This window comes from Paenarthrobacter sp. 10N417, assembly GCF_056394745.1.
On the sequence record NZ_JBFTIL010000021.1, the window covers coordinates 57,672 to 113,373 of the forward strand.

Annotated in this window: 56 protein-coding genes and 3 tRNA genes (2 of these 59 only partly in view); 38 read left to right on the forward strand and 21 right to left on the reverse strand. The window is 62.5% G+C overall.

What is annotated here, in order from left to right; genetic code table 11:
• Both AC1DCM_RS21230 and htpX read left to right on the forward strand, forming a co-directional pair.
• Window positions 1–49, forward strand: the end of a protein-coding gene (locus AC1DCM_RS21230) for an MFS transporter (protein ID WP_477519610.1). The gene continues 1,223 nt to the left of window position 1, outside the view; the window shows 49 of its 1,272 coding nt (coding positions 1,224–1,272); its start codon lies beyond the left edge, outside the window; it ends in the stop codon at window positions 47–49.
• A 214-nt stretch (window positions 50–263) separates the two neighbouring features.
• Complete coding sequence (gene htpX, locus AC1DCM_RS21235; protein ID WP_477519611.1) at window positions 264–1,133, forward strand: zinc metalloprotease HtpX; 870 nt, start codon at window positions 264–266, stop codon at window positions 1,131–1,133.
• 22 nt (window positions 1,134–1,155) lie between these two features.
• On the opposite strand, the gene efeB is transcribed toward htpX, so the two are convergent.
• The 4 genes from efeB to AC1DCM_RS21255 all read right to left on the reverse strand — a co-directional run bounded on the left by efeB (window position 1,156) and on the right by AC1DCM_RS21255 (window position 5,400).
• Window positions 1,156–2,577, reverse strand: a complete 1,422-nt coding sequence (gene efeB, locus AC1DCM_RS21240) for an iron uptake transporter deferrochelatase/peroxidase subunit (RefSeq protein WP_477519612.1) — start codon at window positions 2,575–2,577, stop codon at window positions 1,156–1,158.
• Window positions 2,574–3,767, reverse strand: a complete 1,194-nt coding sequence (efeO, locus tag AC1DCM_RS21245; RefSeq protein ID WP_477519613.1) for an iron uptake system protein EfeO — start codon at window positions 3,765–3,767, stop codon at window positions 2,574–2,576. Before efeO ends, efeB begins: the two co-directional genes overlap by 4 nt.
• Window positions 3,768–3,839: 72 nt before the next feature.
• On the reverse strand, window positions 3,840–4,700 hold the full coding sequence (gene efeU, locus AC1DCM_RS21250; protein ID WP_477519614.1) for an iron uptake transporter permease EfeU: 861 nt from the start codon (window positions 4,698–4,700) through the stop codon (window positions 3,840–3,842).
• A gap of 208 nt (window positions 4,701–4,908) precedes the next feature.
• Window positions 4,909–5,400: a YajQ family cyclic di-GMP-binding protein gene (locus tag AC1DCM_RS21255; RefSeq protein WP_018776783.1), complete on the reverse strand. Its 492-nt coding sequence runs from the start codon at window positions 5,398–5,400 to the stop codon at window positions 4,909–4,911.
• A gap of 179 nt (window positions 5,401–5,579) precedes the next feature.
• Here AC1DCM_RS21255 and AC1DCM_RS21260 point away from each other — a divergent pair, with 179 nt between their 5' ends.
• Window positions 5,580–5,846: a hypothetical protein gene (locus tag AC1DCM_RS21260; RefSeq protein ID WP_216925007.1), complete on the forward strand. Its 267-nt coding sequence runs from the start codon at window positions 5,580–5,582 to the stop codon at window positions 5,844–5,846.
• Between the two features lie 127 nt (window positions 5,847–5,973).
• Window positions 5,974–6,055 (forward strand) — tRNA-Tyr (locus AC1DCM_RS21265).
• A gap of 219 nt (window positions 6,056–6,274) precedes the next feature.
• On the opposite strand, the gene AC1DCM_RS21270 is transcribed toward AC1DCM_RS21265, so the two are convergent.
• Window positions 6,275–6,496 (reverse strand): hypothetical protein, encoded by a 222-nt coding sequence (locus AC1DCM_RS21270; RefSeq protein WP_477519615.1) that lies wholly within the window; start codon window positions 6,494–6,496, stop codon window positions 6,275–6,277.
• 179 nt (window positions 6,497–6,675) lie between these two features.
• Here AC1DCM_RS21270 and AC1DCM_RS21275 point away from each other — a divergent pair, with 179 nt between their 5' ends.
• A complete protein-coding gene (locus AC1DCM_RS21275) occupies window positions 6,676–7,221 on the forward strand; it encodes an acyl-CoA thioesterase (protein ID WP_477519616.1) in 546 nt (181 codons plus the stop codon).
• A 6-nt stretch (window positions 7,222–7,227) separates the two neighbouring features.
• Here AC1DCM_RS21275 and AC1DCM_RS21280 read toward each other — a convergent pair whose 3' ends face one another.
• The 4 genes from AC1DCM_RS21280 to AC1DCM_RS21295 all read right to left on the reverse strand — a co-directional run bounded on the left by AC1DCM_RS21280 (window position 7,228) and on the right by AC1DCM_RS21295 (window position 10,239).
• Window positions 7,228–8,028: an ABC transporter permease subunit gene (locus AC1DCM_RS21280; RefSeq protein ID WP_477519617.1), complete on the reverse strand. Its 801-nt coding sequence runs from the start codon at window positions 8,026–8,028 to the stop codon at window positions 7,228–7,230.
• Window positions 8,021–9,037, reverse strand: coding sequence for an ABC transporter ATP-binding protein (locus AC1DCM_RS21285; RefSeq protein ID WP_477519618.1), 1,017 nt, complete (start codon window positions 9,035–9,037; stop codon window positions 8,021–8,023). Before AC1DCM_RS21285 ends, AC1DCM_RS21280 begins: the two co-directional genes overlap by 8 nt.
• A complete protein-coding gene (locus tag AC1DCM_RS21290; protein ID WP_477519619.1) occupies window positions 9,034–9,711 on the reverse strand; it encodes a TetR/AcrR family transcriptional regulator in 678 nt (225 codons plus the stop codon). Before AC1DCM_RS21290 ends, AC1DCM_RS21285 begins: the two co-directional genes overlap by 4 nt.
• Window positions 9,712–9,813: 102 nt before the next feature.
• Window positions 9,814–10,239: an ester cyclase gene (locus AC1DCM_RS21295; protein ID WP_477519620.1), complete on the reverse strand. Its 426-nt coding sequence runs from the start codon at window positions 10,237–10,239 to the stop codon at window positions 9,814–9,816.
• A 509-nt stretch (window positions 10,240–10,748) separates the two neighbouring features.
• Here AC1DCM_RS21295 and AC1DCM_RS21300 point away from each other — a divergent pair.
• Window positions 10,749–12,386: an SGNH/GDSL hydrolase family protein gene (locus AC1DCM_RS21300; protein ID WP_477519621.1), complete on the forward strand. Its 1,638-nt coding sequence runs from the start codon at window positions 10,749–10,751 to the stop codon at window positions 12,384–12,386.
• 81 nt (window positions 12,387–12,467) lie between these two features.
• The gene (locus AC1DCM_RS21305; RefSeq protein WP_223946614.1) at window positions 12,468–12,845 is read left to right on the forward strand and encodes a thioredoxin family protein; all 378 of its coding nucleotides are present in this window, start codon (window positions 12,468–12,470) and stop codon (window positions 12,843–12,845) included.
• Window positions 12,846–12,982: 137 nt separating this feature from the next.
• On the opposite strand, the gene AC1DCM_RS21310 is transcribed toward AC1DCM_RS21305, so the two are convergent.
• The gene (locus tag AC1DCM_RS21310; protein ID WP_216925016.1) at window positions 12,983–13,261 is read right to left on the reverse strand and encodes a putative quinol monooxygenase; all 279 of its coding nucleotides are present in this window, start codon (window positions 13,259–13,261) and stop codon (window positions 12,983–12,985) included.
• Window positions 13,262–13,344: 83 nt separating this feature from the next.
• Here AC1DCM_RS21310 and AC1DCM_RS21315 point away from each other — a divergent pair, with 83 nt between their 5' ends.
• The 3 genes from AC1DCM_RS21315 (at window position 13,345) to AC1DCM_RS21325 (ending at window position 16,047) form a co-directional block, all read left to right on the forward strand.
• Complete coding sequence (locus tag AC1DCM_RS21315) at window positions 13,345–15,021, forward strand: AMP-binding protein (RefSeq protein ID WP_477519622.1); 1,677 nt, start codon at window positions 13,345–13,347, stop codon at window positions 15,019–15,021.
• A 131-nt stretch (window positions 15,022–15,152) separates the two neighbouring features.
• Complete coding sequence (locus tag AC1DCM_RS21320) at window positions 15,153–15,275, forward strand: hypothetical protein (protein ID WP_477519623.1); 123 nt, start codon at window positions 15,153–15,155, stop codon at window positions 15,273–15,275.
• A 211-nt stretch (window positions 15,276–15,486) separates the two neighbouring features.
• Window positions 15,487–16,047, forward strand: coding sequence for a hypothetical protein (locus tag AC1DCM_RS21325; RefSeq protein WP_477519624.1), 561 nt, complete (start codon window positions 15,487–15,489; stop codon window positions 16,045–16,047).
• Window positions 16,048–16,114: 67 nt separating this feature from the next.
• On the opposite strand, the gene AC1DCM_RS21330 is transcribed toward AC1DCM_RS21325, so the two are convergent.
• Window positions 16,115–17,086, reverse strand: coding sequence for a DNA-3-methyladenine glycosylase family protein (locus AC1DCM_RS21330; RefSeq protein WP_477519625.1), 972 nt, complete (start codon window positions 17,084–17,086; stop codon window positions 16,115–16,117).
• Window positions 17,087–17,218: 132 nt separating this feature from the next.
• On the opposite strand from AC1DCM_RS21330, the gene AC1DCM_RS21335 reads away from it, so the two are divergent.
• The 6 genes from AC1DCM_RS21335 (at window position 17,219) to AC1DCM_RS21360 (ending at window position 23,656) form a co-directional block, all read left to right on the forward strand.
• Entirely contained in the window at window positions 17,219–17,611 is a 393-nt protein-coding gene (locus tag AC1DCM_RS21335) for a VOC family protein (protein ID WP_477519626.1), read from the forward strand.
• Between the two features lie 57 nt (window positions 17,612–17,668).
• Window positions 17,669–19,054 (forward strand): cystathionine beta-synthase, encoded by a 1,386-nt coding sequence (locus AC1DCM_RS21340; protein WP_477519627.1) that lies wholly within the window; start codon window positions 17,669–17,671, stop codon window positions 19,052–19,054.
• Between the two features lie 48 nt (window positions 19,055–19,102).
• Window positions 19,103–20,272 (forward strand): cystathionine gamma-synthase, encoded by a 1,170-nt coding sequence (locus AC1DCM_RS21345; RefSeq protein ID WP_477519628.1) that lies wholly within the window; start codon window positions 19,103–19,105, stop codon window positions 20,270–20,272.
• A 4-nt stretch (window positions 20,273–20,276) separates the two neighbouring features.
• Window positions 20,277–21,566 (forward strand): glycosyltransferase 87 family protein, encoded by a 1,290-nt coding sequence (locus tag AC1DCM_RS21350; RefSeq protein ID WP_477519629.1) that lies wholly within the window; start codon window positions 20,277–20,279, stop codon window positions 21,564–21,566.
• Between the two features lie 150 nt (window positions 21,567–21,716).
• On the forward strand, window positions 21,717–22,241 hold the full coding sequence (locus tag AC1DCM_RS21355; protein ID WP_442004001.1) for a winged helix-turn-helix transcriptional regulator: 525 nt from the start codon (window positions 21,717–21,719) through the stop codon (window positions 22,239–22,241).
• Entirely contained in the window at window positions 22,238–23,656 is a 1,419-nt protein-coding gene (locus AC1DCM_RS21360) for an MFS transporter (RefSeq protein WP_442004002.1), read from the forward strand. The genes AC1DCM_RS21355 and AC1DCM_RS21360 overlap by 4 nt, the downstream gene beginning before the upstream one ends.
• An 86-nt stretch (window positions 23,657–23,742) precedes the next feature.
• On the opposite strand, the gene AC1DCM_RS21365 is transcribed toward AC1DCM_RS21360, so the two are convergent.
• Window positions 23,743–24,927 carry an acyl-CoA dehydrogenase family protein gene (locus AC1DCM_RS21365; protein WP_477519630.1) on the reverse strand — a complete coding sequence of 395 codons (1,185 nt, stop codon included), beginning with the start codon at window positions 24,925–24,927 and terminating at the stop codon, window positions 23,743–23,745.
• A gap of 188 nt (window positions 24,928–25,115) precedes the next feature.
• On the opposite strand from AC1DCM_RS21365, the gene AC1DCM_RS21370 reads away from it, so the two are divergent.
• Window positions 25,116–26,456, forward strand: coding sequence for a glycosyltransferase 87 family protein (locus AC1DCM_RS21370; RefSeq protein ID WP_442004004.1), 1,341 nt, complete (start codon window positions 25,116–25,118; stop codon window positions 26,454–26,456).
• A gap of 35 nt (window positions 26,457–26,491) precedes the next feature.
• Here the strand turns inward: AC1DCM_RS21370 and AC1DCM_RS21375 are convergent, their stop codons facing one another.
• Genes AC1DCM_RS21375 through AC1DCM_RS21385 form a run of 3 tightly spaced genes read right to left on the reverse strand, consistent with a single transcriptional unit; the run spans window position 26,492 to window position 30,042 of the window.
• Window positions 26,492–28,030 (reverse strand): APC family permease, encoded by a 1,539-nt coding sequence (locus AC1DCM_RS21375; protein ID WP_477519631.1) that lies wholly within the window; start codon window positions 28,028–28,030, stop codon window positions 26,492–26,494.
• Window positions 28,031–28,042: 12 nt separating this feature from the next.
• Window positions 28,043–29,248: a glutathionylspermidine synthase family protein gene (locus tag AC1DCM_RS21380; protein ID WP_477519632.1), complete on the reverse strand. Its 1,206-nt coding sequence runs from the start codon at window positions 29,246–29,248 to the stop codon at window positions 28,043–28,045.
• 2 nt (window positions 29,249–29,250) lie between these two features.
• A complete protein-coding gene (locus AC1DCM_RS21385; RefSeq protein WP_477519633.1) occupies window positions 29,251–30,042 on the reverse strand; it encodes a Tat pathway signal protein in 792 nt (263 codons plus the stop codon).
• A 151-nt stretch (window positions 30,043–30,193) separates the two neighbouring features.
• On the opposite strand from AC1DCM_RS21385, the gene AC1DCM_RS21390 reads away from it, so the two are divergent.
• The 9 genes from AC1DCM_RS21390 (at window position 30,194) to AC1DCM_RS21430 (ending at window position 39,151) form a co-directional block, all read left to right on the forward strand.
• Entirely contained in the window at window positions 30,194–31,717 is a 1,524-nt protein-coding gene (locus AC1DCM_RS21390; protein ID WP_477519634.1) for a sensor histidine kinase, read from the forward strand.
• Window positions 31,714–32,388, forward strand: a complete 675-nt coding sequence (locus AC1DCM_RS21395) for a response regulator (protein WP_477519635.1) — start codon at window positions 31,714–31,716, stop codon at window positions 32,386–32,388. Before AC1DCM_RS21390 ends, AC1DCM_RS21395 begins: the two co-directional genes overlap by 4 nt.
• 30 nt (window positions 32,389–32,418) lie before the next feature.
• A complete protein-coding gene (locus AC1DCM_RS21400; RefSeq protein WP_477519636.1) occupies window positions 32,419–33,075 on the forward strand; it encodes an MOSC domain-containing protein in 657 nt (218 codons plus the stop codon).
• A gap of 452 nt (window positions 33,076–33,527) precedes the next feature.
• A complete protein-coding gene (locus AC1DCM_RS21405; protein WP_442004011.1) occupies window positions 33,528–35,699 on the forward strand; it encodes a DEAD/DEAH box helicase in 2,172 nt (723 codons plus the stop codon).
• A 222-nt stretch (window positions 35,700–35,921) separates the two neighbouring features.
• Entirely contained in the window at window positions 35,922–36,383 is a 462-nt protein-coding gene (locus AC1DCM_RS21410; protein ID WP_477519637.1) for a LysM peptidoglycan-binding domain-containing protein, read from the forward strand.
• Window positions 36,384–36,501: 118 nt separating this feature from the next.
• Window positions 36,502–36,573 (forward strand) — tRNA-Thr (locus tag AC1DCM_RS21415).
• A gap of 61 nt (window positions 36,574–36,634) precedes the next feature.
• Window positions 36,635–36,708: transfer RNA gene (locus AC1DCM_RS21420), tRNA-Met, on the forward strand.
• An 86-nt stretch (window positions 36,709–36,794) separates the two neighbouring features.
• Window positions 36,795–37,451: an NAD(P)-binding oxidoreductase gene (locus tag AC1DCM_RS21425; RefSeq protein ID WP_477519638.1), complete on the forward strand. Its 657-nt coding sequence runs from the start codon at window positions 36,795–36,797 to the stop codon at window positions 37,449–37,451.
• Between the two features lie 128 nt (window positions 37,452–37,579).
• Window positions 37,580–39,151 (forward strand): Na+/H+ antiporter, encoded by a 1,572-nt coding sequence (locus AC1DCM_RS21430; RefSeq protein WP_477519639.1) that lies wholly within the window; start codon window positions 37,580–37,582, stop codon window positions 39,149–39,151.
• Window positions 39,152–39,187: 36 nt separating this feature from the next.
• Here the strand turns inward: AC1DCM_RS21430 and AC1DCM_RS21435 are convergent, their stop codons facing one another.
• The gene (locus AC1DCM_RS21435; protein WP_477519640.1) at window positions 39,188–40,411 is read right to left on the reverse strand and encodes an ROK family protein; all 1,224 of its coding nucleotides are present in this window, start codon (window positions 40,409–40,411) and stop codon (window positions 39,188–39,190) included.
• Window positions 40,412–40,644: 233 nt separating this feature from the next.
• Between AC1DCM_RS21435 and AC1DCM_RS21440 the strand changes: the two genes are divergently transcribed.
• The 5 genes from AC1DCM_RS21440 (at window position 40,645) to AC1DCM_RS21460 (ending at window position 46,623) form a co-directional block, all read left to right on the forward strand.
• The gene (locus AC1DCM_RS21440; RefSeq protein WP_477519641.1) at window positions 40,645–41,919 is read left to right on the forward strand and encodes an ABC transporter substrate-binding protein; all 1,275 of its coding nucleotides are present in this window, start codon (window positions 40,645–40,647) and stop codon (window positions 41,917–41,919) included.
• A 24-nt stretch (window positions 41,920–41,943) separates the two neighbouring features.
• On the forward strand, window positions 41,944–42,888 hold the full coding sequence (locus tag AC1DCM_RS21445; RefSeq protein WP_477519642.1) for a carbohydrate ABC transporter permease: 945 nt from the start codon (window positions 41,944–41,946) through the stop codon (window positions 42,886–42,888).
• Window positions 42,888–43,799: a carbohydrate ABC transporter permease gene (locus AC1DCM_RS21450; protein ID WP_477519643.1), complete on the forward strand. Its 912-nt coding sequence runs from the start codon at window positions 42,888–42,890 to the stop codon at window positions 43,797–43,799. The genes AC1DCM_RS21445 and AC1DCM_RS21450 overlap by 1 nt, the downstream gene beginning before the upstream one ends.
• 76 nt (window positions 43,800–43,875) lie before the next feature.
• On the forward strand, window positions 43,876–45,630 hold the full coding sequence (locus AC1DCM_RS21455; RefSeq protein ID WP_477519644.1) for a glycoside hydrolase family 13 protein: 1,755 nt from the start codon (window positions 43,876–43,878) through the stop codon (window positions 45,628–45,630).
• A 33-nt stretch (window positions 45,631–45,663) separates the two neighbouring features.
• Complete coding sequence (locus AC1DCM_RS21460) at window positions 45,664–46,623, forward strand: aldo/keto reductase (RefSeq protein WP_477519645.1); 960 nt, start codon at window positions 45,664–45,666, stop codon at window positions 46,621–46,623.
• 93 nt (window positions 46,624–46,716) lie between these two features.
• On the opposite strand, the gene AC1DCM_RS21465 is transcribed toward AC1DCM_RS21460, so the two are convergent.
• The 4 genes from AC1DCM_RS21465 to AC1DCM_RS21480 are packed head-to-tail and all read right to left on the reverse strand — an operon-like array spanning window position 46,717 to window position 50,609.
• Complete coding sequence (locus AC1DCM_RS21465) at window positions 46,717–47,655, reverse strand: TauD/TfdA dioxygenase family protein (protein WP_477519646.1); 939 nt, start codon at window positions 47,653–47,655, stop codon at window positions 46,717–46,719.
• 52 nt (window positions 47,656–47,707) lie between these two features.
• Window positions 47,708–48,682, reverse strand: coding sequence for an ABC transporter permease (locus AC1DCM_RS21470; RefSeq protein ID WP_477519647.1), 975 nt, complete (start codon window positions 48,680–48,682; stop codon window positions 47,708–47,710).
• Window positions 48,682–49,578, reverse strand: coding sequence for an ABC transporter ATP-binding protein (locus AC1DCM_RS21475; RefSeq protein ID WP_477519648.1), 897 nt, complete (start codon window positions 49,576–49,578; stop codon window positions 48,682–48,684). The genes AC1DCM_RS21470 and AC1DCM_RS21475 overlap by 1 nt, the downstream gene beginning before the upstream one ends.
• 2 nt (window positions 49,579–49,580) lie before the next feature.
• Window positions 49,581–50,609, reverse strand: coding sequence for an ABC transporter substrate-binding protein (locus AC1DCM_RS21480; RefSeq protein WP_477519649.1), 1,029 nt, complete (start codon window positions 50,607–50,609; stop codon window positions 49,581–49,583).
• 349 nt (window positions 50,610–50,958) lie between these two features.
• Here AC1DCM_RS21480 and AC1DCM_RS21485 point away from each other — a divergent pair, with 349 nt between their 5' ends.
• From AC1DCM_RS21485 to AC1DCM_RS21510, 6 genes are all read left to right on the forward strand, one after another.
• Window positions 50,959–51,822, forward strand: coding sequence for an HpcH/HpaI aldolase/citrate lyase family protein (locus tag AC1DCM_RS21485; RefSeq protein WP_431115995.1), 864 nt, complete (start codon window positions 50,959–50,961; stop codon window positions 51,820–51,822).
• 2 nt (window positions 51,823–51,824) lie between these two features.
• Window positions 51,825–52,745, forward strand: a complete 921-nt coding sequence (locus AC1DCM_RS21490; RefSeq protein WP_477519650.1) for a DUF2797 domain-containing protein — start codon at window positions 51,825–51,827, stop codon at window positions 52,743–52,745.
• A gap of 85 nt (window positions 52,746–52,830) precedes the next feature.
• A complete protein-coding gene (locus AC1DCM_RS21495; protein ID WP_216925047.1) occupies window positions 52,831–53,055 on the forward strand; it encodes a DUF3188 domain-containing protein in 225 nt (74 codons plus the stop codon).
• A gap of 43 nt (window positions 53,056–53,098) precedes the next feature.
• Entirely contained in the window at window positions 53,099–53,560 is a 462-nt protein-coding gene (locus AC1DCM_RS21500; protein ID WP_477519651.1) for an FAS1-like dehydratase domain-containing protein, read from the forward strand.
• A gap of 2 nt (window positions 53,561–53,562) precedes the next feature.
• The gene (locus tag AC1DCM_RS21505; RefSeq protein WP_477519652.1) at window positions 53,563–54,000 is read left to right on the forward strand and encodes a MaoC family dehydratase; all 438 of its coding nucleotides are present in this window, start codon (window positions 53,563–53,565) and stop codon (window positions 53,998–54,000) included.
• Window positions 54,001–54,037: 37 nt separating this feature from the next.
• The gene (locus AC1DCM_RS21510; RefSeq protein WP_477519653.1) at window positions 54,038–55,105 is read left to right on the forward strand and encodes a UDP-N-acetylmuramate dehydrogenase; all 1,068 of its coding nucleotides are present in this window, start codon (window positions 54,038–54,040) and stop codon (window positions 55,103–55,105) included.
• A gap of 24 nt (window positions 55,106–55,129) precedes the next feature.
• Here the strand turns inward: AC1DCM_RS21510 and AC1DCM_RS21515 are convergent, their stop codons facing one another.
• Complete coding sequence (locus AC1DCM_RS21515; protein ID WP_477519654.1) at window positions 55,130–55,609, reverse strand: hypothetical protein; 480 nt, start codon at window positions 55,607–55,609, stop codon at window positions 55,130–55,132.
• Between the two features lie 86 nt (window positions 55,610–55,695).
• Between AC1DCM_RS21515 and AC1DCM_RS21520 the strand changes: the two genes are divergently transcribed.
• Window positions 55,696–55,702: the 5' portion of a winged helix DNA-binding domain-containing protein gene (locus tag AC1DCM_RS21520; RefSeq protein ID WP_477519655.1), read on the forward strand. The gene runs 1,136 nt beyond the window's last position; 7 of the gene's 1,143 nt are visible here — the first part of the coding sequence; it begins with the start codon at window positions 55,696–55,698; the stop codon falls past the right edge of the window.

Genomic DNA, 55,702 nt, shown 5'->3' on the forward strand with positions numbered 1-55,702 from the left:
CCTGCAGCCGGGCTTCGTCGCGTACGATGCGAAGCATCCGGTGCCGTAGCCAGCAGGCCTCTGGCAGGACGGTGCGGTGCCGGTACAAAGGTCGACGGCGGCCCAAAGGATCGACGTCAGCGCAAAAATCGACGCTGGCCCAAAAGATCAGCGCCAGCCCAGGCGTGTCAACTGCGGAACACGGCGACCGCCGTCGGCGTTAATCGGTACAGAGTTAATCCGTACACAACCGCTCACGAGCCAACGAAAGTGAAAGAACAACCGTGCACAACCACAACAATGGACTCAAGACCGCAGCACTTTTCGGTGTGCTGTGGGCGGTGCTGTTGGGTTTGGGCGCCATTATCGGGGCCGGCACGCGCAGCACCACGCCCATCTGGATCTTTGCCCTGATCGGGGTAGCCACCACGGCTTACGGATATTGGAACAGCGACAAGATCGCCATCCGCTCCATGGCCGCCTATCCGGTCACAGAAGCGCAAGCCCCGCAGCTGTACCAGATTGTCCGGGAGCTTTCCGTGCGGGCCAACAAGCCCATGCCTCGGATTTACCTCTCGCCCACCATGACGCCCAACGCCTTCGCTACCGGCCGCAGTCCCAAGAACGCCGCGGTCTGCTGCACGGAGGGAATCCTGCATGTCCTTGATGCCCGCGAACTCCGGGGTGTCCTGGGGCATGAGCTCATGCACGTGTACAACCGCGACATCCTGACGTCGTCCGTGGCTGCCGCCGTCGCGGGCGTGATCACGTCCGTGGGGCAGATGTTGTTGTTCTTCGGCGGAGGGGACCGGCGCAACGCCAACCCCATCGCGATGATTGCCATGGCACTGCTGGCGCCGTTCGCTGCCTCGCTGATCCAAATGGCGATCTCCCGCACCCGGGAGTACGACGCCGATGAGGACGGGGCCGAGCTGACCGGCGATCCGCTGGCGCTCGCCTCAGCCCTGCGCAAGATCGAATCTGGTGTCTCCCAACTTCCGCTCCCGCAGGATCAAAGGCTCGTGAATGCTTCCCACCTCATGATCGCGAACCCGTTCCGTGGCGGTGGCATGCGGCGCCTGTTCTCTACACACCCGCCCATGAAGGAACGCATCACCAGGCTTGAGCGGATGGCCGGCCGGCCGCTTTCCTAAGGCCTAAAACGTCGTGAACCCSCTATTCCGTGGTTGGCCCAACGGTATAGCGGGGTAACGACCTAATAGACGAGCCGGTGTGTTTCAGGTATTCGACGGACAAGGTATCGCCCTTGGCCAGAGCCATCTGCATGGGAACGTAGTGAGTCCGCGGATCCTTGACAAACGCGATGAAGAACAGCCCTGCGTCCAAGTGCCCGAGCCCGTCTGAGCCATCCGTGAAGTTGTAACCGCGGCGCAGCATCCGCACACCCCCGTTCTGGTCCGGGTGGGCCAGCCGGACGTGCGAGTCCAAGGGGATGAGTGGATCACCGTTCCGGCCCGCGAGCTTGAAATCGGGCGCCGTGAACTCTTCGCCACCGGACAGCGGCGCTCCCACGCCCTTCGTCCGGCCGATCAGGCCCTCCTGCTCGCGCAGCGACGTCCTGTCCCAAATCTCGATGTGCATCTGGATCCTGCGCGCCACAAGATAGCTGCCGCCCCTCATCCACTCTTCCTTCGACGAGGCGGGAGAACCTACCCACACGTGCTCCTCGAGGAGCGCGTTGTCCTCAACCTTGAGGTTGTTGGTGCCGTCCTTGAAGCCGAAGAGGTTGCGGGGCGTCACCTGCGCCCGGGATGTGGAGGACGTGCGGCCAAAGCCCAATTGGGACCAGCGGACACGCACCTTTCCGAAGCCGATGCGCGCAAGGTTACGGATGGCATGTACGGCAACTTGGGGGTCGTCGGCGCATGCCTGGACCACGATGTCGCCCCCCGTGCGGCCAGCTTGAAGGTCATCACCCGGGAAATGTGGGAGGTCAATCAAGGCTTCGGGCCTGCGTCCGTCCAAGCCAAAGCGCACCTTGCCGTTCTTCTCAAACAGGCCTGCGCCGAAACCGAAGGTAAGCGTCAATTGTGCAGCGGCCAGGTCCAGCGCTTCACCGGTGTCTTCCGGCGGGGCGTCGTAAGGACCATCGACGGCGCCAGTCGCACCTGTCGAGTGGCCCGACGTCATGGACTCCGCAGCAGCGGTCCAATCCTTCAGGAGCTTGATCAGCTCTTTCCGGTCCTCCGTGGTGACGTCGAAGGCAGCCATGTGCAGACGGTCCTGGGCCGGGGTGGTGATGCCAGCCTGGTGCTCGCCGAAAAAGGGAACAACAGCATCCCCCGCGTCGGATTCGGCAGCCGATGCAGCACCAGCCGTGACCAGGTCATGGCCCAGGAAACCGGCGGCGATGCCAGCCACTGCGCCAGCGCCGCCCACTCCAGCAAGGGAAAGGAGGCCGCGGCGGGACAGACGGGAGGTGCCAGCGGTAGCCGACGCACCGCCGTCGGGAGTCCCCTTGGAACGTTCGACGCCGGTCGCCTCGCCTGGGCGGGCGGAATCGTGCACATCCAGTGGCTGTCCGGCACCTGGAGCCTCCGGGGCTTCGCCGGTGTGCCCGTAGGGGCAGCCGCTCACAGCACGACGGCCGAGGTGAGCTTGGACAGGGGTTCGCCCAAGGAATCGACCAGCGCGGCGAGTTGCTGGATCTGATCCTGGCTCAGCTCGTTGTAGTAGGAGAAGCCATCGCCCTTGGCGTGCTTCTTGAGCTCCGCCTGGAGGGCCGTGAACTTCTCGTCCAGGGACTTGGCAAGCTCGGCGTCTTTTTGCTCCAATGCCGGCTTCAGGCTCTCGAAGGCGATGCGGGCGCCGTCCACGTTGGCCTGGAAATCCCAGAGGTCAGTGTGGGACCAGATCTCTTCCTCGCCCGTCACCTTGCCGGTTGCAACCTCGTCGAGGAGTTCCTTGGCGCCGTTGCCCAGCTTGTCCGCCGTCAACTCCACAGTGCGGGTACGCGTTGCGAGGTCTGCAGTATCTGCAACCAGCTGAGTGGAAATGGCGCTTCGTTCGGCCGGCGTCATGGCCGTGTAGTCCGCAGGCGGGAACAAGTCCTTCTCGGCGCGGTGCCAGCCGGTCCACTCCTGGCCAGGCTCGAGATCGGCCTCGCGTGCATCCAGCTTGGGGTCGAGATCGCCAAACGACTCGGCAACGGGCTCGATCCGCTCCCAGTGCATACGGGTCGCCGCATAGAGTTCGCGGGCCTTGGCGGCGTCACCGGCTGCGAAGGCATCTGCAAAGGCCTTGGTGCCTGTGACGAGTTGCTCCGTTTGGTCCTTGACGTAAGCGGCGTACTGCTGGGAGCCGGTCTCAAGCAGCTTTTGGAAGTCAGCATCTGCGCTTGGCTTGTTTCCGGATTCCGTGACCTCGAACGAAGCCCGGATGCCGTCGCCCTGCATACCCGGCTTGCAGGCGGTGTTGTACTTGCCTGCAGGAGCCGTGAGCACCAGGTTCCGCGTAATTCCAGGCCCGATGTTCTCCACTTCACCGATGATCCGCAAACCGTCCTCGGCCAGCAGGTAGAACTCGGTGACCTCGGTGCCTTCGTTCTTCACGGCAAACGTCAGGTTGCCGCTGGGCGCAGTTCCTGTGGAGACCTTGCATTCATTAGCGGTACTGCTGACCTGGATCGGCCCATCCGTGGCCGCCGTGGTTTTCGCATTGTCAGTGCAGCCCGCCAGAACCATGGGGACGGCGGCGGCTGCGCCGATGACGGTGAGGGTCCTGCGAAGCTTCGGGGAAGTGGACGTGGACAGGAACGTGCCAAGCATGGGGGTCCTTTGTGTTGGGGGAAGGCGCGGCGTGCGAGGGCCTGCGCGTCGAGTTGGAGAAGCTCTGGGTTCTTACTGCTGCAGGGCGACTGCCGGGTTCGCCGCGGGCGTCTTCGCTGCTGCCGCCGGAGGATGGGAGCGGTTGGCCCGGATGTACAGGAACAGGACCGGGATGACATACAGCAGCCAGGCTGCTGCTTCCAGCCAGGTGGTGGCCGGGGAGAAGTTCAGTGTGCCCTTCAGCAAAGTCCCGTACCAGGACGACGGCGGAACGGCGGCTGAGAGGTCGAAGGCCAGGCTATGCAGGCCGGGAAGGATGCCGGCTTCCTGGAGATCGTGGATGCCATAAGCAAGGACGCCCCCGGCAATAACGATGAGTCCCACTCCCGTCCAGGTGAAGAAGCGGCCTAGGTTGACCTTGAGGACTCCGCGGTGCAGCAAGTATCCGAGTCCGGCAGCCGTCAGGAGGCCAAGCAGGGCGCCAAGGAGGGGGAACGTGGTTTCGCCGGTGGCTTGCGCTGCCGCCCAAATGAAGAGTGCGGTTTCGAGTCCTTCGCGGCCGACGGCAAGTGCCGCAACCAGCACAAGGCCCCATGCGGCGCCGTCGGCCGCTTTGTCCACGTGGGACCGGAGGTCGCCTCCGAGGCTGCGGGCGGTGCGCGCCATCCAGAAGACCATCCAGGTCACGAGGCCTACGGCAACAATGGACAGCCCTCCGCCGATCGCTTCCTGGGCCTCGAAGGTGAGGCCCCGCGGGCCGAAAGTAAGAAGGGCGCCGAAAGCGAGGGAGATGGCAATGGCCAGCCCGACGCCGGTCCAGAGCCGGGGGAGCAGGGACTGCCGGCCGGTCTTGATGAGGTAGGCCATCAGGAGGACCACGATGAGCGAGGCCTCGAGGCCCTCACGCAGGCCTATCAGGAAGTTGGCGGTCATGTGCGTTTCTTTCACTCAGGGTAGCCATACTTAGGCTTGCCTAATGAAGAAGAATACTGCCCTGCGGTGATTACGCAAAAATTTTGTGCGCTAATGTCTCCGGCCATTACGACAATAGAYGGACCCGGGCAATAAAAAACCGGAGTCCAGCGCCCTGAGCGGCGCCGGACCCCGGCTTTTATGACGCTGGCTGTGCAGCGTCGGCAGCCTAGCTGCGGAAGTTCACGAACTGGAGGTCTGCCTCTTCGAACTTCTTGAGGATGTTCATGGTTTCCTGCAGGTCATCGCGGGACTTGGAGGTGACGCGAAGCTCGTCGCCCTGAATCTGGGACTTGACGGACTTGGGGGCTTCGTCGCGGATGATCTTGTTGATCTTCTTCGCGATGTCCTGCGCGATGCCCTCCTTGATGGTGCACTCAAGCCGGAATTCCTTGCCGGAGGGGTAAGGTTCGCCCTGGTCCAGGGACTTCAGGGAGATGCCACGCTTGATGAGCTTGGACTGGAAGACGTCCAGGACGGCGAGGACGCGATCCTCGGAGTTGGCCTTCATGAGGATCTTTTCGCCACTGAAGTCAATCTCCGCGCCGACTCCCTTGAAGTCGTAGCGCTGCGCGATTTCCTTCTGGGACTGGTTGAGCGCGTTGGCGACCTCTTGCTTGTCTACCTTGCTGACGACGTCGAATGTTGATTCGCCTGCCATGACTCTCCTTAGGTTGGGGGCCCCGTAAGGGCGGTTTGTCTGCCATCCAGCCTAGTACGGAAGGCGGGGGATGGGGCCGTGGATAACTTTCACAGTTCGCTCACAGCACATGCTTGGTTGGAACCGAGGTGGATGTTTGAGAGTTGTACCAGTTGGAAGAGCCCACCCCGGAGGTAAGCATGAGCCACAAGGCCGTCCACTACGTCACGAAATCCGCATCCGCGGCAGCTGGTTCGATCGGTACGGCAGCAGCAGCCGCGGCGAGTGCGGTAGCAGCGGTGACTGTGGCGGCGTCGATCGTCCTGAGCCCGGTGCCGGATGCGGCTTCGCGGATGGACGGCGTGCACGCCGATCTGCAGCGTGCGGTGGAGCTCAACCAAATCACGGCCGAGCAAGCAGAAAAGTTTGAAGCGAAACTGGCTGGCCGGATCCTCGGAGAAGCCTGAAATACCGGCCATTCCGGCGTGTCCGCCCTCGATTAGATTCTTGGCCGGAAGTTCTGTAAGGTTATCTCTGCCTTCGGTTACCGGATCGAAAGAACCGGTCTCCGGAAGTGATCTTCTTTTGAAGTTCGGCAGATTACCCGAGCGGCCAAAGGGGGCTGACTGTAAATCAGCTGGCAACGCCTACGGGGGTTCGAATCCCTCATCTGCCACCCAAAGGGAAATCCCCGGAACCAACAGGTTCCGGGGATTTTTCGTATGATCAGGGGATAGGGCTGCCGCCGACGGCTGTGGATGTCGGGCCGAGCTTGTGCGGCTACCACCCACTTTGATTCAGCCAGCCGGGAGGCACGCCGCAGACAACGGCGCGTCGTCCGATAGGAGTGTTCAAAGGTGGTGGTGACGGTGGGGGCCAGCCGCCGAAAAAGGGGTTAGGCCGCAGGAGTCTCCAGCCAGTATCCGTCCATGTGGTGAACCAGCTGCCGGCCCAGACCGCCTTTGAGCTGCACCCAGAGTGTGCTGCGGTCATCGGTCATGCCGTCGATGCTTCCTTCGATGCGATTGCCCCGGGCGTCCCGGAGTACGACGTCCTGATGGCGGGCGAGGTCGGGCCAGACGTCTGCGTGCGGCTTGGTGCTTTGCAAAGTGCTCAAGGGGTCTCCCTGGTGATGAGTCGATGTTTCCGGGTTTCAGATATTGTGCACGGGATGGATGAACTGGCGGTAAACGTTTGTGCAATCGTTGGACATAAAGCGATGGATGTACTAGACACTGCGTCCACTATGCGGTCTGCCTATTCCCAGTGAAGTTACTCGCGGGTAACATTGCTCGCATGCATTTGCTTCTCCGCACCCTCATGCTGCTGTTCACCTCATCCAAGCGTTCACCTTTGGGTGCTTGGGAAACGTCCTCGCTGCCCCTGCGCGTTCTGCCGACGGACATCGACATCGCGATGCACGTGAACAACGGTATGTATTTCTCCTTGATGGACCTTGGCCGTTTCGACCTCATGGTTCGCAGCGGTATCTGGAAAAAGATGCGCCGACGCGGCTGGAGTCCCGTGGCTGCCGGAGAGACCATCGCTTTCCGCAAGTCATTGCAACTGTGGCAGCGCTACACCATCGAAACGCGCATCATCGGACTGGACACCAAAGCCATCTACTTTGAGCAGCGCATGGTGGTGGACGGTGAGATCTACGCTCGCGCCCACATCGCAACCCGCTTGGTCAACAAGGGGAAGCCGGTAACGCAGGAGGAGATCATTGCTGAGTTCGGTGCGCCACCGGCTGATCTGGAATTGCCGGAGTGGATCCATGAGTGGCGCGAAAACAATGCACTCCCAGGAGCGCGCCGGCCAGCTCCGCATGAGTGGGCTTAAGGATAACTAAACGCCGACGTCCCGCCGCTGAAGTGCAACCGCGCCCAGTGCGATAAGCGCCGCGGAAATACCCAGCAAGCCTGCCGCGGCTCCCCAATCAGCACCGTTCGTTACGGGTGAATTGCCGTACGCCCAGTGGTACGGCGAAAGGTTCAGCAGCCAGTCGACGTCGGGGCTTTGCCTCCCAACAGCGTTGAAGACATAGCCGAGGACGGCCACGGCGGCACCCGCCGCAATCGCATAAACCTTCCGTCCCGTCAGCGCACCTACGCACAGCGCCGCTGTTCCGCTCAGCAGTGCCAAAGCGGCAAACAGCACTACCGCACCGAAGAGATGCCCGACGTCGATATCCAGTTTCGAGGGCCCGTTCAGCACCAGCACCAGCAGGAAGACCAAGGCTGAAAGGATCACGACGCGCACTACGAGTGCCAGGGCGCGTTCAAGGACCACCTGGATTCGGGTCACGCTATGGGCCAAGGTCAATTCCAACAGCCCAGACTCCTCGTCCCCGCCGACTGCCGCCGCGCCCCAACCGACGGAGGCCATGGACATCAGCAGGAAACCGATCAACCCGAAAAGGGTGGCCTGGGTATAGCCAGGTCCGGTGGCGATCTGGTCATAGTTCAGGGCCTTGGTCATCTCCTGGGGGAGTGCGTCGATCATTTGCTGCATTTGCGCGCTGCCACCGATGGACGGATACAGCGGCAGGTACATCATGATCGCGGCCGTCAGTCCCAAGGCCCACGCGAGGGTGGACCGCCACGAGTCAGTCAAGGCTTTCGTGAAGAGGGGGAGGAACTTAGACATGGTGTGCTCCTTCCGTGTGGCTCAGGGATTTGTGTCCAGTTCCATTTCGCCCGTTTCCTCCGTGCCCGTTTCCGTTGCCCGCATAGTGCCCCGTGTAGAGAGTCAGCACAGCTTCCTCCAAATCCGGTTCCTCCAGGACGAGGTCTGTGAGGTTCAGCCGAGCCAGCTCCTGCACCAGTGGCTGGACCTGCCCCGAGAGCGTCGCCGTTGCTTCGACGGCGGCTTCCGCTGCGCTGTCACCAGGAAGCTTCCGCAGCACAACGTTGGCGACGCCGGGCACCCGCGCCAGCAGCGCCCCGACGTCGTGCGTTTCTGCGCCCGCCGCGTTGAACCGCAACTGCCGTACGGCCGCGTTCCTGAGGGCTTCAACGGTAGAGATCGTCACTATGCCGCCGTCGCGGAGGATAGCTACGGCGTCGGCGGCCTGCTGGACCTCGCTCAGCACGTGTGAGCTGAGGAAGACCGTGGCGCCATCGTCCACCACTTCGCGGACCAGTGAATGGAATTCCTGTTGGACCAGGGGATCCAGGCCGCTGGTTGGTTCATCGAGCACCAGGAGCTCGGGGCGGTGCATGAACGCCTGCAGGAGGCCGAGCTTCTGCTTGTTCCCTTTGGAGAGCTTGCGGGTCTGCCGGTCCAAATCCAGGTCCAGCCGTTCTGCCAACTCGTTGACATATTTGGGCTGTACCGGCCCGCTGATGGCCTCGAAGTGCTCAAGCATGCGCCGGCCCGTGGTTCGGTTCTCCAAGTGGAGTTCGCCGGGGAGGTAACCGATCCTGCGGCGGAGTCCGATTCCGGCGTGGCGCGGATCCTGGCCCAAGACTGAAATGGTCCCCGCGCTTGGCCGGATGATATCCAGCAGGCAGCGCATGGTGGTGGTTTTGCCCGCCCCGTTCGGTCCAATGACGCCGAAGACCGTTCCCGGTTCAACGGCGAAATCGAGTCCGTGGAGGACCTCGCGCTGGCCGAACTTCTTGCGCAACCCCTTGACGACGATTGCCTGGGTCACGGGGCATGCTCCCTTCCTTGGTTGATGGTGTCTTGCTGCAGGGCGTCGCGGGCCGAGTCCAGGAACCGCGAATCCGCATAGAAGCCGTTGGTGTAGATGTCCAACGCGGGGATGGTCAGTTGCCGCAGCAGTTCCGGTCCTATGCCGTGCGGTTCTGTCACGTCCGCACCCAGCGCCCGTGAGAGGTGCCTGCCCAGCATGAGCATTGAGAGGCTGTTTGATGCGACGACGACGGCGGTGGACCGGACGTCGTCGAAGTCGCGGATGGTGCCGGCAGCGATCCCGGCCTCGATGATGTCCTGCGTCTGGCGCACCACGGCGTCGAAGAATGCGTCGCCGGCCTCGGATTCGTCGCCCAGGGAGCGGCGAATGTAGGCGATCTCGCTGGCGTACTGGTCCGGGTGGTTGAGGTAGTCCTGGATCAATTGGCGTGCGGTGCCTGGATCTGTTTTCTCCTTGCCCTGGCTGGCGGTCTGCGCGAGGACATGCTGGTCGCATGCTTCGCGCAGACCTGCCTTGCTGCCGAAATGGTGGATCACCAGCCCGGGGCTGACTCCAGCGGCAGAGGCGACCGCGCGGACGGTAGCAGGGCCGAAACCATCGCGGCCGAACAGTCCGATGGCGGCATCACGGATCCGTGCACGGGTGGTTAAATCCTCTGCGGTTAAACGCATGTTTCATACACTAAACACTTGTTCAATCGCTGGCAAGAGGCAGGGATTCACTCCCACGGATGCGAGGTTACTGCGCGGACTTCGAAGGCTTCGCGGCTCGATTCAGGCGCCCGGCAAGTGGATGATGCCCAGTTGCTGCATCAGCGCGAGGTCGTCGCGGTCGGACCAGTGCTCCACGATCCGTCCGTCCTGGATTCTGTGGATGGCAACGGCGCTTTCGTCCAGTTGAGCGCCTGTAGCAGGGAGTGGACCGGGCAGCTCGCCTTCGTGCCGGCCATGGGCGGTCAGTCTGGTAACTACCTTGTCGCCTTCGCAGATCTGATCCTCAATAACATGATGTCCCGGCGTGGCCTGGAGGAAAATGCGGAAGGCCTCCTTCAGGCCCTCCCGTCCAGCCGAGAGACCGGGGAACGGAGGGTGATGGTCCAGATAGTCTTCAGCAACCAGATCGTCCATCGCTTCGATGTTGCCGGCATCGATCGCTTCGTAGAAGCGCCTAACAAGCGCTTTGTTATCCTCAGGCTCCACGTTCATTCCCTTCATTGAATGCGTGGCTGCCGGGCAAGAACTGGTCGGGCAAGAACTGGTCAGGGCAGGCAACGCAACCCGTCCCCAAGTCACCATGGGAGGCCAGTCTAGGACGAAGGATCCGGCGATGACAGGGGTTCCCGTGACTCAGCGGAACGATGCCCGCCGGCCGGGGAACATAACGATGTGACACCAAACGCTGCGTCGTCGCTGCCTGAAGTGCCGCCGTCGAAGATACTGGCTTGACTGTCTTCGTGGGGGAGCAGTGACGGGGCCTTTGGGCCCGAAGATGCAGGGGTAGATAAGTGGGTTGTGCGGGGTCGGCTTCGTGGTCGAAGAAAAGCAAAATCGCCCGATCAGCCGCGGCGCTGTTGTTGGTCCTTGGCCTGCTTGGAACAGCGGTACCGGCGCAAGCGGTCCCGTCGGCGAGCATCAAGCTTGAGACTTCAACCCCTCCCGTCACGGGCGCCATCGGGCAGCTTTACAGCACCAGCACTTGGGCTCGAAGCGTGCTGATCCGCCCTACGGCAGCGGAGGAATGCTCCAGTACGGGCTGTGTGCAACGGTTCGTCGGCGGCGACATCGCTTGGTCGGCCCGAACAGGAGCTCGGGTGGTGGTCAATGGACCGGTGCGCACGGCATGGTGGGAATCCAGTGGCCCCGCGGGCTATCACGGCTATCCAACAACAGACACCACCAGCGGCCTGCGCAATGGAGGTTCCAAGCAACTCTTCGAACGAGGAGCGATCAGTTTCTCGCCAGCTACTGGTGCCCAACGCACCACGGGATCCATCCATTTGGCGTGGGGGAGGACGGGTTTTGAGGGTGGTTTCCTCGGATACCCGGCCGGCAGCGAACACATCGGACTGCCCGACGGCGGCGCCTACCAGGTCTTCGAGCGCGGCTTTATTGTGTGGTCCCCGACGACTGGGGCACATCCTTCCATGGGCGCCATACGTGAGCACTGGCGCCAATCCGGGCTGGAAAGCGGCGAGTTTGGCTATCCCACTACAGATGAAGCGACCGGACTGCGTAATGGTGGCTCATCACAGCAGTACCAGCACGGAACCATCATTTGGTCCCCTGCCACCGGAGCGAGGGCCCTGACGGGAGCCATCCGTAGCTACTGGTCCGCGACGGGAGGCCAGAACGGTGCCTTGGGGTATCCGGTCAGCGAGGAATACCGGCAAAACGACTTCGTCTACCAACTTTTCCAGGGCGGCACGGTCTACTGGTCGGCGGCCACTGGCGCGCATTCAACCACCCACGGCGACGTCCACAACCGCTACGTCTCCCTGGGTGGAGCTGCCGGCCAATTGGGCTTGCCTCTCACGGACAAGCTTCCGCGGGCCGGGGGTCTGGTGCAGCAGTTCGTCAACGGTTGGCTTGTTTGGGGCCCTGCAACGGGAGCGCGGATTGTGGGGCACCCCACATACAAAGTGTGGTCCATCAATCCGGGCGAATTCGGCTGGCCGGTGCGCGATACATGGTCCGGTGCCCGGGGCTCCCACGTCGCCTTCCAAAAGTTGGAAACCATCTGGAATGAATCCACGCAGGAGTTGTATTCAGCGGAAGCAGTGGACGCCTCCACGGTGGTCTTCCTTGGCGACTCGCAGCTGGACCTTGACTCATGGGGTGAACAGGGCGCCCGCGCCGCTGGCTATACCCGCCAGGTGGTCCGAAGCATCGGTGGCATCGGATACGTCTCGGGGAGCCCCGCCGTCGGTGGCAATTCAGCGACGGATGCCGTGCTCCTGGACCGGATCCTTTTGCCCCAAGGGAACCCTGGACTGGTGGTGGTGACGCTTGGCGGAAACGATGCCCGGATTTTTGCCACAGATGCAGCGATCCTGTCCCAGGCCAACCGGCTGTGGGATGAACTGCGCCGCAAATATCCCCGCAGCACGATCCTTATCACTGGTGTTCTTTCGCGCTACGACGTCAGCCATTTCCAACGTCGCTGGGTGGACGGGCTCCTGACCCGCGAAGCTGCTGTCCGGGGCTGGCCACGCATCTCGATGGCCGGGACCGCGACTATCGCCGGAGCTACCTGGAATTATCTTGATGACGTCCACTTAAACCAGACCGGACACAACAAGGTTGCCCCGCTCTACGCGTCCGCGCTTAAGTACGTCCTGGGCAAGTAGCCGTTTATTCCCGGTGACGCGGGAAGCGAACAATGCCCCTCTCCACGGGACTTAGCGAGCGGGGTCGCGTACCGTGGAATCATGGCTACAGTTGACATCACTGGAGAACAGTTCGCATCGACCATCGAGGGCAATGACATTGTCCTGGTGGATTTCTGGGCTGCCTGGTGCGCCCCGTGCCGCCAGTTTGCGCCCACTTATGGGGCAGCTTCTGAGAAGCACCCGGACGTGGTCTTCGCGAAAGTGGACACCGAGGCTGAGCAGCAGCTCGCCGCCGAAGCCGGGATTACGTCCATCCCGACGCTCATGGCCTTCCGCGAGAAAGTGCTTGTCTTCTCGCAGCCGGGTGCCCTTAATGGCCCGCAGCTGGAGCAGGTCATCGAGGCCGTGAAGGGCCTGGACATGGAAGAAGTCCACGCCCACGTGGCCAAGGCGCGTGCCGAGGCACAGGAAAGCTAGACCCGCCCGGCGAAACCGCCGGAACAGCATCGAGGTCGCCGGAAAATTCCGGCGACCTCGATGCTTTAAGGCGTTCCCGCAGTTTTGCGGCGATTTCGCTGAGCTGGTGTGGGGAGCTGAGCCAGGGCCGGGGGAGGCTAGAGCCGTTCGAGCTTGACCGGCTCAGCCAGCAAGGCGCTGAGGGACTCGTTCAGGTCCTGCACGGCAATGCCCTTGGAGTGCTTCTCCAGAGCCTCTTCCGATTCCCAGCGCTCTGTGAGCACCAGCTTCTCCTCAGTGGCTTCGGTCAGTTCATAACGGATGCAGCCGGGCTCATTGACGACCTCGTCGATCGCGATTTCCAAGGCGAGCTTCACGCGGAAGAACTCGCCGTCGTTGGGGATGAACGTGGCCTGCAGGTCGATGGGTGCACTCATGGATTCAACCCTACCGGGAGGACACGGAGCCGATTGTCCACTTTACGGTTCTGTTGCGGGCACTGACTTGGTAGCGTTCGGTCATGTTGTCCTACACCGCCGGAGACACTGACGTCCCGCTGCTTGAAGAGACCATCGGTGCCAATTTTGAACGCATCGCAGCGCAGTTTCCACTCAGGGACGCGCTGATAGAAGCCGCTGCCACACCTGGCGGGGACGCCCGTCGGTGGAGCTACGAAAAGCTTAACGACGACGTCGATCACCTCGCCCGCGCGCTCCTCGCCCTGGGGGTGGAGAAAGGCGAGCGCATCGGCATCTGGAGCCCGAACTGTGCGGAGTGGACCATCCTGCAGTACGCCACGGCAAAGATCGGGGCTGTGCTGGTCAACGTCAACCCGGCTTATCGCAGGCACGAATTGGAGTTCGTGGTCAAGCAGAACGGCATGCGGATGCTGGTGGCTGCGCCCTCTGACAAGAACAGCGATTACGTGGGCATGGCCAGGCAAACTGCAGGCACTTGCCCCGAACTCAGGGAGATCGTCTTCCTGCCCGGAAACCCGGTGGCGGGCCTCACGGCGGGTGTCCCCGAGGCAGGCCACGAATTAACGTATGCCGAGCTGCTGACCAGGGCGGACGGCGTCGGGCCTTCTGCAGTACGGGACCGTATGGCTGAACTGGATCCGCACGATCCCATCAACCTTCAATACACGTCGGGCACCACGGGCTTCCCGAAGGGTGCAACCTTGACGCACCACAACATCCTCAACAACGGTCACTCGATCGGCCGCCTACTGGGCTACACGGAACATGACCGCGTGGTGATTCCGGTACCGTTCTATCACTGCTTCGGAATGGTGATCGGGAATCTGAATGCTCTGAGTTTCGGGGCGGCAACCATCATCCCAAGCAGGGGATTCAGCCCAGCGGCGGCGTTGGAAGCCGTGCAGGACTTTGGCGGCACGTCGCTTTATGGCGTGCCCACCATGTTCATCGCCGAACTCGCGCTGCCGGATTTCGCCACGTTCGATCTCTCCACGCTCCGGACTGGCGTCATGGCGGGGTCGTTGTGCCCCATTGAGGTGATGCGCCGGGTCATTGATGAGATGCACATGGTGGATGTGGCCATTTGCTATGGCATGACGGAGACTTCACCGGTGTCCACCATGACACGGGCGGGGGACACTTTGGAGCACAGGACCAGCACAGTGGGCAGGACCATGCCGCACCTTGAGAGCCGGATTGTGGACCCGGGTACGGGTGAAGTGGTGGAGCGCGGCGTCATCGGCGAGCTGTGCACGCGCGGCTACGCGGTGATGCAGGGCTACTGGGGCCAGCCGGATAAGACCGCCGAGGCCATTGACGCAGAGGGCTGGATGCACACGGGCGACCTCGCCCGCATGGACGAGGACGGGTATCTGGTGATCGAAGGCCGGATCAAGGACATGGTGATCCGTGGTGGCGAGAACATTTATCCCCGCGAGATTGAGGAGTTCCTGTATCTCCATCAGTCTATCCAGGACGTGCAGGTGATCGGGGTTCCGGACGCTAAATACGGCGAGGAACTCATGGCCTGCATCATCCTCAAACCGGGGGCGAAAACCCTGACCGCCGAGGACATCGCCGAGTACTGCAGTGGCAAGCTGGCGCACTACAAGATTCCCAAATACGTGGATGTCCGCGAGAGCTTCCCGATGACCGTCTCGGGCAAAGTTCGGAAGGTGGACATGCGCCAGGAAGCGGTCTCCCGCCTCCACCTCTAAAGCAACGCGGGGTCACTTATGGCCCATGTTGACGCCTCTAAAGGGCCATAAGTGACCCCGCGTTGCCTTGTCAGTAGGTGGACCTGTGGATAACTCAATTTCCTAGGCCTCCAGCCGACAGACTGGACTGCATGGTTCGCATCAATCCTTTGCCGGACGGGCTCGGCGCCCGGCCGTTCACCGTCTATGAGTCCCGTACCCTGGGCGTCGCGACCAAACGCCTGAGGGCCAAGGACCTGGCCAACGGGACGTGAGATTGAATTGCTGGAACGGGCGAGGGTTCTGGCCGCCGCAACACCGGGCGCCTGGGTTTCGCACGAGACCGCTGCGCTTTTGACTGGGCTGGGGCTTCCGCCCTGGATGGGCAACGAGGAGACAATCCACCTCAGCAAGCCACATCAACTGCCGCGCGTTCGCAGGACCGGAGTGAGAGGTCACAGAGTTCGGGTTTTCCCTGGCGAGGTTGTGAATTATCAGGGAGTCCCGATCTCGGTGCGGCCCCGGACCTGGTTGGACCTGGCCACGGAATTGCCTCTTCCCTATGTCATTGCGATGGGCGATCAGCTGATCCGCCGCCCTCGACCAGCCTTCGAATCACGGTCCGAACCCTATGCTTACCCCTCGGGGCTTCGGCTGTTGATTCGACAACACCCCAACCTCCAAGGGGTGGAAAAGGCCCGCCTGGCACTGGACGAAATGAGGGTGGGCGCAGATTCGTATCCAGAAACATTCCTGCGTTTGGCCATGCGGGATTCCGGCCTTCCGGAGCCGGAACTACAGCTGCAGTTGGACCTTCTGGATCCGCTATCACCCAGGGCCGACCTCGGGTACCGGCGGTTTCGCATCGCAGTACAGTACGACGGCGCCCATCACATGACGCGTGAACAGCAGTCCAGGGATAACCGCCGCGACGAGGCATTTCTCAGTGCTGGCTGGTCCTACTTCAAAGTCAATGCAGACGACCTCGCCGAAGGCTTCGCCGGCGTGATCTCCAGGATCAAGAAGGCGAAGCTCCGCGCAATGTAGGGCAACCCGGAGTCACTTATGGCCCTTTGGCGGAGCAAACATGGGCCACAAGTGACCCCGCGTTGCTTTAGTGGGCGCGGTGATCCTGGACGGTCATCCGTGGGCCGAAGGTCGGCTTCCGGAAGCCGCTGAGGTAAAGCATGCGGACCAGGCGCTGTCTTTGTCCCCGCCAAGGTTCCAGCAACTCCAGCATGCCGGCGTCGTCGATCTTCCGTCCCAGCAACGCATAGCCCACATAAGAGGCCAGGTGGTAGTCGCCCACGGAAATCGAGTCCGGGCAGCCGTGGGTCCGTTGGACTACCTCCGCGGCAGTCCAAACGCCGATTCCGGGAATGGTCTGCAGTTTGGCTCCGGCACGCGCTGGGTCAAGGCCAGCGAGACGTTCAAGCGCGACGGCGGATTGCAGCGCCCGCATCACTGTCGCCGAGCGTTGTGGCCCGACTCCCGCCTTATGCCACTCCCAGGATGGAACGGCCAACCATTGCCGCGCGGTGGGAGGCACGAGGAGCCCATCGGGGGCCTTGCCCGGCGCGCGTGTTCCGAACCGGTACATCAAGTACCGGTAGCCTCGCCTTGCCTCCAAGGTGGTGACCTTTTGCTCCAGAATGGTGGGCACCAGCGAGTCAACCAGCCGCCCAGTGGAGGGTAGCCGCAGTGCCAGGTTCCGGCGTCGTGCTTCAGTGACCAGGCGGGGGAGCGTTGCATGGAAGCCGGGTTCGTCAAACGCGGACCAGTCGTCGTCCGCGCCGAGGAGGCGGGGAACGCCGACGATGGCGTCCTCCGCCCCGGGCCCCCAGGCCTGGGCGTCAACGAACGTATCCTCGCCCACTCCAGCCGCCGAGAGCCGCAGGGTCACAGACCCCGAAGGAGTGGTGAAGGCCATCCAGAAACCGTTGGGATGGGCCGCGAAAGAGGGGTCGGCATTGCCCCGCATCAGGGGAAACATGGTTTGGTCGAGCCTGTAGGAGGCGCCGGGGTGCCATCGTATGGAAGCGTCTGCCGCGGCCGCAACAAGGGGCGGGGCGTCTGCGATGGTCATGTTTTCATGGTCCCACGGCTGGCTGACAATTCACTCCTGTAAGCCTCTTACGGCGGCTGCCTCACGGGTCTAGACTCCCTGATGTGGCGCGGGTGGGCCGCGTCCGAACCCCAAAATCCAGGAGCGCAAACCATGGCCGGAATAGTGCATTTCGAGATTCCCACGGATGACAACGAGAGGGCCAACACTTTTTACCAAAGTGCTTTCGGCTGGAATCTCAGCCCTATGCAGGAGATGGATTACACGATCGCGATCACGACTCCGTCCGATGAACAGACTGGCAGGCCCAGCGAACCCGGAGCCATCAATGGTGCACTGTTCCCCCGAACTGAAAATCTGAAAAATCCCGTCCTCACCATAGACGTCGACGATGTAGACGCCGCGCTCGGCCAGGTGGAATCCGCTGGTGGCTCCATCGTTCAAGGTAAGGACGCCGTCCCCGGAATGGGCTGGTATGCCTACTTCAAGGACACCGAAGGCAACATCCTGGGCCTCTGGCAAACCGACTCCTCTGCCGGGAAGTGATGCACGGCAGGTGAGGCACGGCAGGGCGGACTACGGGCAGGCGGTAACTTTGTACCTATGAAGTACGCCCAGTCCGTGTTGGACCTCATCGGCAATACGCCGCTCATCAAGCTCAACCACGTAACGGACGGGATCAAAGCCACCGTCCTGGTCAAGCTCGAGTACGTCAACCCCGGCGGGTCCATCAAGGATCGCATCGCCGTGAAGATGATCGAAGAGGCGGAAAAGGACGGGCGGCTGCAGCCGGGCGGAACCATCGTTGAACCGACGTCGGGGAACACCGGCGTCGGCTTGGCGCTCGTTGCGCAGCAAAAGGGCTACAAGTGCATTTTCGTGGTGCCGGACAAAGTCGGCGAGGACAAACGTGCGGTCTTGGCAGCTTATGGCGCCGAAGTTGTGGTGACACCCACCGCAGTTGCGCCCGACAGCCCGCAAAGCTACTACAGCGTCTCAGATCGCTTGGTCCAGGAGATTCCCGGGGCCTTCAAGCCGGACCAGTTCTCCAACCCCGCAGCCCCGGGCAGCCACTTCGAGTCAACAGGCCCGGAGATCTGGCGCGATACTGACGGCAGGGTGACGCACGTTGTCATCGGCGCCGGAACGGGCGGCACCATCACGGGTACGGGCCGCTTCCTTAAGGAAGTCTCTGCCGACAGGCCCGGGTCCGACGGCGGCCGGGTCAAGATCATCGGCGCAGACCCCGAAGGTTCTGTGTACTCGGGCGGTACCGGACGCCCGTACTTCGTTGAAGGCGTTGGCGAGGACATGTGGCCCACCAATTACGACAAAACCGTGCCGGACCAGGTCATCGCAGTCTCTGATGCCGATTCGTTCGCCATGACCCGCCGCCTGGCACGCCAAGAGGGCCTCCTGGTGGGCGGCTCCTCCGGCATGGCCGTGGTCGCTGCCTTGGAGGCTGCCAAGGACCTGGACGAGTCCGCGGTCGTTGTGGTGATCCTCCCCGATTCCGGCCGCGGCTATCTTGCCAAGATCTTCAACGATCAATGGATGCGCTCCTACGGCTTCCTTTCCGGCGGCGAAGAGTCATCCGTGGGCGAGGTACTGAAGTCCAAGACAGGCGAGATGCCGGACCTGGTCCACATCCACCCGAACGAGACCGTTCGAGACGTCATCAACATCATGAACGAGTTCGGCGTCTCACACATCCCTGTCCTCTCGCAGGAACCGCCTGTGGTCATGGGCGAGGTTCTGGGCGCAGTCGATGAGCGCAGCCTCACCACCAAGCTGTTCCGCGGCGAAGCCAAACTCACGGACAAAATCGCCGAACACATGGGGGAGCGCCTGCCCGTTATCGGATCGCTGGAGACCATTTCGGCTGCGCGCGAGCTGTTGTCCGACGTCGATACTGTGATGGTCACGTTCGTTGGGGCGCCCGTGGGCATCCTGACGCGCCACGACCTCCTGGCCTACCTGAGCAACTGAGCGCCACGCGCCCACTTCCAACCGTTGAACACTGAAAGAGGAGCTTCCATGTCCGTCAACAACAACGCCGGGTTCAACACGAGGGCCGTCCACGCGGGCCAGGCCTTCGAACCCCGGACAGGCGCTGTGGTGCCGCCTCTGCACTTCAGCTCAACCTACGCCCAGGACGGAATTGGCGGCCTGCGTTCAGGCTACGAGTATGGCCGCGGCGGCAACCCCACCCGTGACTCCCTGCAGGAACAGCTGGCAGCCCTTGAGGGTGGTTCGGCCGCGTTCTCGTTCGGCTCTGGCCTTGCTGCCGAAGACTCGCTGATCCGCGCTGTGGCGCGTCCTGGGGACCACATCGTCCTGGGCAACGACGCCTACGGTGGCACGTACCGTCTCATCAACCGCGTGCTCGGCGACTGGGGCATCGGCAACACCCCCGTGGACATGTCCGATCTCGATGCTGTGGCACGTGCCGTTGGAGCGAACAAGACGCGCATGGTGTGGGTGGAAACCCCGTCCAACCCCATGATGAAGATCACTGACATTGCGGCGCTCGCCGAAGTAGCGCACGACGCCGGTGCCCTCCTGGTCGTGGACAACACCTTCGCGTCTCCCTACTTGCAGACCCCCCTGGACCTGGGTGCCGACGTCGTGATCCATTCCACTACCAAGTACATTGGGGGCCACTCGGACGTGGTGGGCGGAGCAATCGTGGTCAACGACGCCGAGCTCGCCGAGAAGATCGGTTTCATCCAGTTCGCCGTTGGTGCTGTTTCCGGACCGATGGATGCCTTCCTCACCACGCGGGGCCTCAAGACCCTGGGCGTGCGCATGGACCGGCACAGCGAGAACGGCCAAGCTGTGGCCGAATGGTTGCTGCAGCGCCCCGAAGTGGAAGCCGTGCTGTACCCGGGCCTCCCGGACCACCCCGGCCACGAACTCGCTGCGAAGCAGATGAAGAAGTTCGGCGGCATGGTCTCTGTCCAGTTCAAGGGCGGTGAGGCCGCGGCGCGTACAGTTGCCGAATCCACTTCGATTTTCACCTTGGCCGAATCACTGGGCGGAATCGAGTCCCTCATGAACTACCCCTCGGAGATGACGCACGCTTCCGTCAAGGGGACAGAACTGGCCGTTCCCGTGAACCTCTTGCGCCTCTCCTGTGGCATCGAGGAATCCGAGGATCTGATCGCGGACCTTGAACAGGCCTTCGCCAAGATCAGCAACGGCTGACACTGTGGCTTCTTCTTCACCCACGTTTGTTTCGGCTGCCCAGCGCGGCTGGATCCTGACCGTCGCAGGCGTGTTGACCCTCGCCGTCGCCGTTTGGTTCCTCTACACGGACTACCAGCCGTTCCTGAACGACTTCGAGGTCTATTTCTACGGCGGCGGCAAGGTTCTCCAAGGCGGGGACCTGTATGCCGTGCGCGACGGCCTTCCTTTTACTTACCCGCCTTTCGCGGCCTTGCTCTTTGCCGGCCTGGCAGCAATGGGTTTCTTTGCCAGCAGCATGGTCTTCATCATCGCCGCCTTGGCAGGTGCCGCAGTGGTGGCTGCCTGGTTGGCACGCCATTATTTCGGCCTGAAGACATGGCGTTCAGCATTCGCCGACTATCGCTTCAGGACCACTGCTTTAGTGGGAACAGGAGCCATCCTGCTCCTGGGCCCATGGCGGGATACGTTCGTTTTCGGCCAGATCAACATCATCCTGATGGGCGTGATCCTGGCGGACTTCGCGCTCTTCGGTAAGGCGCGGGCTGGCCTCATCCGGTGGCCCGCAGGACTCTTGATCGGCCTGGCTGCCGGTGTGAAGCTCACGCCGCTGGCGTTCGGCCTGTATTTCCTGGTCCGCCGCGACTTCAAGGCGCTGGCATGGATGGCCGCTGGATTCTTCGGATCCATCGCGATCGCGTGGGCCATCCTGCCGCAAGCATCCCTGGCATTCTGGACCCAGATCCTCCCCGATACCGGGCGCATCGGCGGCCCGGCCTACGTGGACAACTTGTCCGTCAAGGGGCTGCTCCTGCATTTCGGCATGCCGGATTCCTCCCTCACCAGCGTGGTGTGGTTGGTTCTTTCCCTGGCACTCGCGGCGCTTGCAGCAAAAATCATTAAGTGGGCCGTGGACGTGGATGAAAACTTCGTCGCGGTCTCGGCCACAGCCATCCTGATGCTCCTGGTCAGCCCCGTTTCTTGGTCCCACCACTGGGTCTGGGTGGCGGTAGCCCTGCCCAGCATGGCTTTTGCGATGCATCGGGTGCCGTCCCGCAGCGGGCGGATGCGCACGGCGGGATGGATCATCGTGGCCTGTTCCACGGTTGCCTTCTACATGACGCCAAAGAACCTTGCCGTCTGGGCAGGCGCCGCCGAGTGGGGGAAGGATCCCCAGACGCAATGGCAGCTGATGGTGTCAAGCCTGGGTGTGGTGTGCGGAATCGCCCTGCTGGTCTACTGGGCCCTGGCTTACCGGCCTTCGCGCACGGGCCTCGTTGCTGCCGAGATGCGCGCCGGGCGGGTGGCTTCCTGACCTCCTTTGCCGCGGAGGTCCGGGGGAAATCAACCAAAATAGGGTGCTTCCGGGCAGTCCAAACTCCAAAGAGGGTCAGGAAGCAAAGGCGTCCGCTAAGGCGCCACACATAATCTAGCTTTCTTTAGAAAAGTCAGGTACTTTGTCCACATGCCTTTGCGATCTGACTGGTCCGCCCGCACGTGCAGCCTGGCGCGGGGCCTCGACGTCCTCGGCGATCCATGGGGAAGCTTGGTCCTGCGCGAGATTTTCTTTGGAAACGGCCGTTTCGAAGCCATCAAGGAGCGACTGGAAGTCGCGGACAACGTTCTCAGCAAACGTCTGGCATGGCTGCTCGAGGACGGGCTCTTGACGCAACGCCCTTATCAGGATGGTGCCCGGACGCGCCAGGAATACGTGCTCACCCCCAAGGGCGAGGACGCTCTTCCGGTCCTCAACGCCATCATCATTTGGGCAGAGAAACATTTGGACGCCCCCAGCGAGGTCTCTCATATGAAGGTCGTTCACACTGACTGCGGACAAATCACGGCGTCGGCAGACACGTGCACCCATTGTGGCGTCCACCTGACAGCTGCCAACACGAGCTGGCACAGCTTCACACGCAGTGACCATCCGCTGCCCCTGGCCATAGCACCCGTACCAACAACTTCCCCCGAAACGGAGATCTCCGCATGACCGCTCCCGATGTCACCGGAACTCCGATAAGCAATGCAGCCGTCCCAACCGGCAAGCAATCCGGCAAGCAACCCGGCAAGGGACCCAGCCGCAGACTGCACCCGGCCTGGATTGTGGCCGCCGTAGCTTTCCTCGCCCTGGTTGGGGCCGCCGGCTTCAGGGCCGCGCCTGGAGTGCTGATGGTTCCGCTACAACAGGAATTCGGCTGGTCCACCACAGTCTTGTCCTTGGCGGTGAGCATCAACCTCGTCTTGTTCGGGCTGACGGCACCCTTCGCCGCCGCCTTAATGGAACGCTTCGGCATACGCAAAGTCACCTCGCTCGCGCTTTGCCTGATCGGTCTGGGCTCAGCGCTAACGGTGTTCGTCAACCAGTCCTGGCAGATCCTGCTCACCTGGGGCGTGCTGATTGGCCTGGGAACGGGATCCATGGCCCTCGTCTTCGCAGCGACCATCGCCAACACGTGGTTCGCCAAGAGCCGTGGCCTGGTGATCGGCATCCTGACCGCCGGCAGCGCCGCCGGCCAACTTGTCTTCCTGCCCTTCATCGCCGCCCTTGCCCAGAACCCGGGCTGGCGGGGCGCGTCCCTGCTCATCGCCGCCGGTGCGCTCGCGGTGGTACCGCTGGTCTTGCGGTGGCTGCGGAACTCACCCGCCGACGTCGGGGTGTTGCCTTATGGCGCGGAAGCACCCGCGGCCAGTACCGCCGGTTCAAAGACCACGACGCCGGGCGCTGCAGTTCCGCCGCCCCCGACGGCTTCCGTAACAGCCAAGCCGGATTCGGCGAACGCGGCTGTCCGGGCGTTGCAGGTCCTCAAACGTGCCAGCAAAGTCCGTACGTTTTGGGCGTTGGCGGCGGGCTTCGCCATCTGCGGCGCCACGACCAATGGGCTCATCGGCACCCACTTCATTCCCTCAGCTCATGATCACGGCATGCCGGAAACCACAGCGGCGGGCTTGCTGGCCGTCGTCGGGATCTTCGACATCGTGGGGACTATCGCCTCCGGGTGGCTGACGGACCGCTTCAACCCCAAGGTTCTGTTGGCGGTGTACTACCAGTTCCGGGGGATCGGTCTTCTGGTGCTGCCGCTGCTGTTGGGCTCGTCCGTGGAACCGAGCATGATCATCTTCGTCGTGGTCTACGGCCTGGACTGGGTAGCTACGGTGCCCCCGACGGCAGCCATCTGCCGCTCGGTATTCGGCGCCGATGGCTCAGTGGTTTTCGGCTGGGTGTTCGCGGCCCATCAGCTCGGAGCGGCGGCCGCCGCACTGGCTGCCGGGTTCATCCGCGATGCCACCGGACACTACAACTACGCCTGGATGGGCGCAGCAGCCATGTGCACGGTAGCTGCAGTGATCAGTGCAACCATCCGCAAGGATTCAGCGAAGAAGCAACCCGCCACAGTTTCCGCCTGACCCAGCCCTGCCCCCTCACCCAACTACGTAGCAGTTGAGCGCGTTTTGAGCCGTCAGAACGCGCTTAACTGCGACCTACTTGGTGCTCAGCCCCGGAACGCGCCGATCCCCGTGATGTGCTGCCCGAGGATCAGGGTGTGAACCTCGTCGGTGCCCTCGTACGTGCGCACTGATTCGAGGTTGTTGGCGTGCCGCAGCGGCGAATAGTCCAGGGTGACGCCGTTGCCGCCCAGGATGGTGCGGGCCTCCCGGGCGATTTTGATGGCCTCCCGGACATTGTTGAGCTTGCCCATGGAGATCTGCTGGGGCTGAAGATGCCCGGTGTCTTTCAGGCGGCCAAGGTGCAGGGCGAGCATGGTGCCCTTTTGGATCTCGAGGAGCATGTTCACCAGCTTCTCTTGGGTCAGTTGGTATCCAGCGAGTGGTCGCCCGAACTGGAGCCGGCTACCGGCGTATTCCAGCGCGGCCTCATAGGAGTCGCGAGCTGCGCCCATGGCTCCCCACGCGATGCCGTACCGGGCCTCGTTCAGGCAGGAGAACGGCCCACGAAGTCCGATGGCACCCGGGAGGATCGCCTCCGGACCCAGCCGTACGTCGTCGAACTTTATGTCGCACTGGATTGATGCGCGCATGGAGAGCTTCGGCTCGATCGGCGTGGCCGTGACACCCGGCGTGCCCGCCGGTACCAGGAAACCGCGGATGCCCGCCGCGTTATCCTCCGTTTGGGCCCACACCACCATGACGTCGGAAATTGAGGCGAGTCCGATCCAGCGTTTGGCGCCGTTGAGGACCCAGCCGTCGGACGTCTCACGAGCGAAAGTGGTCATCGACGACAGGTCCGAACCCGCCGTCGGCTCCGTCAACGCAAAGCAGCCGATCAGTTCGCCGGCGGCCATTCGTGGCAGCCACTGTTCTTTCTGCTCCTCCGAGCCCCACTTGTGAATGGCCGTCATGGCGAGCGAGCCCTGCACCGAGACAAAGGTGCGGATGCCGGAATCGCCGGCCTCCAGCTCCATGGCTGCCAAGCCATATTCGACGGCGGTCCGGCCGGGGCAGCCGTAGCCCTCCAGATGCATTCCCAGGACGCCGAGCTCGCCCAACTCGGGCGCGATCTCCTGCGGGAAAACCGCGTCCTCATACCAGCGCGCGATGTTCGGCCGGATCCGCTGGGCTGTGTAATCCCGAACCTTCTCGCGCAGAGCCAGTTCTTCGCTGGTCAAGAGGGAATCGAGGGCCAGCACATCCGAGGTGTTCGTCGTTGAATCGCTCATTCCAGCATCCTAAGGGGCTGGATGCCCGCACGAGGCAGACACCCCGCGCCCCTCGGCCGCGTCAGGCGCAACCGGCAGCTGGGACGGGCGCAACCGTCAGCCGGATCGGCGCCGCCGGGCGTTAAGTAGTATGTATTCGGGGACCACTGGGATCCCACTGCACAAAGAATATATTGGGGGATAAAGACATGGCACTGCCCGGCGTCGATTTACAGGCTAAGGCGGATGCCGGGAGGTCTGCATCCACCACTTCACGCGCATTGCATTGGCTCCCGTGGGCGCTCTTGATTTGGCCCGTGTGGCTGATGCTTGCCGAGTGGAGTAAGCAGGGCCTGGACTTCAGTGTGTACTGGTTCGGCGGAAGCATCCTCAACGACGCCGGCGCCTCGCCCTCGGACCTGTACGGCCCAAGCGTTGCCGCAGCAGGGGGACCGGAACTTCCCTTTACCTATCCGCCGTTCGCAGCGCTCATCTTCGGGCTGTTGGCACTCTGGCCGCAACCCGCCGCGCTCATGCTGTTCAACGTGGCCGGAGTAGCGATTGCCGCCTGGGTTGCTGCCACCATCGTGAAGTACTGGGCCTCCAAGCACGACTGGCGCACTGCGTTGTCATCCGGCCGCAGCCGCTGGATTGCCGGGGCCCTGGTCCTGGCTGTCCTGTTCCTCGGTCCATGGCGTGAGACGTTGGCGTTCGGCCAGATCAACATCCTGCTCATGGGCTTGATGGCTGTGGACTTGCTTGGCCCCGCAGGTCGTCGGGGCGTCCGTGGCAGCGGCTTCCTGGTGGGCATAGCGGCCGGTATCAAGCTGACACCCCTTGTCTTTGGCCTGTACTTCCTGATGCGCAAGGATTGGCGTGGACTGGCCAACATGTCCATTGGTTTCGCCGGCACCGTCCTCCTGGCATGGGTGGTTCGGCCCGCCGAGTCCCTGCAGTTCTGGCTTGAAATACTCCCTGACACGTCCCGGATCGGCGGCGCCGGCTACGTGGACAACCTCTCGATCAAGGGCGCATTGCTGCACTTTGGTGTGCCGCAGGATTCAGTAACCGTTCCCTGGATCGCGCTCAGCCTCGCCACAGTTGTGCTGGCGGCCTTCCTGATCCGCGCGGCAAGCTCGCAGGGAGCCCGCGTCATTGCAATGTCGACGACGGCACTCACCATGTTGCTCATCAGCCCGGTCTCGTGGTCCCACCATTGGGTCTGGATGGCTGTGGTCCTGCCGGCATTCGCCTGGACCATCAAGGAAACTCCTGGCCGGTACAGGGCGCAGAGAATTGTGATGACCGCTGTGCTGGCACTTTCCACGCTGGTCTTCTTCTATTCGCCAAAGACCATCGGCACGGCGCTGGGTGCCGCAGACCTGAACGTCCAGACGCCAGGGCTCTGGATCATGGCATCCAGTGCAGGGGTGTTCTGCGCCGTGGCGATCCTGGTCTGCTGGCTCATCGCGCTGCGGCGTGACGCTGTCCAGATCGAGGTCCCGGACATTCCCACCCGGCTGCGCCAGTGGACCGCAGCGCGACGCTAGGCGCACTCGCCGCTTACGCGCCGCGCACCCGCCGTTTACTCGCCGCGCACCAGCCCGGCGTCGGCGCGCTCCCCAGTGAAGAAGCCACGCGTGGCAGGTGCGAAACGGCAGACGATGGCCAGCACCACGCCCAGGAGCAGAAGCAGGACCCCGCTGACAAAGGCTCCGCCGATTCCAAAGATCTGGGTGTCTCCATACTCCGGATCCCACATTTGCACCGCCGAAATGAAGAACGCCACCGTCAGCGACACCGCCCCCAGGAAGGGCAGGATGCCGCGGAACCACAGGTTGCGGGCAGAATCCCGAAGCGTTGAGCGGAAGAACCATACGCACGAGAAACCGGTCAGGGCGTAGTAGAACGCGATGAACAGGCTGATGGCACTGATGGAGTCCGCCAGAAGGTCCTCGCTGAGGAAGCTCATGGCCACGTAGTACACCACGGCAGCCACGCCCATGACCTGGGTTGAGAAACCCGGCGTCTGGAACCGTTCGTGGACCTTGCCAAAACGCGCCGGCAGGGCACCATGCACGCCCATGGACAGCGTTCCGCGGGCTGTAGGGAGGATGGTGGTCTGCGTTGAGGACAGCACGGATGCCAGGACGGCCACCACGATCAGCCAACCCCACGGGCCCAGCACTACATCCTTCATGGCCAGGAAGACGTCATCCTGGTTTGCTTCATTGCCCAGGCCGATGCCTTCGGTCCCGACGCTCGCGTACATCATCACCAGCAGGGCCACGGAAACGTAGATTGCCACCAGGACGAATGCAGAGATGACGGCACCCCGGCCTGGAGTCTTCGCAGGGTTTTCGGTCTCTTCGTTCAGGGCCAGGCAGGTGTCCCAGCCCCAGTAAATGAACAGGGCCAGCAGGACCCCGTGAACCACTGCGCTGGGATCGGCGAAGGCACCCGCGGGGTTGAACCACTCAAGGTCGAAAGGCTGGATAGTGCCGTCACCGCCGGGAACCCCAGCTGCAATTCGAACAATAATGGCCACCGCAAAGATGCCCAGCGAAATGTATTGAATGTAGGTCAGGGTCCGCTGGACGTGCTCGCCCAGCCGAATGCCGCGGTGATTAACGTATGTCATGAACGCGATGAACAGGACCCCGGTGGCGGTGACCAGCCACGTGTTGCCGGCCAGGGAACCGTCGCCGACCAGCAACCACAGATATTTCCCGGCAATTTGGGCCAGGTTGGCGAGGACTACGATGCCGGCCAAAGCCACCCCCCAGCCTCCCAACCAGGCCGCCCACGGACCAAAGGCTTTGCGGGCCCAGAAGAAGGTGGTGCCGCAGTCGGGGAGCGCACTGTTCAGCTCGCGGAATGCATAGGCGATGAAGAGCACTGGAATGAAGGCAAGAACCAGGATCAGGGGAGTGTAATTGCCGTTGACGGCAACAATGAGCCCCAGCGTAGCGGCCAGCGAATACACAGGCGCAGTTGACGCCAGTCCCAGCATGACCGAGTCGCCAAGGTCCAGGATGCCTGCATGGAGGCCTTTGGAAGGTACGACGGCGGTACGGTCGCCGCCCGCTGAACCGCCGTCCGGCGTCGAGGTTTCAGTGCTCATGGTTTTCAGTGCTCACAGTGCAGCTCCGTAGGAAGTAGTTGTGGGCGCGGCAGGCGCCGGGGCGTCGATGGTGTTGGGAACGAAGCGGCAGAAATAGTCCGTGATGGGGCCATCCGATTCACGGATGCCGCAGCCCACGGACTCGCCGTCCACCACCCAGAGACCAAGTACCGGGTGGTTTCCATCAAAGTCGGGTAGGGCGTGGTACTGCTGGAAGCACCACCCTTCACGGCCATAGCCGCCGGGTTGCTGCAGCTCGATGCCGGGGGCGTGGATGCGGATGTTGTCGCCCTCGCGGCCATGAAGAGGCTTGGCCACCCATTCCTTGAGCGGGCCAGGATCGCCAAGGTAGGCCGGCAGGAGGTTCTCGTGGCCGGGGTACAGGTGCCATAGCGCAGCAAGCAGGGCTTTGTTGGAGAGCAGCATCTTCCACGCGGGCTCCACCCATCGAGGATTGTGGGCCCGCGTCAGCAGCCGATGCCCGAAAGGTTCCTTCATCATCAGTTCCCACGGGTACAGCTTGAACATGGTGCTGATCATGAAATTGTCCAGGTCCACAAAGCGGTTCAGGTTCGGGTCCCAACCGATATCCGACATATTGATGCCGATAGTCGTCCACCCACCCTGGCTCGCCACGTCCCGCATGTAGGCGGCAGTCATCCAATCTTCACCGGATTCTTCGGCCTCCGAATGAGCCACATGCAGTGTGCTCATCCCGGTGCGGAACTGCAGCTTTTTCCATTGCCGGATCAGCGCCTCATGGATTCCGTTCCACTGGTCCTTTTCCGGGAACACATCCTGCAGCCAGAACCACTGCGCAACGGCGGCTTCGATCAGGCCCGTGGGCGTATCGGCGTTGTACTCCAGCATCTTCGCCGGCCCGCCCTTGCCGTCATAGATGAAGTCGAAGCGACCGTAGATATCCATGTCCCCGGCCTGCAACGATTCGCCGGCAAGCTCCAGCGCCTGTTGCCCGATTCCAATATCGCCCATGGCCCCGGTGGCGAGATACTTTGCTGCCTCAAGACACATGAGGTGCATGTCCTCGGCAGTCTTCTCGAGCGTCTCCACCTCGTCCATGGTGAATTCGTAGTACGCCGACTCGTTCCAGTACTCGATTTTGCGGCCATCGGGCATGGTGGTGGTCGAAAAGACCAGGCCCTGTTCTTCGATCTTCTTTTTCCAGTCCGGCCTGGGCTCGGAGGGCAAACGCTGCACGCCTAGCCTCCCGAGCTTCCGCCGCTTTTGGAGCTGCTGCCAAAGCCGCCACGGCTGACTGTGCCGCCCTTGGTGCTGTAACCCGTTGAAGTCTTGGCGCCCTGTGGAACTGTCTTCGTATAGCTCGGGTAGGAGCTGCGGTTCTGACCCACAGCAGGCACGGTGGCTCCCCGCGAGTAGAAGTACCAGGCGTAGATGGCTGAACCGCGGCCATCCGAGCTGCTGTTGTTGCATTGGGTATCGTCCACGCGCTCGCCGGTTTCATCGTTGAAACAGACCTGCGCGTAGTCAGCCTCTTGTTCGCTGCTGGCAACTACTGCGGTGATGGTTCCGGCAAGAAGAGCGGTAACACCCAAACCCACGACGACGGTGCGGCGCCGCGAGCGCTTCTTCCGGGCCTCTGCCTGGGCTGATTCGCGTTCACGTTCCTTCGCGAACGGGTCAATGATGGGGAGTGGCTTGCCGGGCTCGGGCCGGGATGCGCCAGGCTTGGAAGAGCCCTGCCTGGAAGAACCGGGTTTGGAGGAACCTGGGTTCTGTCCGGTCAGCTTCTGTCCGCCAGGTGGATTGTCCCTGTCATTGGCTGGAGGGATCAGCTCAGGATGGAGCTCGGGTTTGGGCACCTGCCACGGTGGTGGCTTGGGCGGATTCTTGCCCGCGTCCGGGCCCTGGCCGCCCCCGCCAGCAGCGCCCCCGGCAGCGCCGCCGCCGGACGCGCCATTGCCTGACGCGCCGTTGCCTGAAGCGTCATTTCCTGAAGCGCCGCTGCCAGCGGCGCCTTCGTTCGGGTCCATGTATATCCCCCTGGATAGACCGTTGGATTGTCCGGCGCCATGCCGGACCAGATGCTGACTGCAAGCCTAGTCCTTGAGTGGACCGCGGGCACTGGTGGGACAGGAGGGTGGGCACAACTGCCCACCCTGCCAACCGTGGAAGGATGTAGCCATGCCAGCTCCTGAAGCACAAAGCAGCGACTCCAACGACGTTCTGCTGCGTCTTCCCGCGGTTCGGGGCATCGGCCGTGGACGGGTTATCACTGGCCTTGTCCTTGCCCTGCTGTTGCCGCCCGGCGTCGAAGTCTTGGTCACTGTCCYGGGCTTCCGCAACTTCGCCATGATCATGCTCCTTCAGCTGGCAGCGGCCGTGGCCGTTGCCGCAATCGGAGGTCTGTGGCCCGCCGTGGTCGCGGCGGTGCTGGGCAGTTTCCTGTTGAACTACTTCTCCGCCGAACCCGTAGGTTCCCTGTCCATCGCTGATCCAACCACTCTGTTCACGCTGGTGGTTTTCCTGGCCGTGGCTTGCGGTGTGGCGCTCGCGGTGGGGCTGGCGAGCCGCAGGGCCCAGGAAGCTGCGAGGTCCGAGGCCGAGGCCACGGCCCTGAGCGAGTTGGCCCTGCGCATCCTCAGTTCGGACGGCAGCCTTGAATCCTTCCTTGAGAAAGTCCGCGGAAATCTCGGCATGGAGGCTGTGACACTCTTGGGCTCCCCGGCCCCGGACAGCGTCACGGTGCCTGGCGCGCCGCCGCAGTGGCGGGTCCTTGCGAGCGCCGGCCCCAACCCGCCGGTGACCCATGCCGCCGCAGACCATGCCGCCGTCGTCGATCCCCACTACACATTGTTGTTGCGCGGTGGTTCGCTGTCCTCCCAACACCAGCGGCTGCTTGCGGCCTTTGGAGCGTTTGTGGTGGCTGTGCGTGAGCGGCAGCAACTGGTCAAGAGCCGGCGGGACAACCTTCGCCTGGCCGAGGGAAACAAGATGCGGACGTCCATCCTTCGCGCCGTTTCCCATGATTTGAGGACGCCGTTGGCTGGAATCAAACTGGCTGTTAGCAGCCTGCGGCAGGAAGAGGTCCAGTTCCCTCCGGACGTGGAGAAGGAGTTGTTGGAGACGATCGAGAATTATGCTGACCGCCTGGACCATTTGGTGGACAACCTGCTGGATATGTCCCGGATTACCGCCGACGCCGTGAACCCGTTGCTAGCGGGCACCACCTGGACCGAAATATTGCCCGAAGCACTTCGCGGGATCCCGAAAGGTCGGATACGCAGCGAACTGCAACCCAACCTGCCGCCGGTAACAGCCGACTCAGGCATGTTGGAGAGCGTGGTGGCGAACATCGTTGAAAACGCGGTGAAGTACGCACCTGGTTCGGACGTCATCCTGACTGCACGTGCCGGGGCCGGGATCACAGTGGGGGACAAGCCTGCCAGTGAACTGAGGATTGTGGACCACGGCAGCGGGGTGGGACACAACGAAGTGCTTGAGATGTTCCAACCCTTCCAGCGGCTTGGCGATTCACCCGCCCGGGCAAGCGGCGCCGGCGGCGGAATTGGGTTGGGACTGGCGGTGGCCAAGGGTTTCACGGAAGCCATGGGCGGCACGCTCGTGGCGGAGCCGACGCCAGGTGGCGGCCTGACCATGGTGGTTACGTTGCCGCTGTGGACCGGTTATGGGGGAGGCAGGGCATGACCCGTGTGCTGATAGTTGAGGACGAAGTCCAGATTGCGCGGGCAATGCAGATCACCTTGCAAGCCCACGGGTACCAGGCAATGACCGTTGGAAACGGTGCCGATGCCTTGAACGCCGTAGCGAAGCAAAGCGTCAACATTGTTGTGTTGGACCTTGGATTGCCGGATATGGACGGGGTGGAGATCATCCGCCGCATCCGTGGGTGGAGCAGCATGCCCATCATCGTCTTGTCTGCCCGGCATGCCTCGGAGGACAAAGTGGAAGCGCTCGACGCCGGTGCGGACGACTACGTGACCAAGCCCTTCGGACTGGATGAGCTGCTTGCGCGGCTTCGCGTCGCCTCGCGCAGGGTCCTCACCGATCGCGAGGAGCCTACCTTGGCGACGTCGGACTTCATGGTGGACCTGGCGGGCAAGAAGATCGTGAAGGACGGATCAGAGGTGCGGCTGACCCCCACCGAGTGGAACATCCTGGAGTTGCTGGTCCGGAACAAGGGAAAGCTGGTGAGCCAGCAGCAGATCCTGACCCAGGTCTGGGGGCAGGCGTACGCCAAGGAGACGCAATATCTGCGGGTCTATATTGCCCAATTGCGGCGAAAGCTGGAGAGGGACCCTGCCGCACCGCGGCACCTGCACACCGAAGCGGGAATGGGTTACCGGTTCGACCCTTAAATCCGGCTTCCCGTCCGTAAACTGTTGTCCATGAACACCGCATCCCTTCTCGCTGTCTGCCGTGTCCACCAGTTGTTGCCGGATCCGGAAGGAAGCGTTGGCGTCACCGCGATCGATAAGCGTCCTGTGGAAGGCCCCGTCAAGATTCACAAGCTTGGCGTCCACGGCGATGTCCAAGCCAACAGGTTCGATCACGGCGGCGAAGACCAGGCTCTGTACGCGTATTCCCAGGCAGACGCCGATTACTGGTCAGCCACACTGGATCGTGAGCTTCCAGCCGGCGTCTTCGGGGAGAACCTGCGGGTGGACGGAATCGAGACCACGGGAGCCGTGATTGGTGAACGTTGGAAGATTGGGCTGGATGTGGAAGTGGAGGTAACGTCACCGCGCGTCCCGTGCGCCACCTTCCAGCGGTTGCTGGACGAGCCGCAATGGGTGAAGCGCTTCACGCAGGCGGGGCGCGTGGGAACTTACCTGCGCGTGATCAAGCCGGGGACCGTCTCCGCGGGAGACCACATTCACCAGCTGTTCGTTCCTAAACACGGGATTACTGTTGGCCAGTGGTTCAGCGAGCCCACGCCGGAGATGGTGCAAACCTTGCTCGATGCCGAGGCGGACGGGGAGGTCCGGCTTCAGGACGAATATCATGAGAAATTCGAGAAAGTCCTGCGCCGGAACGGGTTGTAAGCCTTCTTGAACGGGCTGCAGGGCTGCCTTGAATATTGCCGTGAGGGCTTCCTTGTGGGCTGCCTTGTAGTGCCGAAGAGTCCGGGTGTGCTCAAGCTCACCCGTCTTCATCAGGACTCAACTCGCGGTGAGGGCACTCTGTGCCCTACACTTGAAATATCCCCCACTCCGGAAATCCCTTTATCCTGCCCAATTCTTGAGGCAGGACTGGTAAGTGTTGGGGCCCGCAAATGTGTGCGGGCATTTTCATAGGGAGAGCCGGCTAAAGAAAACGCTGTACAGACTGCTGGGATAGCAGCCAAGAGATGCAGCGGGAAGTCCTGCCATGGGATTGCGATAGCGCCGGACTTCTTGCGAAAGCAGGGCACCTTTGCCTGGCTCTTCGCGACGAGTAATGCGGCCAAGCCCAACCGGGCCGCGCCGACTGCCCTATGGATGAGGAATTTCCCCCTATGACCGAAAATCTCAACGAAAACTTCGACGCCCAGAACGCTGAGTCTGCTGACGTAGCAGAGACCGCCGCTGAAGGCACCGTAGTAGAAGCACCGGCTACCGCCGCTGCCCCCGTCGAGAACGCTGCACCCGAGTCTGCAGCCCCCGCCTTCACCGAAGCTCCTGCCCCCAAGGCAGAAGACGAGGAAGAAGAAGGCGTCCGCTTCGTCGATCTTGGCATCGATGGCCGCGTTCTGGCCGCACTGCAGGATGTCGGCTACGAAAAGCCGTCCCCCATCCAGGCAGCCACCATCCCGCTGCTCCTCGAAGGCCGCGACGTCGTCGGCCTGGCCCAGACCGGTACCGGCAAGACCGCAGCCTTCGCTGTTCCTGCGCTGTCCCGCCTGGCTGAGCTGCACGACCTCAACGGCCCGTCCCGCAAGACCCAGGCATTGGTCCTGGCGCCGACGCGTGAACTCGCCCTCCAGGTTGCTGAAGCGTTCACTTCCTACGCCAAGCACATTGACGATTTCACCGTGCTCCCGGTTTACGGTGGTTCCGCTTACGGTCCCCAGCTGGCCGGCCTGCGCCGCGGTGCACAGGTTGTTGTCGGTACCCCCGGCCGTGTGATCGACCACATTGCCAAGGGCTCCCTTGACCTCTCTGAACTCCAGTACTTGGTGCTGGACGAAGCTGACGAGATGCTGCGCATGGGCTTCGCCGATGATGTAGAGCAGATCTTCCAGCAGACTCCGGAAACCCGCCAGGTTGCACTGTTCTCTGCCACCATGCCGGGCCAGATCCGCCGCATGTCCAAGCAGTACCTGAACAACCCTGCTGAAATCTCGGTGAAGTCCAAGACCACCACCGGTGCCAACACCAAGCAGCGTTACCTTCAGGTCATGGGCCCGCACAAGCTTGACGCCCTGACCCGCATCCTCGAGGTCGAAGAGTTCGACGGCGTTATCGCCTTCGTGCGCACCAAGATGGCCACCGAGGACCTCGCTGACAAGCTGAAGGCCCGCGGTTTCCAGGCTGCCGCCATCAATGGCGACATCCCGCAGCAGCAGCGTGAACGCACTGTTGACGCGCTGAAGGAAGGCCGCATCGACATCCTGGTTGCTACCGACGTCGCAGCCCGTGGTCTTGACGTTGAGCGCATCAGCCACGTCATCAACTACGACATCCCCCACGACACCGAGTCCTACGTCCACCGCATCGGCCGCACCGGCCGTGCAGGCCGTTCCGGTGACGCCATCCTGTTCATGACGCCTCGGGAGAAGTACCTGCTGCGTTCCATCGAGAAGGCCACGCGCCAGCCGGTGGAGCAGATGCACCTGCCCACGGCCGAGACCGTGAACACGCTGCGCCTGGGCAAGTTCGCCGAGCGCATCACCGAGACGCTTGAGTCCGAGGATGTTGCAGCATTCCGCGACCTCATCTCCTCCTACGAGGAAGAGCACAACGTACCGGCCTCGGAGATCGCTGCTGCACTTGCCGTCATGGCACAGGGCGGACAGCCGTTGCTGGTCAAGGAACTGCCTGCAGCTCCTGAGTACCAGAAGCGCGAACGCTCCAAGGACGGCTTCGGCTCCCGTGGCCCGACCCGTGCACTCACCGAGGGCAACGCCACCTACCGGATCGCCGTCGGACGCCGTCAGCGCGTCATGCCGGGCTCCATCGTGGGCGCCATTGCCAACGAAGGTGGTATCTCTTCCGCACAAATCGGTGGCATCGACATACGCTCGGACCACTCCCTGGTGGAGCTTCCGGCCGACCTGAGCCCCGAGCAGCTGCGCGCACTGTCCCGCACCCGCATTGGTGGCGAACTGATCAACCTCGAGCTGGACAACGGACGCAAGCCCAGCGGCGACCGTGGCAGCTACTCCGGTGGTGGCGCCGGTGGCCGTGGTGGCTACGGCGACCGCGAAAACCGTGGAGGCGGCAACTTCAAGGGCAGCGGTGGGTTCAAGAAGGACTTCCGCAAGTCCGAAGGTGGCGAGCGTTCCTCTGCTGACCGTGGCGGCCGCACGTACAGCGACCGCTCCGAGCGCACTGCAGGCAGCTTCGGCGATCGAGACCGTGGCCAGTCCAGCGGCTCCCGCTTCGGTGGACACGGCGACGGCGCCCGCAAGCCCCGCAGCGGTGGCGAAGGCGGACACCGCGACTTCAACCGCAAGGGCAAGTGGTAAACACTAAGTAGTTCCCGTCAGGGGGTCGGCTTTCGGGCCGGCCCCCTGTGGCGTTTAATCCCACAATTCCCGCTCTTGTTCGGCATTCCCTCCGTTCAAGGGCGGGTGGGACGAACAAGGGCGGGTTCCATGCCACGGGGAGCCGCCGTACGATCAAAGTGCTACGAGCCGCGTAGCTGCGAAGAGCCTGACGGTCGCACGCTGAATGCAGGAGGGTTCCCCATGGGATTGCTCGACAATTTGAAGAAGAACCTGGGAATGGGCGGAAAGGGCGACGGCCAACAGGACCAGACGGCCGTAACGCAGGCCGCAGAGGATACTGCCGCCGTCGATGCTTCTGCTTCGAGCAAGGCCGCCGCAGAAGCTGCTGCAGTCCAAGCGGCCGAGCAGCAGGAGGCAGCCAACGCTGCAGGCGCTCAGATCGCCGAGCAGGCGGGCTTGGAGCCCGGAGCGCCGGAGGTCCAGCCACTGGCCCAACAGGCAGCCTCTGAGGCCGCTGCCGAGGCAGGGCAGCGCGGTCCAGTCGCCCCACGCGTCACGGAGGTTGTAGTGGAACCCGGTGACACCATGAGCGGCATCGCTGCGCAGTTCGGAGTGGACCTCGCAGCCCTGATCGCAACCAATGCTGACACAGTGCCTAACCCGGATCTCATCTATCCCGGACAGGTCCTCCGTCTGCCCTGATTTGGGCGGTATTTGGATCAGGAAAGTGGCGTCAGCGCAAATTGTGTCGACGCCGTTTTTTCCCGGATTTTCGCCGATTTGTAGCTTCTGAAAACGTCCGGTAGAGTATTTACTCGTTGCCCCCCTAGCTCAGTGGTAGAGCGCGTTCTTGGTAAGAACGAGGTCACCGGATCGATTCCGGTGGGGGGCTCTGAATGAGGGCCTGTGTCAAGGCGGTTTTGACCGGCTTGACACAGGTTTTTCTCATTCGTGGCGGTGTAGCTCAGTTGGTTAGAGCGCACGACTCATAATCGTGAGGTCGGGAGATCGAGCCTCCCCACCGCTACAGAGCAAGACCCCGCAGATTTTCGTCTGCGGGGTCTTTTCATTTCCCCGCCCGCGCCACCCTCCCATGTGGGACAGAATGGGTGCATGAGCCGAATCGCAATCATTGGCGGCCACGGCAAAGTGGCCCTTCATCTGTCCCGGATTCTTAGTGGCGAAGGTCACGATGTCACGTCGTTCATTCGAAATCCCGATCATGTGGCAGAAGTCACGGAGACCGGCGCCACTGCGCAGGTGCTGGACGTGGAAAACTCGACGACGGCGGAACTCGCCCACGCGCTGAAGGGCCACGACGCCGTGGTCTGGTCGGCAGGGGCTGGTGGGGGTAATCCGGCCAGGACGTATGCCGTGGACCGGGACGCCGCCATCCGATCCATGGACGCAGCCAAGGAAGCCGGCGTCACGCGTTACGTGATGGTGTCCTACATAGGCAGCGCAAAGGATCACGGCATTCCTCAGGACCACCCTTTCTTCCCCTATGCAGAGTCCAAAGCAGCGGCTGATGACTACCTGCGTAATAGTGGGTTGGATTGGACGGTCCTGGGGCCGGGGACCTTGACGGAGGAGCCGGCGTCCGGGCTGATCGAGGTCAACCCGGCAAACCCTGGCAACGACACCAAGACTTCCCGTGCGAACGTTGCCCTGGTAGCCGCTGCTGTCTTGGAACTTCCTGGCACTATCCACCGGACCATCACTTTCAAGGATGGAACAGTTGACGTGGTGGATGCCCTGACCGCGGATTGACGTGAGCCCGGATTGACGTGATCGCGGATTGACGTGGCAAGGGATGCGTGGACCCCGGGATAGGTTTGTAGGTAGCTTCCGCGGCATTGTACGCAGACGCGACGTACAACTTCTGGGGAAGCGGGAACATGGATCAGCTGGCACTCATTATCGGATTGCTGCTTGCGACGGTGCTGGCCGTGGGCTTGGGCGACAGGCTTCGGCTTCCCTATCCGGTCCTGATGCTGCTCTTGGCTGTTGCGCTCACGTTCATTCCCGGCTTTCCTGAGTTTGAGATTTCGCCGGAGTTGATCCTGCCAATCTTCCTCCCACCGTTGCTCTTTGCCACCGCGCAGAAGAGTTCCTGGGCCGTTTTCCGGGTCCGGTGGCGGACGCTGCTCCTCATGGCTGTCGCCTTGGTGGTGGTCTCCACAGCAGTGGTGGCTGGTGCTGCGTGGCTCATGATTCCTGGCATCGGGATTCCGGCAGCTATTGCCTTGGGAGCCATGGTGGCGCCGCCGGATCCCGTCGCAGTCGAGTCCGTGGCTGGCCGCGTTCACATGCCCAGGCGGCTCATTACTGTTCTGCAGAGTGAGGGCCTTTTCAATGACGCCGCCGCCATTGTGATCTTCCAGGCAGCGGTAGCCGCCACGGTCTCCGGTAGCGAGGTGGGGCCTAACGTTATCCTGCAGTTCGTGGTGGGCGCGGCCTTGGCGGTGGTCATCGGCATCGCCATGGGCTGGCTGACCAAGTTCATCACCAAGCTGGTGACCTCCATGGTGGCACGCAGTGCGGTCACGCTTGTGGTTCCGTTCGCTGCGTACATCCTGGCGGAAGAGCTCCACGCTTCAGGTGTGGTGGCCGTCGTCGTGACCGCCTTGGAACTGCAACGCCACGCGCGGCCGCAGGACGCTGCTGAGCGCATCACGCGGACTGCGTTCTGGGACGTGGTGGAGCTGCTGGCGACCGGACTGGCCTTCGGCCTGGTGGGCTTGGAGATCCGTCACGTCATCCGTGACGAGGGGACGGCGATTTTCGGGATGATCGGCGTTGCTGTGGTGATCTGCATCCTGGTGTTCGTTGTTCGCTACCTATGGCTCGGGCTGCTTGCGCTAACCGCCCATCAGCGGCGGAATCTCCTGCAGCCAACCTCGCCCAAGGAAGTACTCATCCTGACATGGTGTGGAATGCGTGGGCTGGCCACGCTGGCTCTCGCTTTGGCGCTCCCAGTGACCTTGCCTGATGGCAGTGACTTCCCCGCGCGGCACGAAATCCTGGTCATCGCCTGCGCCGTGCTCCTGGCCACCTTGGTACTGCCCGGCCTGACACTTCCGTGGCTGATGCGGGTCCTCAAAGCCACGGAGGACGGTTCCCATGAAAAGGACGCGGCACGTGTTCTGGCTAAACGTGCCCAGTCGGCGGCGGTGTCGGCGCTGAAGGACCACGAGCTCATGAAGGAACTCCCCGCGGACAAAGTGGCACTGGTCAAGGAAAAGATGCGCCGGCTCCATGCAGAGCTGCTGGATGGGACGTTGCGCAACGAATCGGCGGCGGAGAAACGCAAGCGAGGGCGTGAGCTTGCCATTGCCGTGCAGACGATTGCGCTGGATGCCGCCCGCCAGGAAGTGGTGGAGGCGCGGAATGAGCCTGGGACTGATCCGGAAGTGGCAGATCGTGTTCTGAGACAGCTGGACCTGCGCACCATGTCAATGCCGGAATAGCGCGTAGCCCCGGGTTCCAGCCGGCGCTGGACAAGATCAGGAAGCGTCCGCGCGCTTAGGCAATGACGAGGGGGAGAGGTCCAGTGCGTGTTCCTCGACGTAGTCCAGGGCGTGGCGGATCGCGCCGAGGGACACAATGCCGTCGCCCAGAGTGGAGGTTGCCAGACGCGGGGGAGTGAACGTGAAGTCCGGCAACTGCTTCTCAATGGCTGGGATCAGGGCATGGGCAGAGGCTGCCACGGCTCCGGCAATAACTACCAGCTCAGGGTTGACCAAGGTACTGATTGACCCGATCACGCGGGCCATGCGGTGCGCCACGCGACCCAGGGCGTGACGGGCGGCCGGGTCTCCCTCCGCGGCTGCCTTGAAAACCATCTCTGCTGTGAGCGCTGCAGGATCATCCTCGCAAAGTTCCCGCAGCTTGGTGGTCTCGCTGCCAGAAAGGGCTTCCCGTCCCCACAACACAGCGTAGTGGGCGATGCCGTAGGTGTCGCCCACGCCGTCCACCGTATCCAGATATCCGAGTTCCCCAAAGCCACCCAGCTGCCCGTGGAGCAAACGGCCGGATTCCAGGATGCCGGAACCCAGACGGTCGCCGGCGAGCATGACCACGAGGTTGTCGACTCCCTGCGCGGTGCCTTGCCACCGTTCCGCGAGGGCTGCGAGGTTGGCGTCATTTTCCAGGAGTACCTGCCAGCCATGCCGCTCTGAAACAATCTGGCGGACATCGAAGGATTTCCAGAATTCCTGGACGGTGAGAACCTCGCCGTCGCGGCTTACCGGCGCAGCCACTCCCACAGACACAGCAAGAACCGAGTCTGCAGATACGCCGGCCTTTTTCAGGACATCGGCGGCGATCCGGTCCAGCACATCCGCGCGCTCATGGGCAGGCACAATGTATGTACGGAAGGGCATCGTGACTTGCGACAGAGGTGTTCCCGCCATGTCAGCCACTATGGCCGTGATCTTGTTGGCGCCGATGTCGATCCCAAGCACGCTGGCCGCGCTGTCGTCGAAGATAAAGCGGCGCGCCGGCCTGCCCTTTATGTAATCTCCGGCCCCTCGCTGGTTTTCCAGCTCCTGGAGCCAGCCGAGCCGGACGAGTTCGTCGCAGATGGAAATGACGGTGGCGCGGGAGAGCCCGGTAGAAGCCATGAGTTCCGTGCCTGTTACGACGCCGGCACCCCGCATGGCCTTGAGCATCGCGCCGGCATTGACCCTACGAACCAGCTGTGTTGACGGCGCAGTCCCGATCAGCATGCGATGCTCCCACTTTCCAGCCGCCTACCAGAGTGATAGATAGAGCGGTCTCTCTAAATTTAGTACATAAATTTAGATGGCGACGCATTTCCTCAAAAGCTTGACCGTGTGGCGCTCCTCACTAAATACTAGCGATAGGTCATAAATTTACCTCCTATCTAAAGTCGGAGGTTGAACGCGACCACCTCCCCCAAGGCATAGCGGCCACTGGGGGTCCGCAAGACGAAAGGACTATGGAGTCTGTGAAAGCTACGCGCAAGAAACGCATGGCAGCGATGGGCGTGGGTCTGGCTCTGCTCGCCGGCCTTCTCTCGGGCTGTACCGGGGAACCGGGCAAAGAGACCATCCGCTTCACCTTCAGCAAGCGGGAGGCCATCGGCTTCATGACCAAGCTGGTTGCCGACTACAACGCTTCCCAGAACAAAACCGAGGTGGTGCTTGACACCTCGGGTGTCGACGTCGTGTCCGCCAGCTTCGTCCGCGGCAATCCACCGGACATCGCGCTTGCGAACTACAACATGGAGACGTCCCGCTTTGTCCAGCGCGGAGCGTTGAGCGACTTGTCCGGTACGCAAGCAGCCTCCCGCGTCCGTGAAGACCTCCAACCGCTCATGGACCAGTACGGTTCGTATCCGGACCGGACCAGTGCCCTGCCGTACTCGGTCATGGCGTCCTCGGTGATCTACAACAAGGAGATCTTCGCTGCGTACAACATCGCGGTGCCGAAGACCTGGAGCGAGATGGTCGCGGCGTGTGAAGCGCTGAAAGCCGCTGGGGTTACGCCGTTCTATGCCACGTGGAAGGACGACTGGACGATCGCTCAAGGGTGGTTTGACTACTCGGTAGGTGGGCAGGTGGACACCATTGACTTCTTCAAGAAGCTTGCTGCCGAAGGCACGGAGGTTGGGCCGGAATCCTCCGTGTCATTCCAGAAAGACTTCAACCAGCCAGTCGAGAAGATGCTCACGCTCGCAAAGAACTACGTCAACAAGGATGCTGCAAGCCGCGCCTACGGTGACGGTAATCTTGCTTTCTCGCAGGGCAAGGCGGCCATGTACCTCCAGGGCCCGTGGGCATTCAGCGAGATCGCCAAGACCGCCCCGGACCTCAAGCTCGGAACCTTTCCCCTCCCGATGACCGAAGATCCAAAGGATCTGCGCGTCCGCGTCAATGTGGATCTGGCAGCGTGGATTCCGGAAGCGTCCAAGCACAAGGATGCTGCACGTAACTTCCTCGAGTACCTGTACAGGCCAGAGGTGATCGATGCCTACAACAAATCGCAGTTGGGCTTCACGCCCACCAAGGATTCTGCAAACGTCCCGGACCCCCGGATTGAGGGAATGGTGGAGTACTACGAGAAATCGCAGGTTTACCAGGGCCCCTCGGTGCTCGTTCCGCGCACCATCCCGATCATGAACTATACGCAGGCAATCGTGTTTGGCGCGTCCCCTGCATCCACCCTCCGCACGCTCGACGCAGATTGGGCGCGCCTGGCCTTCCGCCAGTAGTGCAGAACATAGGAAGTCAGAAACATGTCCAGCATCAGCACCTCAACCACATCCAGGCAGAGCCTGCAAAAGCAGGGGCGCCAAAAGCAGCGTCCCCAAACCCAGCGCAGCAGGCGGCGTGTGGAACCGATCTTCTACTTTTTCCTCGTGCCCAGCCTCATCCTGTTCACACTCGCCATCACGATTCCGGGCATCATCGGTATCTTCTTCAGCTTCACGAACTCCATCGGAATAGGTGATTGGGAGTTCATCGGCCTGACAAACTACATCGCGATCTTCAGTGACCCCGCTATCCTGCAGAGTTACCTGTTCACCTTCGGGTTCTCCATCGTCACCGTGATCGCCGTCAACGTGATCGCCTTCCTGCTTGCAGTCGGGCTTACCTCGCGCATCCGGATGAAGTCGGCACTGCGAACCATCTTCGTTATCCCCATGGTGGTTTCCGGCATCATCATCGCCTACGTGTTCAACTTCCTGTTTTCGAACTCCCTGCCTGCCGCGGGTGCTGCAGCAGGCATCCCTTGGCTGGAGAGCAGCCTGCTCGCCAACCCCGACCTCGCGTGGATTGCGATTGTCCTTGTCACAGCCTGGCAGGCAGTACCCGGGGCGCTGCTCATCTACATTGCGGGCCTTGTTGCTGTGCCCGGGGACGTTTATGAGGCCGCAGAAATCGACGGGGCGAGCAAATTCCAACAGCTGCTGAAGATCACCCTTCCGTTGGTGGCCGGTTACGTGGTCATCAACATCATTCTTGGGTTCAAGGGCTTCCTCAATGCCTACGACATCATCGTCGGGCTGACGAACGGCGGCCCGGGGACCTCCACCCGAAGCATCGCGATGACTGTCATCGCCGGCTTCAATGGCGGCGACTACGCCTACCAGATGGCCAATGCAACCATCTTCTTCGTGGTCGCCATCCTTATCTCACTCCTGCAGCTCTCGCTGACTCGCGGACGGAATGCACTCTGATGACCACAGAAACCACCCTCGCAATCGGGGAGTCCTCCCACGTTGAACCCGGCACCGCTCCAAGCAGCCGACGGCGGTCGGCTGCGGCCCTCGAGCGGGTCAATTGGCCGGCAACCACGGTCCTCGTCCTGTGCGCGGTAACCGTGCTGCTTCCCCTCTATGTCACGGTGTCCATGGCCTTCAAGACCCAGGGGCAGGCAGTGGACGGCAATGCCTTCTCATTTCCCGCACCCTTCAGCCTCGACGGTTTCATCCAGGCCTGGACCCTGACGAACTTTCCCGTGGGTGCCGCGATGTCATTGCTGGTGACCGCAGGGACTGTCCTTGCCACCATCGTCCTTTCTGCGTTCGCCTCCTACGCGATTGTGCGCAATTGGGAACGCCGGTTGTTCAGGTACTCGTTCTTCTACCTTCTTGGGGCGATGTTCATTCCGTTCCCGGTGGTTGCACTGCCGCAGATCCAGCTCACCGGTCGTCTTGGGCTGGACAACCCGCTCGGCGTCATCCTCTTGGCCACCATGTTCCAACTGAGCTTCAGCGTGCTGCTCTTCACTGCATTCCTGCGTTCCATCCCCATGGAACTGGAAGAGAGTGCTCGGATCGATGGCGCTACAACATGGCAGACATTCTGGAAGCTGATTTTCCCGCTGTTGGCGCCGATGAGCGCAACCGTGGGGATCTTCGCCTTCCTTTATGCGTGGAATGACTTCATGATGCCGTCGCTGATCATTTCCGATCCTGCATTGCAGACCCTGCCTGTGCGGCAAAACCTGTTCCAGACGCAGTTCAGCAACAACTACCACGTGTCTTTCGCCTCCTACCTGATGGCGATGGCACCCGCGATCGTCGCGTACCTCTTCACGCAGAGGTGGGTCATGGCGGGCGTGACACAAGGTGCCGTTAAGGGCTAGTGGATGTTGACCTTCCGTGCCCAGCGTTTCATACTGGTCCGGGACATAAATTTAGATTCTAAATCAAAGGAGTTTCGTGAGCACTTCCGCCACTCAGGCACACCGTACCGACGAAGAGCGAATGGCTGATCCGAACTGGTGGCGCCAGGCAGCTGTGTACCAGATCTACCCGCGCAGCTTCGCCGACTCCAACGGTGACGGCATCGGTGACCTCAAGGGCATCACTGCCAAGGTTCCGTACCTGAAGGAACTGGGGATCGACGCCGTTTGGCTGAGCCCGTTCTACCCGTCGGCGCTCGCGGACGGTGGCTACGACGTCGACGATTACCGCAACGTGGACCCCAAACTGGGGACGCTTGAAGACTTCGATGAGATGGCAGCGGCACTGCATGCCGCAGGCATCAAGCTGGTGGCCGACATCGTTCCCAACCACTCTTCGGACCGCCACGAGTGGTTCAGGGAGGCGCTGGCATCGCCGAAGGGTTCTGCTGCGCGGGAACGCTACATCTTCCGGGACGGCCGGGGCGAAAATGGCGAGTTGCCGCCGTCGGACTGGGACTCTGTCTTCGGTGGACCCATCTGGGAGCGCATCACTGAACCTGACGGCACTCCCGGCCAGTGGTACATGCACATCTTCGCCAAGGAGCAGCCGGACTTCAATTGGGACAACCCTGAGGTGCGCGAGGACTTCCTGAAGACCCTGCGCTTCTGGTCCGACCGCGGCGTGGACGGCTTCCGCATCGACGTCGCCCACGGCATGGCCAAGGATCTCTCCGAGCCGCTGCCGATGAAGGCAGACCTCGAGGCCCGGGCTCATGGCACCGATGGTTTCGTGGACGGATCGCACCCGTTCTGGGACCGCGACGAAGTCCACGAGGTCTACGCGGAGTGGCGCAAGCTTTTCAACGAGTACAACCCGCCGCGCACCGCCGTCGCCGAGGCCTGGGTCCACGAATCCCGCCGCGCCCGCTATGCCAGCCCCGAGGGACTGGGCCAGGCCTTCAACTTCGACCTCCTGCAGGCCGACTTCGAGGCGCCTTCCTTCCGGAAGATCATCACCGAAAACCTGATCGCGGCCAAGGAAACCGGGGCGTCCTCCACCTGGGTGTTCTCCAACCACGACGTCGTTCGGCACGCCACCCGTTACGGACTGCCCAAGGGTGGTTCAGTTGCGCAGGGAACCAACGCCGCCCAGGATGTCTCGGCCAGCAAGCCAAAGGGCCAGGACGGCAAGGGCTGGCTGTTGGCCGGCGCACCGGCGGAAGAGCTCGACGTCGAACTCGGCTTGCGTCGTGCCCGTGCAGCCACGCTGCTCCTGCTCGCACTTCCGGGTTCCGCGTACCTTTACCAGGGCGAAGAGCTTGGCCTGCAGGAAGTAGCTGAGATCCCGGACTCCGAGCGCCAGGACCCGTCCTTCTACCGCAATCCAGGGGTGGAGATCGGCCGCGATGGCTGCCGCGTCCCGCTGCCGTGGACCCCGGAAGGACCCTCCTATGGCTTCGGAGAAGGCAAGGCACACCTGCCGCAGCCGGAATGGTTCGCAAACTACGCGGTGTCTGAGCAGGAAGGGCGTGAAGGCTCAACGCTGGAGCTTTACCGCAAAGCGCTGCGCTTGCGCCGGGAACTGCAGACCGACGAGGAACTCGAATGGGTTGAGACCGGAAACCAGGACGTCCTGCACTTCAGCCGTCCGGGTGGTTGGGAAACGGTAACCAACTTCGGAAGTGAGCCCTTCGCACTTCCGGCGGGCACCGTCGTCGTGAGCAGCGGACCGCTGGAAGGCGGCCTGCTCCCGGCCGACACCACGGCGTGGGTGGTTCGCGACGCGTAAGCGCGGCTGCGAATCGACTGGTTGAATACTGGAATGAATAATGCGAACGGGCGGGGACGCCTCATCTACGGCTGCATGGGCCTTGGCGGTGCCTGGGACGGTACGTCCTATGGCGCGGCGGAGATCGAACAGGCTGCCGCAGTCATCGAGGCAGCACAAGGTATCGGCATTGAACTGTTCGATCATGCTGACATCTATCGCAGCGGCAAGTCCGAAGCCGTCTTTGGGGAAGTCCTCGCCCGTTCGCAGGGCCTGCGCGAGAAGATCCTGCTGCAAAGCAAATGCGGGATCAGGCTGGGGGAGCGCGGGCTGGATACGCACTACGACCTCAGCCGGGAAGCCATCCTTGAACGGGTCAATGAAAGCCTGAAGCGGCTTCAAACAGATTACATAGACGTCCTTCTCCTGCACCGCCCGGATCCTTTGATGGATCCGCGCGAGGTGGCGGACGCCGTCGGGCAGCTTGTTGCGGAAGGCAAGGTGCGGCAGCTGGGTGTGTCCAACATGTCCGGCGTGCAGATCGAGTTCCTGCAGGACTGCCTGGAGATGCCGATCATTGCCAACCAACTGGAGATGAGCCTGCTGCGGCGGGACTGGCTGGAAAGCACCGTGCTGGTCAACCATGCGGACGGGCTGGGCTTCACCTTTCCGCATGGGACGGTGGAGCTATGCATGGCCAAGGGGATTGAGCTCCAGGCCTACGGCTCCATGGCTCAAGGGCGCTACACCGGCGCTCCGACCGAGGAATTGTCGCCGGCCGAGTCGGCTACCGCTGAAATGCTTCAGCAACTCGCCGGGGAGAAAGGCACTACCCCTGAATCGGTACTGCTGGGGTGGCTGATGCGGCATCCGGCGCGGATCTCTCCCGTGCTGGGAACCACCAACCCCGGTCGAATCGCTGCCTGCGCTGATGCCGCCTCCGTGGCTGCGGCCATGACCAGGGCCGAGTGGTATGGCCTGTGGGTGGCAGCGCGGGGAAGCAACATCCCCTAAGGCGCGTTAAACCCAACTGAGTCGCAGTTCAGCGAGCTGAAAACGTGCTTAACTGCGACTCAGACGGGTTACAACAGCAACACATATGCGCCCCTACGAAACGGTGGCGACGGTCACCGGGGCCACCACCGAGTAGGTGCTGGAATCACCCTGGATGGCCTGGCTTGCCTTGCCGTCGATGCTTACAGGAATGTCGCCGGCAATGGTGACGCGATTGAGCTTGCGCGGCTGCCCGTCGTAGTTGTCCGGGGCGTAGTGCTGGGTGATCCGGTTATCGAACAAGACAACCTGGTTGGGCTCCCAATTCACGCGGACCACGTTCTCCGGGCGCGTCACATAAGCCTGCAGCAGCCGGATGATGTCCCGGGATTCAGTGTTGGACAAGCCCACGATCCGAAGCCGCTGCGCGAAGCCCCCAATGAACAATCCGCGCTCGCCGGTCAACGGGTGGACCCGCACCACGGGGTGGGCGGTTTCGAACTTCAGGCGGGTGAATTCCTTGCGTCGCTCTTCCGCGTTGGAATGCTCAAGGTTCTTGGGCACCGAGTAGTCGTAATCGTTGGTGTGAATGGCCCACAGGGTATCCGCGAAGTTGCGCAGTTCCTCCGGCAGGTCCTGGTAGGCGCCAGCGGAGGAAGCGATGAGCGTCTCCCCGCCGTAGGCAGGCAGGTCGATGCTCCGCAACGTGGAGGCCTGCGGCGGATTGACCACGAACGTCACGTCCGTGTGCCAGTTGTTGGCGGAGCCGTTCTCGCTGTCCACGGGCAAGACGTTTTCTTCGCCTTCCACGGATGCAACCGTGGGATGTGCCTTGGTGAGCGGGCCGAAATGGCTGGCGAACTTCACCTGGGCTTCGTCGGTGAGGATGTTGGCTTCCCGGAATACCAGGGCCTTGTGCTCGTTGAGTGCACCCCGGATCTGAGCGATCGTGTCCTCGCCGAGGTCTCCACTGATATCGAATCCGCGGATTTCCGCGCCGATGCGGGAGCCTAGCTTGGCGAATTCAAGCTTGGTTTCGGTAATGACGGTCATTATTCTTTCCTTACTTTGTGATGGGTTGTGGCAGGTGCCACGGGAGTGGTTTTCAGGGTGCGTCCGCCCCCACGGCGGTTCGCCAGCGGGAGAAGTGGCGTTCCAGGGCGACCAGCAGGAAGTTCACGCCAAGGCCCAGCAGTGAGACCGTGAGGATGCCCGCGTACATGTCAGGGATCAGGAAGCTGCTCTGCGCGTTCACGATCAAGTAACCAAGGCCGGCCTTGGCGCCGACCATTTCGGCGGCGATCAGCACCAGGATGGACGCGGTGCCGGCCATCCGGATACCGGTAAAGATCGTTGGTACGGCCGACGGCAGGATGACCTTCTGGAAGAGCTGGAAACTGTTCAGTCCCAGCGAGCGCGCGGCCCGAATGAGCAGCGGATCCACGGTTTTCACGCCCGCAATCGTGTTGAGCAGCACCGGGAAGAAGGCCGCGTAAGCCACAATGCTCATCTTGGATTCCTCGCCGATGCCCAGCAGCAGCGTGAACACGGGCAGCAGGGCCAGCGCGGCCGTGTTGCGGAAGAGCTCCAGCAAGGGGTTGAGGACTGCGTTGAGCCGTCCGTACCAGGCGATCAAGAGTCCCAGCAACACCCCTGCAACGAGCGCCGCGCCGAAACCGGTTACTGACCTGGTGAGGCTGGCCGCGATGTGGCCCTGGATGGTGCCGGCTTCAAAGAGCTTGCCCCATGCCAGCAGCACGTCGTGCAACGGTGGCAGGAATACCCTGGTGGACGGGCTGGCCAGATAGGTCGGACCGAGTTCCCACAGTGCCAGGAAGGCTAGGATGCCTGCGGACTTCCACACGCCTGAACCGGCTACGGCCGTAACCCTGCGCACGGTGGTGAGGACCGGCGTCGAACCTTGCACCTTAGCGTCCTGCGCGGTGGTTTCCTGGGCAGTGGTGTCCTGCCCGGGTGCGGCAGCAGTACCGGAAGGCCCGACGGCGTCACCCGGCTCGGTCGTGATGCTTGCCTTGCGCGCTGCCGCCGCGGTTTCTGTCTGCGTCAGTGTGGTTGTCATCAGGCCGCAGTCCTTTCATTGGTGACGGTTGCGGTTGACGGTTCATCGGGTGCGCTGCCGTCCGGGAGGATCTTCCGGTGCCCGGCGTCCTGCGCGCGGCGGACCTCATCGTGCAGGAGAGTCCATACCTCGTGCCGGTGCCCGACGAAGGCCGGGTGGGAGCGGATGTCGTCCTCGCCGTCGCGATCGGGGATGTTGATGTCCACAATTTCCTTCAGCCGGCCGGGACGGGCGCTCAGTACTGCCACGCGCTCGCCGAGGTAAACGGCCTCGTCAATGCCGTGCGTGATGAACACGATGGTCTTGCCGGTGGCCTTCCAGATGCGCAGCAGTTCGTCCTGCAACTGCTCGCGGGTTTGGGCGTCCAATGCCGCGAAAGGCTCGTCCATCAGCAGGACGTCGGGCTCGTAAGCCAGGCTGCGGGCAATGGCAACACGTTGCTTCATGCCGCCGGAGAGCTCGTGCGGATACCGGTCCTCAAACCCGGCCAGCCCGACCAATGCCAGATACTCTTTGGCTTTCGCTGCCCGTTCCCGACGGTTCAATTTTCTGCCGTCCGGGCCTGCTCCTTCCAGACCGATGGACACGTTGGCCGAAGCTGTCCGCCAGGGGAACAGCGCGTACTGCTGGAACACGACGGCGCGGTCCTTGCCGGGACCCGTCACCGGCTTGCCGTCAACGAGCACCTCCCCGGACGTGGGCGTCGAGAGACCCGCGAGCAGGTCCAACAGCGTGGTCTTGCCGGAGCCGCTTGGGCCTACCAAGGTGAGGAATTCGCCGTCGCGCACGTCCAGGCTCAGCGAATCGATGGCCGTGAGCGTCGTGGCAGCAGTGGACTTCGTAGCCCGGACCGTGAATTGCTTGGTCACATTGCGGAGGCTGATTTTGGCAGTCATGGCTATCCCTTCTTGGCGCCAGCGAGATCGTTGAATTCGTTGGTGTAGTACTTGGACGGCGTGAGCTTGTCCTTCACGATTCCGGCCGAGTTCAGCCACGCCTCCCAGCGGGTGAAGTCCTCGTCCTTGATGACACCGCTGTCCGGAACGCCAGGGCTCTTCCAGAACTTCAGGTTGGCTGTGCTCTCATTGCGTCCGCGGTTTTCGATGATCTTGGTGAAGCGGGCAATGACTTCTTCGCGTGGTGTTTCTGCTGCCCATTTGATGGCTTTGGCAACGCCGGTGGTGAAGGTGCGCGTCGTGTTCGGGTTCTTTTCGATGAAGTCGTTCCGGAGCACGATCTGGCCGCCTGCAAAGTTGCCGAACAACTGCACATCACTGAACAGCGAACGCAGTCCGCCAGCCTCAATGGCCCTGTCCTGGAGCACTCCGCCAAGCGTGCCGGCGTCCACCTGGCCGCGGCGGATGGCTTCCTCGGTATCGTTCGGAGCCAACGGGACGAGCTGGACCTGCTTGATCTCGTCCTGGCTGAGGCCGTTCTGCGTCAGGTACGTATTGATGACCGCTTCGTGGTGTGCGCCCAAGGTGTTGACCGCGATCTTCTTGCCGATCAGGTCGCGGGGTTCCTTGATGGAGCTGTCCGCCTTCACGTAGTAGCCGTTGAAAGTCTTCTGGTCCGAGCCGTAGTAGTTGACCACGGCCTTCACGGGGGCGCCCGCTTCGATCAGCTTCACCACCGCTCCGGAGAATGCGCCGCCGAAGTCGGTCTGGTTGGTTGCCGCGGACTGGATGTCCTGGGGCCCGCTGGTGGTGTTGCCCACCCAGTTCAGCTTCAGGTCGCCCAGATAGCCGAGGTCTGCAGCAAGCTCGGGGAAGGTCACATTGTTGGCCGAGCCTTGGTAGCGGAGTTCCTTGACCTCATTGCCGGGTTGGTTGGCTTGTCCGGCTTCGGCTGCACCGCCGCAGCCGGACACCGTCAGCGCTAGTACGACGGCGGCCGCGACGCTCAGCAGGGGCAGGTGCAGTTTCATGGGAGCTACTTTCGAGTGAGTGTGGTTCGGTTGGGGGAGCCGTTCGTTCACCGGCTTGGGAACGATGTAAACCCATCTGCACCGCCGGTGGAAAGCTCTGCGGTCATCGTGGGAAACTCCCGGAAATGCTGTGAAACAGCGGGCAACGGGGCGCAACGCGAAGCCATGAAATGCAACCGACGGACACAAAGTCGCAGCATTGAGCCGCATGAAGAAGCGAATGGCGCATGCCGCCGTCGGACGGTCATACTGGGCGCGGGCACAGTCATAAGGGCTTTAGTTCGTATTGATCCTCACAACCGGGCGGATTTCTTCGCCCTGCGGGCCGCTTGCCGGATACGGTAGATACATGACGTCTAGCATCGCCGCCGAATCCATTCGGCCTACCCGCAATATTCCCGCCGATATCGCCCGCTCCTGGCTCCTTGTGAACGCCATGAAGACGGAACTTTTTGACGAATCCGCGGGCTCACGGGCAGACGCCATCATCCTTGACATCGAAGACGCCGTTGACCCCTCCCAAAAGGACGCGGCCCGCGAGAATGTCGTGAACTGGCTGAGGTCCGGCGGCCAGGCCTGGGTTCGCATCAATGACGCCACCAGTCCCTTCTGGGCCGATGACCTCGCCGGCCTTCGCGGCACCCCGGGTCTGCTCGGCGTGATGCTCGCCAAGACCGAGTCCGCGGACCAGGTCACGGAGTCCTACCACCGCATGGACGGCAAGACTCCCGTGATTGCACTGGTTGAGTCGGCCCTTGGCATCGAGGAAGCCAACCACATTGCCAAGGCCCAGGGTGCGTTCCGCCTGGCCTTCGGTTCCGGCGATTTCCGCCGCGACACCGGCATGGCCGCTACCCCCGAGGCCATGGCGTACCCGCGTGCCAAGCTCGTCGTTGCCAGCCGCGTGGGCAACCTGCCGGGCCCCATCGATGGCCCGACGGTCGGCACCAACCACCCCATCCTTCGAGAGCAGACCGGTATCACCGTGACCATGGGCATGACTGGCAAACTGTGCCTGGCCATCGACCAGACCACGGTTATCAACGAGGTCATCAGCCCCACCCCATCGGACGTTGCCTGGGCAACCGACTTCATGAGCGACTTCGAAGCCAATGGTCGGGTTATCCGCGATGGCTCCGACCTTCCGCGTCTTGGCCGTGCTGAGAAGATCATGAAGCTCGCAGTTGCCTTCGGGGTTCAGCCCTCCCTGTAGCCATGCTGGTCCACGGCATAGCTTGGGACTCTTCGTCACCGGCTTTGAGGTTGTTGCGGCCGGACGGGGAGTTCACTGACGTTGTGTTGGCCCCGGGTTCAACCCTGGGCCTGCGCGTCATGCCCGGCGTGTGGTGCCTTGGCCATACCAAGGTCCACGGGCCGGGCAACCGCACCCATGTTCCTTGTCGCAGCGGTTCGCCGGCCGAGCGTGGGAAGCAATGCGGGGCCTGCTTTGCCCGGGACGATTCCCGGCTCATGCATGACTTCCATCGAGGCGGCTCTGTACCCACCGGCCTCCGCGCTTACCTGATGCAGCCACACTGGCTGTACGTTGCAACGTTTGCCAATGGGGCCACCAAGGTTGGGACTGCCTCGGCACCGCGCAAGTGGAACCGGCTGGCCGAGCAGGGCGCCGTGCACGCATCCTATGTCGCTCTTGCCGAGGACGGTCGGGTGGTTCGAGTGCTCGAGGATCTTGTAACCCGCGAGCTTGGACTCGTCCAGCAGGTCCGTTCCGCTGCCAAGGCGGCGGCGCTCGTTGAGCCGCGTCCCGGCGTCGAGCTTGTTGCCACGAATCGCCGGCATGCCGCACAGGTGCGCAGCTTGCTGGGCGGACTTGCCATGACCGGGTTCGCCCATGTGGAGGAAGAGTGGGAGCGGCCGGCCTTGGCTGACCGGCTCTGCACCGTTCGCGCCGCCGGCTCTTCGCGTCACCCCTACCCGGCAGCGTTCGACGGCGGCGGGCATGGCCTGCGGATCCACTCCCTTTCCGGTGCCATCGCCTTGGCCGGTCTCCCGGACGCCGAGGGCAACGAGGTGGAGGGGAGTTTCGTGGCAGACCTTGGCGCGTTGAAGGGACGAAAGATCGAGTTCGGCCCCCACGTCACGGAAATCCCCGCCCTGCAGGACTCGTTGTTCTAACTCCTTGTGGGACCTGGTTTGCGGGCTATTCCCGGGTTTTTGGGCGCAGAGCGGGCCTCGCAACGGGCACCGGTAGACTTGGACGGTGCTGAACGAATTCTGGGCCACCTCGTCCACCGCCTACAAAACGCTGGTTTTCAGCGCCATGGGGCTCATCGCCGTCGGGCTCATCCTTTCCATTGCCGGGAACACCACCGGCAATCAGGGATTAGCCATTGCCTCCCTGCCCGTGATCGGCGTTGGGCTGCTGCTTCACGTCACAGGCCTCGTAGTCCGCGGCCAGAAGATCCGCAAGAGCTACAAGAAGTAGTCGCAACACCACCGCGGGTCCGCTGGCCCGATAGGGTTGGACCATGAGTATCAATCCGGACCTGCAGGGCCGAAGCTACCCTGCCGCAGAGGTTTACGACGTCGGCCGTGAGAAGATCCGCGAATTTGCGAAGGCCGTGAAGGCCAGCAATCCTGCGCACTTCGATGTTGAGACAGCACGGGCCATGGGGCACAGCGATCTTGTAGCCCCGCCCACGTTTGCCATCGTTGTTGCCCAGCGCGCCGACGCCCAGCTTGTGGAGGACCCTGAGTCCGGCATCGACTTCTCCCGCGTGGTCCACGCGGACCAGCGCTTTACCCATCACCGCGCCATTGTGGCCGGGGACCGTCTCGTGGCTGAACTGCATGTTGACGGAGTACGGGCCATGGGCGGCGGTGCCATGATCACAACGCGCTCGGAGATTTTCGCCCTCGACGGCAACGATGACCGTGAAAAAGTAGCCACCACCACCTCGTCCATCCTGGTCCGCGGAGAGGGACAGTAACCATGAGCCCGAAATTCGAAGAACTGACAGTCGGCCAGGAAATCGGCACCCGCAGCATCGAGGTCACTCGCCAGGACCTGGTCAGGTACGCAGGCGCTTCGGGGGACTTCAACCCCATCCACTGGAACGAAGCTTTTGCGACCTCTGTTGAGCTGCCCGGCGTGATTGCCCACGGTATGTTCACCATGGGTTCGGCAGTGCAGCTTGTGAGCGACTGGGCAGGGGACCCCGCCGCCGTCGTTGATTACCAGACGCGCTTCACCAAGCCCGTCCTGGTGGCTGACACCACCGGAACGGACGAGGCCGGTGCCGTTATCGATGTCACCGGTGTAGTGGGAGCGCTCGACGCCGAGGCCGGCACCGTGCGCATCGACCTGACCGTTGTGGCAGCCGGGCAGAAGGTCCTCATGAAGTCCCAAGCAGTCGTCAAGGTCTCTTGAACCAAGTGAGCACTTCAATCCCCGTTAGGCTTGATGGGTGACCCAGACACTGCTTTCCCACCTGACCACGGCTGCCGTCGGCGGCCCCGCAGGAAACTATGAAGAGGCCCGCACCGAGGCTGAAATCATCGACGCCGTGCGGTCCGCTGACGCTGCGGGGGAGAAACTCCTCATCATTGGTGGCGGTTCCAACCTCCTGATCTCGGACGAGGGCTACCCCGGCACCGTCCTGAAGATTGCGTCCGAGGGCTTCACTGTGGACTCGGAAGACAGTTGCGGCGGCGTGTCCGTGGTGGTTCAGGCCGGCCATAATTGGGATGCACTGGTGGAGCACTCGGTCCTGCATGCTTGGTCCGGCCTTGAGGCTCTGTCCGGCATCCCGGGGGCCACAGGTGCCACGCCAGTGCAGAACGTGGGCGCGTACGGTGCGGACGTCTCGCAAACCATTGCCGCCGTGCGGACCTGGGACCGGAAACGCAATGCAGTTCAGACGTTCACCAACTCAGAGCTCAAGTTTGGTTACCGGGATTCCATCCTGAAGCAGACCACGGTGGAAGGTTCTCCGCGCTACGTGGTGCTGACTGTTGAGTTCCAATTGCCGCTGGGTCGAATGAGCGCCCCCATCAGGTACGGTGAGCTCGCCCGCGTGCTGGGCGTGGAGGCGGGCAAACGTGCCTACTCCAACGATGTCCGCCGGGAAGTCCTCCGGCTCCGGGCGTCCAAAGGCATGGTCCTTGACGCCGCAGACCGCGACACTTACTCCACGGGCTCGTTCTTCACCAACCCGATCATTCCGGCTGAACGTGCCGCAGCCTTGCCGGAGAACGCGCCGAAGTACCCGGCTGGCGAGGACGGATTGGTAAAGCTTTCGGCTGCCTGGCTCATCGATCACGCGGGATTCGGTAAGGGATTCGGGCTCGATGAAACCAGCGTTTCCGGTGGCAGGGCATCCTTGTCCACCAAGCACACCTTGGCCATCACCAACCGTGGCTCGGCCTCGGCGTCGGATATGGTGGCTATCGCGCGCGAGGTCCGTGCCGGCGTCGTGAATCGCTTCGGCATTGAGCTGCACCCCGAACCGTTGCTGATTGGCGTTTCCCTTTAGCGCCGCTTAGCGTGTCCTGGCGGGCTAGCGTGTGCCTCGTGCCGCGATAGGCAGGATTTTGTTGAGCAGCAGGAAGGTCAGCCCGCAACTCACCGATCCCAGCAAGAAGATCTGGCTGAAGGCGATGCTTTGGGGTGAAGGGCCGCTCGGCATGAAGAGTCCTGCCATAGCGAAGCCCACCAGTCCCAGGAGCATCACGATGGCAGCCAGCAGGAAGCTGCGTACTTGTGCTGCGGCCGCAGGGTAGAACCAGGGTTCCGGGGCGTCGTCCCCGGGATCGGCCACAGGTTGGATGGCGGCTGCGGTACCGATGAGCAGGGCGGCAGTGGCAGTCGCCACCAGTCCCGCCATCTGGATGACTTGCATGGCAGGCGTGAGGCTGACTCCAGTACCAACGGCCACAACGAGTCCCGTTCCAAGCCCGACGACGGTGCAACACCAGCCGGCCGCAGCCAACCATCGGCTGAGCGGCCGCACAAGCGGAGCAAGATCACCAAAGAGCATGAACCCATCCTAGGAAACTGTGCTGGAAGGCTGCTGGGAGGTGTTGCAAGGTTCCCTGTTACGCCGGGGCGCTTTTAGGATGGAGCATGCCTG

Bases quoted from the DNA above. Each gene is read 5' to 3' on its own strand.
- AC1DCM_RS21480 (WP_477519649.1), bottom strand. From the start codon at position 50,609: ATGAAACTGCACCTGCCCCTGCTGAGCGTCGCGGCCGCCGTCGTACTA.
- AC1DCM_RS21280 (WP_477519617.1), bottom strand. From the start codon at position 8,028: ATGTCTAAGTTCCTCCCCCTCTTCACGAAAGCCTTGACTGACTCGTGG.
- AC1DCM_RS21260 (WP_216925007.1), top strand. From the start codon at position 5,580: ATGAGCCACAAGGCCGTCCACTACGTCACGAAATCCGCATCCGCGGCA.
- AC1DCM_RS21330 (WP_477519625.1), bottom strand. From the start codon at position 17,086: ATGACCATCGCAGACGCCCCGCCCCTTGTTGCGGCCGCGGCAGACGCT.
- AC1DCM_RS21485 (WP_431115995.1), top strand. From the start codon at position 50,959: ATGACGTCTAGCATCGCCGCCGAATCCATTCGGCCTACCCGCAATATT.
- AC1DCM_RS21465 (WP_477519646.1), bottom strand. From the start codon at position 47,655: ATGACCGTCATTACCGAAACCAAGCTTGAATTCGCCAAGCTAGGCTCC.
- AC1DCM_RS21370 (WP_442004004.1), top strand. From the start codon at position 25,116: ATGGCACTGCCCGGCGTCGATTTACAGGCTAAGGCGGATGCCGGGAGG.
- AC1DCM_RS21355 (WP_442004001.1), top strand. From the start codon at position 21,717: ATGCCTTTGCGATCTGACTGGTCCGCCCGCACGTGCAGCCTGGCGCGG.
- AC1DCM_RS21345 (WP_477519628.1), top strand. From the start codon at position 19,103: ATGTCCGTCAACAACAACGCCGGGTTCAACACGAGGGCCGTCCACGCG.
- AC1DCM_RS21425 (WP_477519638.1), top strand. From the start codon at position 36,795: ATGAGCCGAATCGCAATCATTGGCGGCCACGGCAAAGTGGCCCTTCAT.
- AC1DCM_RS21435 (WP_477519640.1), bottom strand. From the start codon at position 40,411: ATGCTGATCGGGACTGCGCCGTCAACACAGCTGGTTCGTAGGGTCAAT.
- AC1DCM_RS21290 (WP_477519619.1), bottom strand. From the start codon at position 9,711: ATGCGTTTAACCGCAGAGGATTTAACCACCCGTGCACGGATCCGTGAT.
- AC1DCM_RS21365 (WP_477519630.1), bottom strand. From the start codon at position 24,927: ATGAGCGATTCAACGACGAACACCTCGGATGTGCTGGCCCTCGATTCC.
- AC1DCM_RS21475 (WP_477519648.1), bottom strand. From the start codon at position 49,578: ATGACTGCCAAAATCAGCCTCCGCAATGTGACCAAGCAATTCACGGTC.
- AC1DCM_RS21460 (WP_477519645.1), top strand. From the start codon at position 45,664: ATGAATAATGCGAACGGGCGGGGACGCCTCATCTACGGCTGCATGGGC.
- AC1DCM_RS21440 (WP_477519641.1), top strand. From the start codon at position 40,645: ATGGAGTCTGTGAAAGCTACGCGCAAGAAACGCATGGCAGCGATGGGC.
- AC1DCM_RS21470 (WP_477519647.1), bottom strand. From the start codon at position 48,682: ATGACAACCACACTGACGCAGACAGAAACCGCGGCGGCAGCGCGCAAG.
- efeU (WP_477519614.1), bottom strand. From the start codon at position 4,700: ATGACCGCCAACTTCCTGATAGGCCTGCGTGAGGGCCTCGAGGCCTCG.
- AC1DCM_RS21375 (WP_477519631.1), bottom strand. From the start codon at position 28,030: ATGAGCACTGAAACCTCGACGCCGGACGGCGGTTCAGCGGGCGGCGAC.
- AC1DCM_RS21255 (WP_018776783.1), bottom strand. From the start codon at position 5,400: ATGGCAGGCGAATCAACATTCGACGTCGTCAGCAAGGTAGACAAGCAA.
- AC1DCM_RS21445 (WP_477519642.1), top strand. From the start codon at position 41,944: ATGTCCAGCATCAGCACCTCAACCACATCCAGGCAGAGCCTGCAAAAG.
- AC1DCM_RS21490 (WP_477519650.1), top strand. From the start codon at position 51,825: ATGCTGGTCCACGGCATAGCTTGGGACTCTTCGTCACCGGCTTTGAGG.
- AC1DCM_RS21505 (WP_477519652.1), top strand. From the start codon at position 53,563: ATGAGCCCGAAATTCGAAGAACTGACAGTCGGCCAGGAAATCGGCACC.
- AC1DCM_RS21395 (WP_477519635.1), top strand. From the start codon at position 31,714: ATGACCCGTGTGCTGATAGTTGAGGACGAAGTCCAGATTGCGCGGGCA.
- AC1DCM_RS21500 (WP_477519651.1), top strand. From the start codon at position 53,099: ATGAGTATCAATCCGGACCTGCAGGGCCGAAGCTACCCTGCCGCAGAG.
- AC1DCM_RS21310 (WP_216925016.1), bottom strand. From the start codon at position 13,261: ATGAGTGCACCCATCGACCTGCAGGCCACGTTCATCCCCAACGACGGC.
- AC1DCM_RS21320 (WP_477519623.1), top strand. From the start codon at position 15,153: ATGGTTCGCATCAATCCTTTGCCGGACGGGCTCGGCGCCCGGCCGTTC.
- AC1DCM_RS21315 (WP_477519622.1), top strand. From the start codon at position 13,345: ATGTTGTCCTACACCGCCGGAGACACTGACGTCCCGCTGCTTGAAGAG.
- AC1DCM_RS21360 (WP_442004002.1), top strand. From the start codon at position 22,238: ATGACCGCTCCCGATGTCACCGGAACTCCGATAAGCAATGCAGCCGTC.
- AC1DCM_RS21340 (WP_477519627.1), top strand. From the start codon at position 17,669: ATGAAGTACGCCCAGTCCGTGTTGGACCTCATCGGCAATACGCCGCTC.
- AC1DCM_RS21450 (WP_477519643.1), top strand. From the start codon at position 42,888: ATGACCACAGAAACCACCCTCGCAATCGGGGAGTCCTCCCACGTTGAA.
- AC1DCM_RS21385 (WP_477519633.1), bottom strand. From the start codon at position 30,042: ATGGACCCGAACGAAGGCGCCGCTGGCAGCGGCGCTTCAGGAAATGAC.
- AC1DCM_RS21405 (WP_442004011.1), top strand. From the start codon at position 33,528: ATGACCGAAAATCTCAACGAAAACTTCGACGCCCAGAACGCTGAGTCT.
- AC1DCM_RS21335 (WP_477519626.1), top strand. From the start codon at position 17,219: ATGGCCGGAATAGTGCATTTCGAGATTCCCACGGATGACAACGAGAGG.
- AC1DCM_RS21305 (WP_223946614.1), top strand. From the start codon at position 12,468: ATGGCTACAGTTGACATCACTGGAGAACAGTTCGCATCGACCATCGAG.
- AC1DCM_RS21275 (WP_477519616.1), top strand. From the start codon at position 6,676: ATGCATTTGCTTCTCCGCACCCTCATGCTGCTGTTCACCTCATCCAAG.
- AC1DCM_RS21515 (WP_477519654.1), bottom strand. From the start codon at position 55,609: ATGCTCTTTGGTGATCTTGCTCCGCTTGTGCGGCCGCTCAGCCGATGG.
- AC1DCM_RS21410 (WP_477519637.1), top strand. From the start codon at position 35,922: ATGGGATTGCTCGACAATTTGAAGAAGAACCTGGGAATGGGCGGAAAG.
- AC1DCM_RS21400 (WP_477519636.1), top strand. From the start codon at position 32,419: ATGAACACCGCATCCCTTCTCGCTGTCTGCCGTGTCCACCAGTTGTTG.
- efeO (WP_477519613.1), bottom strand. From the start codon at position 3,767: ATGCTTGGCACGTTCCTGTCCACGTCCACTTCCCCGAAGCTTCGCAGG.
- AC1DCM_RS21430 (WP_477519639.1), top strand. From the start codon at position 37,580: ATGGATCAGCTGGCACTCATTATCGGATTGCTGCTTGCGACGGTGCTG.